We start from the raw sequence: 57,671 nt of genomic DNA, 5'->3' as shown, positions 1-57,671 counted from the left end.
AGCTACTCGATCAGCAGCGCTCACTTGAAACACGCACGCGTTTGGGATTTGTTACAGCACCCAAAATTGGTCAGCTACGTTTCAGACTTGTTGGGTGAAAACGTGATCGGTTGGGGATCTCATTTCTTCTGCAAAATGCCCGGGGACGGCAAGCGTGTCGATTGGCATCAGGACGCCAGCTATTGGCCGCTGACTCCAACAAAAGCGGTGACCGTTTGGTTGGCGATCGACGACGCCGATTTGGACAACGGTGGAATGGAAGTCTTCACCGGTTCTCACGAACATGGGCTGATTGACTTTGACATGACCGATTCCGATTCAGGCAACGTCCTGGACCAAGTCGTCAGTGAACCGGAGAAGTATGGGGCGCACCGCTTAACGCCTGTCCATGCTGGCCAGGTGTCGATTCACAGTGACCTGTTGGTTCACGGATCGGCGTCCAACCAGAGTGATCGCAGACGTTGCGGTCTGACGCTTCGATATTGTCCAGCGGACGTGACCGCGTATCTGGGTTGGGAAAAGAAGGGAGTGATCGTTTCGGGCACCGCCGCGGCGGACAAGTGGCCGGGAGCTCAACGCCCTGAATCGTTTGTTTCTTGAGTCATCTCGTTGACGCAGTGATCGTGATTCAAGCCGAATGGATCCTGGTCGTGTGGAGTTAGTTGATTGATCGTTCGAGCCTGTCAGTGGCGTTTGATAGGGAAACGTGAAGAAAAAACGGTAAAGTTCGCCCGCTTCGGTTCGTTCCTGACAGGACTCTCGGTTCCGTAGAACGGGCCGGTGTTTATACTGTCGCGGTTCCTGTGCGATTGGACGTTGGCGGGCCGAGTGTCTTTGGCCGACCAATCTCTCGCAGTGTTTCGAGCGATTCTGCAATTGATGCGGTCTCGCGGCTTTTTCTTCTTTTGTGATTTGTTCGATGACTCTGGCTTCTGTCTATCAGTCCACCGATTGTGCGATTTCGTTTGAGCTTTTCCCGCCCAAGACCTCCGAGGGTGTGGATCTGCTTTGCAAAAACGTCGAGCGGTTGATGCAGTTCAGCCCGAAGTACTTCACATGCACTTATGGCGCAGGTGGTTCGAGCCGCGGGACGACGCTGGAAGTCCTGCAAAAGGTCAAGCAAATCACAAAGTTGCCCGTTGCATCACACCTGACATGCGTTGGTTCGACGGTAGAAGAACTGGAGGGTTACCTCACCGAGGCCGGCCAGACCGGAGTCGATTACATCGTTGCGTTGCGTGGAGATCCACCCAAAGGCACAACGCAGTTTGAGGTGACGGACGGTGGTCTGAAATACGCGAATGAATTGGTGGAATTGATTCGAGGTCGATTCAGCGATCTGGGGATCGCGGTCGCTGGATATCCCGAAACGCACCAGGAGGCGGTGGACTTTGAGACCGATCTGACCAATTTGAAACGGAAGGTCGACGCGGGCGCCGACATCGTCATCACGCAGTTGTTCTACGACAACGACGATTTCTATCGGTTCCGGGACGCCTGCCAAAAGGTCGGAATTGAAGTACCGATCGTTCCGGGCATTCTGCCGGTCACCAATTTCAAGCAGGCGAAACGAATCGCTTCGATGTGCAAGGCAGCGATTCCACAATCACTGGAATCGGCGATGTCGGAATCGGAAGACACTCAGCATCAATTCCGCGTTGGCGTCGAGCACGCTCGCCAGCAAACAATTGATCTGGTGAACAATGGTGTCCCCGGGATCCATTATTACGTTCTGAACAAAAGCGAAGCCGCCGCTGATCTGCTGGACGGGCTTCAACTGTAGGTTGGTTGACCTAGGCGAAGCTTGAATCTTTTTTAAGGTCGTCGAGATTCGCTTTGGTCGTGTTTTGTGTTGCTCTGGGTCGCGTTGCGTGCTCCGGAGCCTGCATAATCGGACCAAGCGGACCTTGGCTTGTGACGAAATGTCGCTTTTGCCAAATCACGACGTGATGGGAACGTCGAAAGGAAGGGTTAGAGAGCTAGGCTTTCGTGTCCACCGACCTTTTGAACGAGACGACACCCATGTTCGCTCCCATTTCGATGCCGTACGTCCACACGCTTCACGGTTTGACCTATCGGGTCTCACCAGTCTCGCAGCGTAGCGAGAACGAAGACCCACAAACTTCGCGACGCCGTGAAGAGCATGTGGTGGATCGTCCAACACCCAAACGCCGTGATTCCGAAGAGCAGAACCTCGATCAAGACGCGTAGTTTCGCGTCCGGTTCCGAGGCAAGTTCTTAGCCGAATCAACTCGCGTCAAAACGAGTATCGCCACCGGTCCAGTTTGAACTCGGTGGCGAATCGTTGATCTGATCAATCGTTTTCGGCTGTTCCAACACCGTGTTGAAAAATCAACGCGTCGCTCACGGTTCGTCGTGGCAACGCCAGGTGAAGGTCTCGGACGCTGAAGTCACTCAGCGAGGTTTGCCAATCGCGAATAGTTTGTCCTTTGTGCTGATGAAGATTGTTTCATCCGCTGCGACGGCTGTGCTGTAGACGCTGGTTCCCATGTTGATCTCTTCGATTGGTTCGTTGTTCTCAGCACCGAATTCGAAGACGCAAACGTCTCCGTCTTCGTCACCGATGTAAACCTTGTCATCAGCGATCAACGGGCTGCCCCAGCTTTGGGCAAACATGTCGTAGGTGAAGTGCACGATGGGAGTTCCGTCGTCGTTCCCCTTGGCGTCCAAGCAGTGGACCAACCCAGAGAAGTCTGCGATGTAGAGGACGTCGTCCTTGATCGCGACCGTTCCACAACTGCGGTGCATTTCTTCTTCGAAGTCGATTTCCCCGTCTTCGTTTTGGTCAGCCAGCGAGTAGTGCCAAATGACGGCAGAATTTGGGTTGTCGACTGCGGTCTCTCCCTTTTCGGCTTCAACCGCTTGAATGCGTTTGTGATCAATCGGTTCGCGGCTGTCGCCTTCCATCTTCACCGCCAATTGAGGCGAGACATCGCCGCGCTTGGTTGGGTCGATGCACCATAGGTGACCTTCGCCTTCGCCGTGTTCAGGGTCTTGCCCGACGGCGATGTAAACCCAGCCGTCGTAGGCGACCGGGGTCGCGATCAGGTTATTGCGAGTCCCTTCGCCGCCCAGGATCCATTTTGATTCCTTCGGATTGCAGTCAAACTTCCAAAGCAATTCGCCAGCACCATCTTTTCCGCCATCAGCTTTGAAGCTGTACAACCATCCGTCGCCGCCACAGAACAGAACTTGTGGAACGCCACCGAGGACTTCGATTGAAGGCGACGACCACTGACCGTGAAGGATGTTGGCGCCGGGGGACTGGTCGGTCCACAGAACTTCACCGGTGTTCTTGTTCATGCAAATGAAGCTGGGGGCTTCCGGAGCGGGCAAGTTGATGTGCGATTCGTCGAGGCCGTTGCTGGTGTTGACGAACAGCAAGTCGCCATAGCTGGTGACGCTGCAGGAGCACATGTTGTGTTGGCTGACCCCGAGTTCATCCATCATGTTGAAGACCCAGATCACATCGGCGTCTTGTTTGTCGTCCACTGACAACGTCTTGAAGATCGAGATGCGAGGTCCGAGTTGTTTGATCGCCAGCGAACGCTCGACGCCACCAAACTTGCCTTTGGCGGTCCATGATTTGTTTTCGGCGAGTGTTTTGATCTCGATGTCGCTTTCAGGATCGCTTCCAGCGTCTGTCAGAACCTGCGTCAAAGCTTCGGTCAATTCACCTTGGTTCAGTGAAGTGAGCGAATCTTCGTAGTCGCTGCCTTCGCCGCTGTTCATCAAATCGCCCACTCGAGCAACTTCGTTTTGGACTGCTCCGTCGTCTTCGCCGTCATGGAATCCTTGGGTGTCCAAGCAACGGACCTCGCCGCGACTGGTAACGAACCAAAGTCGTTCGCCTTCAACCAACGGTGCACAACAAATGCCCTGCAAAGGCCAGTCGTGGACTCGACCTGTGATCAGTTTTTCGCTGCTGTGTTGCCAAAGGAAGCTTCCGTCTTCTTGGTCGAATGCGAGCAAGCATCCGAGGTCGACGTTGCTGGGGTAGCGTTTTAGGTAGCCGTTGCCGTTGTTGGTGCCAACGTAGACTTGGCCGTCAGCGACGACTGGGTTGCCGTAGGTTTGGCTGCCGAGGCTGGAGAACCAACGAACGTTTTCGGCTTTGGATCCGTCCCATTCGCCCGAACGACGATCGAATTTGCCGATGTTCCAGCTTTCAGGCAAGTTCTTCGCGTTGGGAACGTTGTTGCGAACGCGGGTGCCGCCCCACTGTGGCCAATCTTCACCGGACTCCATGACTTTGGCAGGAGCCATGAATTCGTTCACGTCGGCAGGCGAACCGGAATCCGACTTCGATGTGTCAACGTCGGCGACAACCGTTTCATTCGCGGCCGCTGCGACCAGCGTGGCCGTGCTCAACGGGACAGGTGGCTGGCAACCGCTCAAAAGAACCGTTGTCAGTGTGCCCAGTATCGCTGAGCCAAGCATCAAGCACCAAGCAGAAAATTCAGAGCGAGCCATGATTGTTTTTTGGAGGGAGGGATCGTTGGGTGTTGGAAGCGGATCGCGAAAGTTGGAGGTTCGCGATCTCGCTGCTGGTTGGGAGGGAGTTCAATAGGTCAGTGACGATGGACGTGACGGGCGAACCGGCCGCGCCGATTCGATCACTCGTTGGGGGTGACTTCCAAGTTGTCGATGTAAAGTTCCGCGACCTTCGCATTGCCATACAAACCGGGGCTGGCTGACAAAACAGGGATTTTGTCTTCCGCGGTCACGGTCCAGTCAGCCGGCTCGTCTTCACCGCGGGGCCAAACTTTGCCTTTCAGCACGGCAATCGCGTCGTCGCCACTGCCTTCGATTTGGGCTCGGAATTTCATCCGGTACCACTGGTCTTCTTTCCAAGGAAAATCAACGGTCTGGGCCATTCGCAATTGCGGTGACCAGGATCGGATTTGCAGCTGTTGGCTGTTGCCCATCAGATCCAAGACATAACCGTGCGCGGTCAAACCAATGTCAGGGAGTTGATCGTTGGCACGACTGCCGCGAACGTCGGCGGCGATGGTGTAGTTCTTCAGTTCGCTGGATCCCATCCAAGCACGGCTGCGTGCTCCCTTGGGGATCGTGCTGATCTTGACCAGAGCGGGCGAGCCATCGACCGGACGGATGACATGGCGATAGCGAGCACCAACCCACGAAAGAGGTGGATCGTTCAATTCATCGAAGTTGAATGCCCAAGGCAGTTCGGGGACGATGCGAACTCGAGTGCTGCCGGAAACGCTTCCAACTTTTGCGATGATGGTTGCCGCTGTGTGAGCGACGTCGGAATTGGCGGTGAAGACGTTGCCTTCGACGGAGCCCGGACCTTCGACGCTGAACGTGACGTCCGAGCTGGCTGGGTCAGCCAGACGTTGTCCGAGACGATTGAACAATCGAATCGACAACTCCATCGTTTGACCCGGATGCAGCAGTCCTTCTGCAGGGGTGATCAGCAATTGAGCGGGCTCAGGGTTTTCTTCGATGTCCGTTTCACCGAGCAATTGCTCCGCCAAAACCAGTGGTTTCTGCTTCGATTCGGGTGAACCGACGCAGTACAGAGCTGACGCACCTTGGAAATACAGGTTGCCATTGGCCAGGATGGGCGAGGAATGGAATGCTTCGTTGCGGATTCGACCCTTGTTAAGAAACTCGACGCCGTCGTCGGTCATTTCAAGGATCGCCCAGCGACCGTTTTCGGTCAGGACATAAAGCTTGTCATCCGCGACCAAAAGTGATGGCCATTGTTTGCGGTCACCGATCGCGATTCGTTCAGCAATCAAGTCGCCGGTTTCGGTGTCGATGATCCAAAGTTTGCAGCGGTCATCGACCACGTACAGACGATTGTCCACGACAACAGGAGCGCTGCGGCCGACGACCAAACCTTCGAGCTTCCATACTTCTTTGCCGTAAGTTTCTTCGCCAGTTCCGCCAACTTCGACGGAGGCGACCGCGCCCATCGAACTGCCGGACATGTTCTCTTCGCTGTGGCTGGCGTAGACCCGATTGCCGTCCACCAGAGGTGTGGCAAACATTCCGCGACGGGAAAGATCGTGGTGCCAGAGCGGTTTGCCAGTTCGAGGTTGGATGCCCCAGACCGCTCCATCGCCCGTACCCAGAATCAATTGCCGTTGGCCTTCGATCGTGGTCAGCGTGGGAGCGGAATAAGTCGTGTCATTGGGCAAATCCTTGGTGCCGCTGAACCAGATGACTTCTCCGGTCAGTTTGTCCATCGCGATGAGGCGGTGGTTGGGTTTGGCTGCTTCGCCCCAGTTGATGATGATGCCGCTGATGATCACGAGGTCTTCGTGAATCACGGGGAAGTTCGTACGACCACCGTAGGTCGACAGCATTCCAAATTGTTCGTGAAGTGGTTTGCTCCAGACGGTTTGGCCTGTTTCGCCATTGATGCAGAGAAACAAGTCGCAAACGCCCAGGGCATAGACGTTCCCAGTTTCTGGATCCGCGACAACGCTGCTCCAGCCAACTCGTGTGTCGGGAACATCGGACATCCAGACGTTGAAGGCGTTTTCCCAGAGGGTTTCGCCCGTTTCAGCGTCCAAGCAAACGACTTTCTCGCCTTCGGTGTCCGTTCCTGGATTGGAACGCATCATCGTGTACAGCCGACCATTCATCGCGACTGGTGTGCTGCGAGTACCGATGTCGTCGCGTTTCCACAGCAGGTTGCTTCCTTCGCCGCCTTCGGAATCCCAGTCTTCAACCAGGTTTTCAGCGTCGGCGGTCCCGTTGAAGTTGGGACCTCGCCAGTAAGTCCAATCCGCTGTTTTGCCGCTTTCTTGGGCGTGGGCGGTGTTGGATCCGAGGGTCACGCCCATGCAACCCATCAAACACAGCAACAAAGCGACGGCGCGGGGCGTGCGATCCTGTTGTTGTGAGGTCCTTAGGGAGTGTGGCGAAGTGACTGAGCGGCGCAACGTCGCGAACATCAAGGATTCCGGTGGGGCAGGGCAGGGATGGGGTGGGGTAGCAGCGGTACGACAGGATAATTCGAATCGTACTAGTTGAAATGATTTTAGCGTGCCGGCACCCGTCGCGTGCAATCCCCTCGAATGCTCAAAAGAGTAAAAGCTGGCAAGTCGGACATTTCTCCGCGTTTGAAAGGCCTATCAACGGCAAAGACCCCCGAATTTGCGTCGCGGATGCACGGGACAGTCGCGTTTCAGGGCCTGTCAGCATCGGGATCGCCGAAGTGTTCGTCCGCGGCGTCGAATTCTGGTGTGCAAACGATCAGAACTTCCATCTTCCCGATTGCTCGATGTTTGACTCCGGGCGGAATCAGAATGGACATCAAAGGTCGAACCGGGTGGAGTTGGCCGTCGAGTTCGATGGCCGCATCCTCGTCGCACTTCAAAATCACATAAATCTCAGTGTGATCGCGGTGGTAATGCGACTTGGCATCGAGGCTGATTTGCGTCAGGTGAAGCGTGCCGGGGAAATCGGGTGAAGCCGCAAAGGCTCGCCGAGCCCACCCGCAGGGGCATTCGACTGGTTCGACCAGAGTCAAATCCACGATCTCAGGCTGAGTCGCTGGCGGGGGCGTCGCTGGATTCCTCGATGTACCGAGTTCTGGGCCGGGTTTCATGGCTGGCGGTTCCACACGGAAAAACGCTCGGATTGAGCTTGTTTTCTGGTCGTCAGAGGGGGTTTTTGTCAGTCTGGATCGATTGCATGCATCGTACCAGAGGATTGTTCGGGACGACCCGCACCCGCCGAATAACCGGGCTGAAATTCCGTAAGCCGCAAACGTTAACAAGCTGCCGAAAAACACCCAAACCACTGCATTGAACCCCAGGTGTCGCCGATACGTTTGTTGTCCGACCGCATGAGTCGGGCCTGTGACGCTCCCGGCGTGGCTGGCTCGAACACAACTCAGGCGACTCGGGTGACCCAGAGGTGCAGACAGCGGATGTCTGTATCTGGCAGATGTTTCTCCACTGAACGACAGGTTTGACAACACCGTCGCCAGGCATTCTGGCACGAATCGAAATGGATTTCAGAACTGAACGAAGTCAGCGGGCTGGGTGCTCGCACCTGGTTCGGTTTGTGTTCTGAAGTCTTCACCTCGGGACTTGATCGTCGGCGACTTCGTCCGACGACCGTGTCCCCAAGGGCACCGATTCAACGGTGAGGTTGCAAAATCGCAAGTGATGGATCACTGCCGACAACTTCCCGCAACAATCTCGAGAGGGAGAATAATCTCCGATGAAGCGGACAATTTTAACATTGACGATGGTCGTGGCGAGTTCGGTCTGTACGCAAGGCTTCGGCTTTGACTTGCTTGATCGCATGCTCGGCATGAAAGGCTGCGGCAGCTCAACAGCTTGCTGCGAAGCTCCTGTTTGCGAGCCCACTTGTGGCTTGGAAGCACCTTGCGGTGGTTGCGACAGCGACTGCGGATGTGCTCCTGCTTGCGAACCCGATTGTGGTTGCGAAGCCCCTTGTGGCGGTTGCGACTCCGGTTGTGGCTTGCTGAAGGGTGGCTTGTTGGGCGGCTGCAACAGCTGTGCAGAACCAACTTGCGGTTGCGAAATCGCTGATTGTGGCTGTGCACCTGCATGCGAAACCGCTTGCGAACCAGCTTGTGGTTGCGAAATCGCTTCTTGCGAACCTTCGTGCTGCGACAGCGGATGCAGCATTGGCAAAGGCGGCTTGCTGAGCAAGTTGTTCGGCGGCAAAGGCTGCAACAGCTGCTGCGAAGCTCCTTGCGAAATCGCTTGCGAGCCAGCTTGTGGTTGCGAAGTTGCTGATTGCGGCTGTGGATCGCCTTGCGGTTCAGCATGCGAACCAGCTTGCGGTTGCGAAGTCGCTTCTTGCGAACCTACCTGCTGCGATAGCGGTTGCTGCAGCGTCGGCAAAGGTGGCTTGCTGAAGAAACTCTTCGGTAACCTCGGTTGCAAGAAGAGCAGCTGCTGTGACATGGGCTGCGACGCAGCTCCTTGTGACACCGGATGCGGATGTGGATCGACCTACGCTGCTCCTACTGCCGCACCTGTTGCTGCTCCTCAAGCAGCTCCAATGCCACCAGCACCGATCGTAGATCCAAGTGCAAGCATTTCCCGTAATCGTCGCGTCATTCAGGCCAGTGCCAGCTACGTTCGCTGAGTGAACTTGTTCACTTGATGAAAGTAGACCACTGCGTCAAACAGACGTGACCTCAAAACGCCTCGGCGAAGGGTAACCTTCTCCGGGGCGTTTTTTTATGCGCCCACATGGTTTGATCAAGCACCGCGAATGACGGCGTAAATGCTGATCTGCATTCGCGAAAGTTTGTCGATGAAGTCCTCGACCAACTCGATGGGCTCGATGTCCTTCATGTCCGTGGATTCAATCGCCAAACAATCCGGTTTGGTTTCGGAGCCCACGACAGGGTCCAACGAAATCCATTGATCGTCGACTTTGGCCACCACCCAAGCGTGATAGACAAAGCGGTTGCCATCAGGCAAACGGGCACGAGTTTGGAACGGCAATGCCAAGTCTTGCGTCGGTGAGATGTGGTCGGCCGTTTGATGACGAATACCCATCACCATCCGAGCTGGGATGCCCGCGGATCGCAATAGAGCCATCAACAAAATCGACTGCTCGGTGCTGTCCGCGGTCGAAGAGTCAGCGATCTGGCTGGCCGATCGCATGCCTTGCGAGAGCGGTTCGAACGATAACAGAGAGTGAACCGTGCGGTTCATTTCCATCGCTCGTTCAGCCGTGGTGAAGTCGGGGCTGTTGGCGGTCGCCTTGGCGATGCGACGCACAGTGGCGGACCGATAGTCCAACAAGGAAGTCGCCGCCAAATCCGCCGGCGTGCTGTCACCGTCGAATTGGTCAAAGCGGTCGCGAAGCTTTGATTTGGGAACCGGGACACGCGAAACGATCAATTTCTGTTCGACACCGTCGCCGCCGCGTTGGAGATACTGTCGCGGTGCCAATGCAATCTGCTTGTCTTCTTCCTCAGGTGGCGTTTCCGATTTTGGTTCAGTCGCTTCTTCATCGCCCGCGGGAACTGACTCGGGTGCGGGCGGTTTGGCCCACATGATTTTGTAGCCGACCTGTCTGAGATCACCCGCCAGCAGACTGGATTCAGTCTCCAGTGGTTTGCCCTGGACTTGAAGAGAGATCGGATAGTCCTGGCTCAGGAATTCTTGTCCCAGCAACTTGTATTGCGACTCTTTGCAACCGTACGAAAATCGCTGCTCGTTGGAGACGTGGTAGAGCTGGACCTGACCTTGATCGTCAAACCAATAAACGCTTTCTCGTTGACGTTTGGGGTCGAGCGACAACAAGCACGACGCTTCCTGCAACACGACCTCTTGGAAGCCAGCCGGAGTCAACACCGAGGGTGATGCGAGTGAGTTGTGTTGAAGACGAAGCGTTGCGACTTCACCCAAGATGGGAAGCAAGACTCTGGCTTCACGAGTCTCGCCTTCTTTCAGCGGCTTTCGGCGCAGTGTTTGGTAAACGTGCAATGGTCCGCCCAATGGCGAGTTGATCCGCAACGTCTTCTTCTGAGTCTTGACCAGTCGATCATCGACGAACTGCACTTCGTTCGGTGTGATTTCGATGGTTCGGTGCGATTCGATCGGCCCGCGTCGAAACGTGCAGTCCACTTTTTTGAGATCGCCATTGGCATCGTGCCAAAACGTCTGCTGATTAGATTCGAGGATCTGCAACATGCCTCGATAGGTCAAGCCTTGTTCTTCCAATTCGACCTTGATCTGGTTGTCGACGGTGCGAGTGGACTTGGCATGAATGCCGCCGAGAATCGTTGATCGGAGGCTGTGAACTTGCCAGGTCTCCCATTCGTCGGCGAGCTGGTTTTTGATCGCACCTTCGGAGGGCCGAGACGCAGGTTTTCCGGAGATCGTTTCCATCGTGTCGGATGGCGACTGACCCGGTGAGAGAATCTCCGGCATTCCGGATTGACGCATCGCATCGGCGGCTGAACTCGGTCGCGCCGTATTGCTGGCTTGAGAAGCAAACGAAGACGATGCCTCGGGGTGCCACGGTGCCGGTTTCTCGAACGTCTCGATGTCGTACCGATCCGGCACGTCGCATCCCAATGGGGCCAAGGTCACTGCCACACACAGTGTGATCAGCGAAGTCTTCAGCGATTCTCGACGTCGAGGTTCCACCACGGGAGTTCCTTCTGAGTCAAATTCATCGTGAAAAAATGATGAACGACCTGCGCGAGAGATTCGGAGACGGGACAAGGCCCGCCGGAATGCTGTTCGATCCATCATGACCAGCCGCCTGAAAGCGTTTTCAAAGAAGCGTGTTTGAGATTGACGGCGTCTGAATACCGCTGACCTACCAATGTCGACTCCCTGGCTTTTGTGTCAACCGCTTTCGGTGGGTTCTGTTCACCTGTTGGCCATTTGGCAGCACCTTGAGCGGAACGGTTGTGACGGTCCTAGCGGTGGAAACGCTTGGGGGGCCGGCACAATAGGCATTCGGTGAGTTTTGAGCGGTTCTGGATGTGTTGTGGGCTCTTGTTCGAGGCGTGACCTAGCTTTGTGTGTTCACCAGTCGCAGCGGTGGACCGGCTCAGGCAATCTTTTCCACCCTGGTGTCGACATCACAAACGCGTCGAAAATTACCAATCAAATGGGCTTTCTCAAACGCATCCTTCGTCCAACGGCACAGGACGACGCGATTCCAACATCCGCACCTGGCAGCTTCGAGCGTCTTTCCGACGAAGAGTTGCAGGTTCACATGGGGATCAAAACCTATGGCATGTTTGAATTGACTGACGCCATCCGACCATCCTACGACGTGCAGATTTCGCCACGTCAGGGATTCCGATACGACAAATACGTCGACGAATCCAATGGGTCTACCACCCCGGTGATCATGGCCGCCGCATCCAAACCCATTTTGATGGATGTGTTCTTGGATCTGATCGATCAACTGGGCAGTGTTGTCGATGTCGTCTTGGAAACCAGCCATCACAGTTCTTCGCAACACGAAGATCTGTACCGGGAACACATCGACGTGCCGGTGCTGAAAAGCATCTTGATGGAATTCGAAGACGTGTTGCTAAACGACGGTTGCACCGGAATCGCAATCATCAACACGGCCAAGCAACAGGAAGTCCAGCTGGATGAACACAAGCTGTTGATTGCCTACGGAACACCACTGGATGGATTCCGTCAAACGCTGATCAATTCCGATGTCTACCCAGACGACTCGATCAAGTTTGTCACCGAAGCCGAACACGTGCACAGCAGCAGCGAACGCTTGTACGACAAGTTCCAGCAATTCAAAACCCGCTTGGGCGTTGAAGACGAACACGAGCCCGAATGCGGTGCCTGGTGATCGATCGGGCTCGCTGTTTCAGTAAGCCCGATTCAAACCCGCAGCGATCACCAGCGTGCCGGCGACTGACTCCGGTATTGCATGGTATGTCGTTTTGATTCCTGATTCGGCCAGCTTGTCACAGACGCTTTGCGTGAATGCTGGTTGATGAATCAGCACGCTGCCGGTGCCTGCTAACGAGCATGGTCGAGTGGTCATGCCGAGCCGATCGACCAGTGTGTGCACCATCTCAGCTAAATCTGTGGATGCCTGATCAATGATCTGCATCGCAACCCGATCGCCGGAACCAGCTACATCAAAGACGAGTGGCGCGAGCGAGGCGATCATGATTCGGTTGTTGGGGTCTGCATGAAGGATCGGAATCAATTCACTGGCCGATGTGATTCCAAGATGGTCCAGCAAGCGTTCGTGCAGTTGTGTGCTTGGTCCGCGTCCATCGTCGGCGCGAACAACTGCACGCAATGCCGCGAGTGAAATTTGGTAGCCACTGCCCTCATCGCCAAGCAGGCTTCCCCAGCCGCCGCATCGCGACCTGTCACCATTTGCATTCTGACCCAGTGCCAGCGAACCGGTGCCCGCGATCAGTGCGATTCCGATCCCGTCTGACGAGGCGGCATATAGCACTGGCAATGCATCATCGATGACCGTTAATTTGCTGGTCAGTTGACATTGGTCGGCCCAAGACCGGATGCGTTGTTGTTCAACATCTCGACCGGCACCCGCGAGTGCCAAGCAAGCACTCTCGACGGTGACTTGGGAAAGCTCCGCATCTGTGAAGGCTCGCTCGACCGCCTGATTCAAATGATCCAACGCCGTCTCGAAGCCAACGCCGCGAACATTGGACGATCCCGAACGTCCTCGACCGATGATTTTCATCGTGTTTGAGAGATCGCTTTTGGCGGTGAAGTTGCATCTCGCCAACCAAGCGACGGTCTTGGTGCCGCCCCCGTCGATTCCCAAAATCAGTCCGTCTGACGCATTCATTTGGATGGTGACGCGAGCAAGCGACTGAGGTGTCCGTCGACGTCGATCAACAATTGACGTGCGGTCTGCGGCGAAACCTCTTTCATGTGAACGACGATTGCGGTCTTCACTTCGCCGTCGCATTGTTGCAGCAATTGTTCGGCTTGATCCGCTGAAATCCCAACGATCTCAGACAACATCTGCCGCGACCTGGCAACCAGTTTTTCGTTGGTGGCACGGACGTCGACCATGCGATTGCCGAACGTCTTGCCGATCCGAATCATGGCACCGGTCGTCAGCATGTTCAGCACCATCTTGGTCGCTGTGCCCGCTTTCAATCGAGTTGAACCGCTGACCACTTCCGGACCGACAACCGGTGCGATCATGATCTGGGAAAGCGGTCGCAATTGGCAGTTCGGATTGCAACTCAGCCCCACCGTGACAGCGCCAACGGACCGGGCGTATTTCAAACCGCCGATGACGTAGGGCGTGCGTCCGCTGGTGGCGATCCCCACCAACACGTCGTTTTCGGACAGCTTGATGTTCGATAAATCACGCTCGGCATATTCCGGATGGTCTTCGGCCCCTTCGATCGCACGGGTCAGAGCCTCGGGGCCTCCCGCGATCACACCGACGACCATTTCGGGTGGGGTTCGAAACGTCGGTGGGCACTCACTGGCGTCGAGCACTCCCAAGCGACCGGACGTGCCGGCACCCAGATAAATCAATCTCCCGTTGGATCGGAATTTGTCCGCGATCGCATCCACCGCCTCCGCGATCTGCTGGGCTTGCGTGTTCACTGCCTCCGCGACCAAGGCATCTTGTGAATTGATGAGCTGAACGATCTGCAACGCGGACAAGGAATCGATCTGGGCAGAGGCCGGGTTGCTGGCTTCCGTGGTCAATTGATTCAACTGGTTCAGCATGGTGAATGGTTTCGCATGAGTGTTTCCCTGACCGCAACAAACCTTGTTACAACGAAATACCTCGTCACAACAAAATACAGTAAGGTAGCCGCACGGGTGAGGCGGGGCGGATTCACTTTGACCGATGGACTTCAGCAAACGAGATTCGACACTTGGCTATCAGCTCCTTTGACCTCGCCGTCCTGGTCATCTACATGCTTGCGATGGTTGCCTTTGGTCTCTGGGTTGGCCGAGACCAAAAGGATTTGGCGGGCTACTTGTTGGGGGGGCGTGACATGCCGTGGTGGTCGATCCTGGGATCGATCGTCGCGACAGAAACCAGCACCGCGACATTCTTGAGCGTGCCTGGAATTGCATTCGCGGTCGATGGCGACATGCGTTTTTTGCAATTGGGAATGGGGCTGGTCATCGGCCGTTTGATCGTCGCGGTGGTGTTGGTGCCTCTGTTTCGCCGCGGCGAAATCTTTTCGGCCTATGAGATTCTGAACACGCGATTTGGTGGTGCCAGCAAGCGTTTCGCATCGTTGCTGTTCTTGGTCACTCGAAACTTGGGCGATGGGTTGCGTCTGTTCTTGGCTGGCATCGCGTTGGAAAAGGTCCTCAGCGTTGACCTGGTTAGCTGCATCGTGATCCTGGGTGTCTTCACGATCATCTACACGTTCTTTGGCGGGATCAAAGCCGTGATCTGGAGCGACTGCATTCAGTTGGTCGTTTACATGGTCGGCGGGGTGCTGTCGTTGCAGATCCTGGTCAACTACTTCCCGAATGATTGGCAGCAACTGGTCGAATTTGGTCAGGAGACCGGGCGTTTCCATGTCTTTGATTTTCGCGTTCGATCAACCGAGACATTCAGTGTGCTGACGGAGCCTTTCACATTCTGGTCGGGAGTCATCGGCGGGGCGGTGTTGACGCTGGGAACTCACGGGACCGATCAAATGATTGTCCAACGTTACTTGGCCGCACGCAGCACAGTGGATGCGCAGCGAGCTGTGGTTGCCAGCGGCGTGGTGGTCTTGATCCAGTTCGCATTGTTCCTGTTGCTGGGTGTTGCGTTGGCATGTTTCTATTCGCAAATCCATCCGCGAGCGTTTGAACACAATGACGAAGTTTTCGCGGCATTCATTGTCGACTACCTGCCGGTTGGTTTGGTCGGCCTCACGCTGGCAGCCGTGTTCGCAGCCGCTATGTCGACGTTGTCCAGCTCGTTGAATTCATCCGCTTCGGCAGCCGTCTCGGATTTCTACCAACCTTGGCTGCTCGCTCGCCGCAACGGATCGGCTGACAAGGAAGCTGAAGAGAAGCGTTCCGACAACGAAACGTCTGGCAACCTGCTCGGTGTCAGTCGCAAGCTGACCATCGCCTTTGGTTTGATCCAGATCGCGATTGGGATCGGTGCGAGCTATCTTTCCAGCAGTGTCATCAGCGATGCACTCGCTATCGCCGGCTTCACGGCCGGGATTTTACTGGGCGTTTTCCTGCTTGGGATTCTGACCAATTCCGCTCACCAACGTGGTGCACTGATTGGAATGGTCTCGGGCATGATTGTGCTCACGGCGATCAAGTTTGGAACGTCTGTCGCTTGGCCATGGTTGGCGATCATCGGCTCGGTCACCACCTTCACGGCAGGCTACCTCGCTAGTCGCTTGGTCTCGGCTGGGCAACGAGCGAACAACTGATATCCCTTCCTCGACGAATGACTCTGAAACACCAACCACTCATGTCTTCTTTTAAACCAATCATGCCCTCTCTATTCGTCGCAATTTGTCTGCTTGCGATCACGCTTTCCGCCTTCCAACCCAATGTCGCGACCGCGCAAGTTCTGGCCGGAATCGATGTGTTGCAACGAGATGATTTTTCGAGCCTTGCTGGACAGAAGGTGGGGCTGATCACGAACCACACGGGAACGAATCTGACCGGAGCCTCGACGGTTCAGTTGCTGCACGATTCAACGGACGTGGACTTGGTCGCTTTGTTCAGTCCGGAACATGGATTTGTGGGTCAGTTGGATCAAGCAAATATCGACGACCAACAGGACTCGTTGACCGGATTGAAGGTCCACAGTCTGTACGGCAAGACTCGTGTTCCGACGGCGGAGATGCTGGAAGGCATCGACACGCTGGTCTTTGATATTCAGGACATTGGCGTTCGCTTCTACACCTACATCTCGACGATGGGTGGCGCGATGAAGGCGGCGGCCGAAAATGATGTTCGGTTTGTTGTTTTGGATCGGCCCAATCCGATCAACGGGACGGAGGTGCAAGGTCCAGTCACCGATGCGGGCAGCGAATCGTTCATCGCTTACCATCGCATTCCCGTCCGGCACGGAATGACGATTGGTGAGCTGGCCAAAATGTTCCAAGCGGAATGGGAACTCGATCTGGATCTGCAAGTCATTCCGATGGAGGGTTGGGCAGGACGCCCCGGGTTTGATCAAACCGGACGGATGTGGATCAATCCGTCACCCAACATGCGAAGCCTCAACGCGGCCTATCTGTATCCGGCGATCGGGCTGTGGGAGACGACCAACTTGTCCGTGGGCCGTGGCACGGACACACCTTTCGAACACTTCGGTGCTCCCTGGATCGACGCGTTGGAATTGGCTCGTGAACTGAACGCCCAGGGATTGAGCGGGGTGAGATTCGTTCCAATTGAGTTCACGCCGGACGCCAGCAAATTTGCCAATGAAAAGTGTGGCGGGGTGAACGTGGTCCTGACTCAGCGGGCTGAGTTTGATCCATTGCGAACGGCGCTAACCATTGCCGTGACGTTGAGGACACTTGCCCCCGACGACTGGAATACGAAGTCACTGAACCGTTTGTTGGTCAGCCAGAAAACAGCGGAGGGAATCCTTGGCGGTCACTCGGTGGAGCAGTTGCAGGCGGCCTACGAAGAAGAGTTGGAAGAGTTTCAAGCTCGCCGAGCGAAGTACCTGATGTACCGCTGATTTCCTCTGAAATGATCCATGCCAGAATGACTTCATCAGATGATTCGAAGCTGTCGGCGAGTTTGCTCGCGCGATTGTTGACCCCGCGAAACTTGGCGGTGTTCTTCTTTCTCGTCCTGCCGCTATCACTGATTTTTTTGGTGCTGGCTTGGTGGTTCGCACGCCAGAACGCGGCGGCTCAGGAACTGGCCGATCGTAAGAATGATTTGCTTGCCAGCGGTTTGCCAATTGATGCGGAGTCGTTGCTGGAGTACCGCATGGAACGGATTGATTCATCACGTAGCCGGGAATGGGAACGCATCCTCGATGAGATCGAATCGGACGCGTTCCAGGAGTCATCTCGGAATATTCCCGTGATCGGGATCAACGTGGGTGAGGACGTTCCAAGTTACGTGTATGGGCAGGACTATCCGTATGATGACGCTGTCCGAACCTACTTGACAGAATGGAAGCGTGTTCTTGATCGCATTCATTTGGTCGCGGTGGGGAGTCGTGGTATCTGGACGTCCATTGAGTCGGATGCGTTTTTTCCGGGAATGGGCCAGGAAAGACACATCGTTCGGCTATTGAAACTGGAGTTTGAAGACGCGCTTCGCCGCGATGACTTCGACCACGCAGGACAGTGTGTGTTGGCCCTAATCGGAAGCTCACGGGGGTCAGAGGAGGAGCCAATTGCAGTTTCACAACTGGTCAGTGTGGCAATGCTCGATGTTGCCCTGAATGCCATCAAAACCTCGCTGCAAATCGATTGCTTTGACGGTGAGCAGTGGCGAGCTGTCTTGGAGCAACTCGAAGGGCTTGAAGAGATTGAACCTCGCTACAGACGATTCTTGATAGGCGAACGAGCTTGGGCGCTACCATTGTTTGAGGACACGGAGTTTTTAGAGGAACTGGGGGAAGAAGCCGTTGCGTACCAATTGCCGGGCGGGCACTCCATCGACGCCTTGGAGACGCTGGCCATGTACGACCGGTTGGAGCTTGTTCCCACCGATGATCTGACCACCTTTTTCAAGGAGATCGAGAGTCTGGAAACTTCGGTGCAGGCTTCTTTTCAATCTAGGAATTGGTTGCGGAAACTGGACACTCAAGTCACCGAGATGACAATGCCGAGTTTGGTTTCGATGAATCAAGCCTTTGTCCGATCCGCCATGCATGTGCGTTTGGCCAAAACAGCCATCTTGGCTCGATTGTTTCAGCAGCGAGAAGGGCGTTGGCCGAGCACCATCCAAGAGATCCACGACGCTGCCCCAAGCCTGCTGAATGATCGCGACGAGAGCGGCGATTTCAAAATAGGAAACCTCGCACCCATGGGAGATCGCCCATTTGGGCTGAAGGTCGATCAGAAGGAATTGGCGCTCTGGGGATTTGAGCCCGACTCTGCAACAGCGGCGACTCCTGTTGAGCCTCCCACCGAACAAGAATTCATCGATGAAGACGCGGAGTACGGGCCAATGCAGGCGGAAGCTTACCTGCAGCGTTGGCTCTGGATCCTCCCAACAGACGGTCTCGCGAAATCCGATTGATCTGAGTTCCGTCTTGTTGTGAGTTTCGGCTACTGACCTGCCTCAGGGGCGGTGGAGTGGATTCACTCGTCCGTTGCAGATGCTTCCATGGCCATCTCCGCTTCGGTTTCGTTGTTTGGGCGAATCGCTTCAAAGTACTTGCGGACGGTCTCTCTGTGGCCCATCGGAAGCGGTTCAGAGTTCAGAACCGCCTCGGCTTCTCGTTTGAACTTGTTGTACTTGGCCTGATATTGGCGGACGGCGTTTTGTTCGCCCTCGGGAGCTTGCAGGATCTCCGTTTCGCTAGGGCCTTCAGACTGTTGGCCGGTTAGCATTTCCTCGTTTCGAACGCTGTCAATTTTGGTGGCTTGATCGCCCAAAGGTTGCCCACTGGCACCTCGGCCCGCCTTTTGGCTCGGCGAGTCGGACTTTGCGACGCTGTCGGATTGGCACTGACCGCGGCACTCGCTTTTGCACTGCGAGAGTCGGTTGAGTTGACACGACATGCAGTTGCCAATCTTCTTGCGTTGTCCTTGCTGTTTGCATTCCGACGCCAGTTTCGAAAGGCACTTCTTACATTGACTCATGTTTTTTGAGTCCAAGCCCTCGGCCAACTCGCTAATTGAATTGCTAAGTTGTCCCTGCTGTGCGGGTTTGAGTTTTGACAACATCTTTTTCAGGTTGTCTGCGACGGCGCGGCGTTGCTTGTCGCCCATTTGAGATGGATCCACCGCTTCAAGCTGTTCGCTTGCTTCGTCGTATTGTTCGGCTTCAAGTGCCTTGGCGGCTTGGTTCATCGCGTCCGATGGTTTCATGGCCGCGGCGAGCGCCTTCAACATCGTGTCAGTCATTTCCAGTTTCAGCGACTCGCGGGCTTCTGCCAGCGATTGCTCCATTTCGGAAAGTGTCGCTAGCAAGTCCGCTTCATCCAAAGCATCGGATTCCATCTCATCCAGTTTCTCACTGAGTTCTTCGATGAGAGCTTCGAGTTCAGGATCCTCTTGTTCCTCCGCCATCTCTTCCAAATCCTCGAGCATCGTTTCGCGAAGGTCGAAGGATTGCTGCTGAGCCAATGGCAAGATTGGTTTGGCTTCCAAAGTGGGAACATTGCGATTGCCGATGATCAACAACAACGTCGTTGCGATCACCAAGCCTGCGATCCATCGTGCGTGTCGCGGTGCGGTGATTGGGACGCACTCGACTGGATTGACTCGATGCAGTTGTTGGTCCGCCTCGGCCAATTGCAACTCTCGCACGGGATCCGAATGAAGATTCCGTTCGCGGTCGAACTGCAGTGAAGTGATCGAACGATCCTTCAGTCCGTAGTGCTCGTCGATTAGCCTTGCCGCTGATTGTTCATTGAACCGTCCCAGCATTCCGATCACCCACCCAACCACGCCGCCGGCAACAACGATCGATAGTGGCCATGCCCAGTGCATGCTGGGGAAGAATGCGGTGCGAGCGATTGCGACCCAGAGTGCAAGAATCGCTCCGATCAACAGACCGGTGGAGACGCCGCGGATCATCGAAGCAAGCCACAGACGTCGTTGAACGGGTCGAAGAATTTCGTGCAGCATCGTTGGTCTCACTAGCAGGAGCGGCTGAAAGTGGAATCACTCGGGGCGAAGCAGATCGATGCCATCGGCAGTCATTCCGCTCGCCCGTCGCTATTGACCAGTCTAGAGGGTGGGGATGCCAGCCACCAAGATAGAAAGCAGTATCAATCATAAGAAAATCTGGGTGGATCCCGACTGGTGATTTTGGAGACGGGATTGCTTTCAAGCCGCGTTCAAAGCATTTCGACCCGTCGAAACGCTACATCCGCGATGAATAAGACCAAGCCAGCCATCAGTAGCCATGGCCAGATCGGGACCGGGTCACGTGCTGTGCGGTCGTCATCTTCCGTGATGGAAGTTGCCGGGGCGTCATAGCGTCCACCGCTTACCGAAGCGATTTGACGAAGCAAGTCGTCGCCGCGTGGCAGCAAACGCAACTCGTCGGGGTAACCAACGGCGATTCCTCGAGAGCTTCGTTGGCTGGTCCCATCCATCCGGTTGGTGGCGATGTCAAAGTGGTACGCCCCGCGACGAAGCGTTTCTACTGAGGCCTCATAGCGACCCGGCGCGGTTTGTCGCATGACGATCTTTTCGTTTTTCAATCGTGGATCGATCACCGTCAATCGAGTTTCGGCCTCGTCGATGAATCGTCCGTTGTCATCGACCGCGTCCATCACCACGCGAGTCCGATTGCCGTCTCGTTCGACTTCCACAAACACGCCTCGATTGTCGTCTTTGCGCATCGCATGCCGAATGATTTGGGCCCAAAAGGTTCCAAAGTCTGGCCAGGTCATCCATTCGCCCGCCCATCGATTTTTCGCGTCGCTGGTGAAAGCGACCGACATACCCAAACCATATCGCCACCATACAAGCAGCGGGTCACCCGACTCGCTGGCCAAGATGAACTCCGCAGTAGGTTTCGGACGCGTCACAACGTAGCCGAGCAACAGTGGCGACAGATCCAATTCGATCCCATCGAGCACCGATGTGGGACGTACCAATTGTGGGACAAACGGCAGTTCGTTGATCGCGGATTTGCTGGCTTCGACGGTTTCCTTCGCAAAGACTTGAGGAACCGATTGAGGATCGTCGCAGAAGTAGTAGCGACCTCCGCCAATCTGAGCGAGCTCTTCAAGCAGGTCTTCGCTCGAGCCCTGCCCGAGAGCAACGGTCGAGAGTGTGATTCGCGACGCGGACATGTCGCCGGCAACACCTTGGAAGTCGCCCGGTGACGAGACTCCATCGGTCATCAGGACCACATGCTTCAGTTTGGCTGTGGCACCAATCAACGCTTCGTAAGCGTCGGCCATTGCGGGGTACATGTTTGTGCCACCGGATGCCTCGATCGTCGAAATGGCATCCGAGATGGCACCGCGATCGGACGTTGGACGAAGCTCGGACACGGTGTACGAGTCTCCATCGAAAGCGATCACTCCGATGGCGTCTTTGGGACCAAGCAGTTCGACGGCGGCTTGGGCGGCGTCCTTGGCAAGTTCGATTTTTTGACCGCCCATCGAACCGCTCTTGTCGATCACCAGCATCATCGCCAACGACGGCTTTTCGCGTTCCTTTTCGAAGTTGCTGCGGACGGGCAAGATTTCCTCAATCTGAGTTCGGTAGTAACCGCCCAGACCAAAGGCTTGGTCCCCACCGAGCATGATCAGCCCGCCACCCAAGTCCTGGACATAGATCCCGATCAGATCCATCTGCCGCATCGTCATCGACGTCGCCGGCACGTTGGAAAGGATCAAGCATTCATAGCCCTGCATTTCGGACAAATCGCTGGGGATGCCTTCCGGGGGACGAACGTCAACATCGATGGATTGTTCATCCAGTGCCCAACGCAGAGAGTCCGTTTCGTCGGGGTCGCTGTCGATCAGCAACACGCGAGGTTTGCCGCTGGCGTACACGATCGCCTCGGCTTCGTTGTTGTCCAACAACGTGTCGTCGCAGTCTCGCAATCGCGCGGCGAAGGTTTCTTGTCGTTGACCCAACAACGTTTGCTGAAAACGAAAGCGGTTTTCACCCTTTTTGATCTTCACCGGCGGTGCTTCGACGTCGCCAATTTGAATGTCACCGCGATACAGATCGACATGGCCTTCGGTGTCACGATTGCTGCTAATAACAACTTCGACGAAGAAGGGTTCGCCCTGACGCACTTGAGTGGGAGCTTCCACGGCAGCCATCTGCACTTCAGGTTCGCTTCGTGTCGGAAGCGGCACCGTCCACACGGGAACACCAGCGTCCGTCGCGGCGGCGATCCCATCGCCATTCGTCGGGTTGCCATCGCTCATCAATACGATTCGTGGCACGCGGGATGGAGGAATCGAAGCCACCGCGGTTTGAATGGCGGCGGCTAAGTCCGTGCCCATTCGTTTCGCTTCCTCGCCATCCACCTCCGACGGTGATGGGACTGACGCCGGAACCTCGTCTTCCCCGGGGGCAATTGAATCGGCCGAAACGTCCTCCGTTTCTTCTTCTGCAACATCAGCTGATGTTGGTTCGTTGTTGGTGTCCGCGAGAGACTTTTCCTGGTCTGCCCAGTTGGATTGCAGTTGCCGTGGAGTGCTGTCGAACGGCAGGAAGCGAACCTCCGCGTTGTCTTTTTCGGCCTGCTCGATTGCCTGTTTCAAATATTCGTCAGCTGTTTCGCGAGCGGCCTCGTCGATGCTCTCGCTTTGGTCGATTGCGAACACAATCATTTTTTGCGAGGTCGAACGCAGCATCACCGGTCCACAAATCGCCATGATGAGCAGCGTTAGCACGATGCCTCGAATCAACAACGATACAAATCGTTGACGAGGTGGAAAGTCGCTCAGCGTTCGAAGGTGGAATACCACCAGCCACAAGATTGCCGGGATCCAGAGCCAAGCCCATTGAAGTTGGGTCCATTGCAACATCATGCCACCACCCTTCGGTGGAACAATGCCCACTCACCGATCACCAATGCAATCGCCAGCATGACCAAATAGAACCACGCGGGAGCTCCGCCGCGGGAGACCAAACTGGTTGTTTCGTTTGGTTGCTTGGCAACTCGCAGGTCACTTTCATCGGCGCTGCACAGGTTGACCGCCAGCAACTCGCCCGGGACTTCCTCCGCCAACTTCCATTCTTCGGGAGTCTTGATCGGCAGTTGTTCGGGCTGCGATGCCAAGTCGAGTTTGGGCAACGACTCAGGCGAAAACAGTCCGTAAACACCGGCTTTTCCGATCGGGCTGATGGCGGCGCGATCACGTGCAACCGAAATGTTTCGGACGTTTCCATCTGGCGACATCAACACGGCTGAAGCAGCATCGAAATCCCATGGCACGGTCGTCGCCAATCCTGTGTTCAAAGCTGGGTTCATGTCACCCGTTTGCCGAAAGAACCAATTCATGGCGTTGGTCATCATGACGGGAAAGGCGATCCGAAGCGGAAGATCGCTGTCGTCCAGGTCTGCGGACAAAATCAGAATCCGGCCGGCCTCGCGTTCGACGGAAACCAACACCCGCGAAGTGTCGGCTGTTTCAAACAACGTGTTCGCTTCTCCCAATGATTCATCGACTTCGATATCACGGCCACCGGCGAGCATCACGTTTTGCAATTGAACGTGTCGCAAAAGAGGTGATTCTTTGTTCTGTTTTGCCACGATGGGTGTGTCGATTTCGCTGCCGAGTTTCCAGGTTCCTGGTGGGCCGTCATCGCGAGCGATGAACAGAGCGGGGCCGGGAGGAAGTTCGGTGGGAACCGTTCCGCTGTAGATGGTCAAACCATTCTCCGCGGTTTGCTCAGTGTCGTTGACCACCGTCAACTTGATCAACGGAATCGATTCCAAAACGGTGCGAAGATAAAACGACTGGTCATCTGGTCCGGTTACCAAAGTCACTGGAACGAAGGGGCGGGCCGGAACAACTGCTCGGGCCGTGTTGTCAACGGAAAGCCCATCGGTCGCATCCAGTGACGCGGTCAGGACCCCGCCTTCGCGAGACGTTCCTTCGATCGTTGTTTGCCAGACGCCATCGGCTTCCAGCTTGATCGGGACAACGTCCACTAGGTCTTCGCCAAGCGTGAGCTTTAGCCGTGTGCTGGATGGTTCGTCGGAAAAGTTGCGGACTTCGACCAGCAATGCATAACCGATCGGATCAACGCTCGAACGTCGAACTTGGAACGTGGTGATTGCCAAGTTGGTTTGAGAGGTGCCGACGGACTCCCATGAAAGTTCTTCGGCTGATTCGATGTCGTATTGTTCGTCGAGTGTCGTGTCGGTGATGACGACGATGCGACGCCGTTCTTCTTCGTCTGCCAATCGTCTGGCCGCTTCGATAGCATCTTTGATTTGCGTCGGTCCATCGGTTGGTTGGATCGAATGAATGGCTTCCTCAATCGCCGGCGCGAAGTCCGACATGCCGACCACGACACGGACCGTGGTGCCGGCGGTGACCAACGCCATTTGGTCCCCCTGGCGAAGACCACGAGCGAGTGAAGCGGCACGGTCAACAGCTAGCTGCAATCTTGTTTGTCTTGTTTCGGGTTCGACAGCTTGCATGCTGGCCGAGTTGTCCACGACCAAAATCACTTCTTGTCCTGAGTCCGCTTGCCACCGCCAAAGTGGATCCGCCAGAGCGAATGCTAGGAGCGAGACGAAAATAAGCTGCAGAAGAAGTGACAGCCAACGTCGAAGGTTTTGCCACAGGGATCGTTGGCGTTTTTCTTCGAAGATCTGATCCCAAAACAGGAGCGTTGCGACGGGCTGGCGTCGCAAACGCGTTTTCAGGATGTACAGAACGATGATCGGAACTGCGATCCAAAGCCACATCAGTCGTTCGGGAGACGCCAGCGACATGTGTTATCCCACCGCCGCAGTACGCATCATACGAAGCAATACAGCGTCGAAGGGAACCTCCGTCGTTGCTCGCGTGTGGCTCAGTCCATGGTTGCGGCAATAGGTCTCGACATCGTCCAAGAAAGCCTGGAAAAGCTTCTTGTATTGACGTAGTTTGCGTTCGGTTACGGTCACCTTCTTTTGCAAACCGCTCTCGCAGTCCACCAATTCCATGTCCCCCAGAAAACTCGGTGACGCTTCACTGGGCGTGTGGATCTGAATCACGTGCGGTTCAAAGCGGGCGTAACGGAGTCGGTCGATGCCGTCGCGAAAACCCTTTTGGTCATACAGATCGCTGACAACGATTGCCAATCCTGTTCGTGGTGCTCGGTCCACAAAATCACCAACAACCGATTGCAGGTCCGTACGCTCGCCGCCGCACTCAAGTTGCTCAAGAAACCGCAGCAAACTGAGGACTTGGTTTTTGCCTCGGATCAGTGGCATCGTCGCCCGCACTCGATCGTCATAGGCCAAGATCGAAACACGATCGAGATCTGCCAGGGCGATGTAGGACAACGCCGCCACGATCTGCTGGGCCAGCAAGAATTTCGTTCCGGTTGCATCCCCATGGCCACTATCTGAACCAGCAACATTCATGCTGGCAGACGTGTCCAACAGCATATAGACGTGAAGATCTTCCTCTTCCTGAAATCGTTTTAGCAGCAAATCACCATGCCGCGCATAAACGTTCCAATCCAAGTAACGAAGGTCATCTCCGCTGATGTATTCGCGGTGGTCAGCGAATTCGATTCCGCCGCCGGTTTGCATCGTTCGTCGCTGGGCCAATAGTTGGCCCTTGAACATCCGCTTCGATAGTAGCGAAAGGTATTCCAATCGCTTCAGGAAATCCGAGTCAAAGACTGTCATGCCACAGCCGCTTCGCTGTGTACGTTTGCGATGAGGTCGTCGACGATTGCGTCGATGGTGATTCCGTCGGCTTGGCCCTCAAAATTCAGCATGACCCGGTGCCGGAGCGTTGCATGGGCCATTTCGCGAATGTCTTCTTTGGCCACATGAAAGCGACCGTCCAAGACGGCTCGGATTTTCGCACACAAAATCAGTGCTTGTGCTCCCCGTGGGCTGCTGCCGTAACGGACAAACTTACGCACCATTGGTGTCGCCGCTTCGTGGGATGGGTGAGTTCCCATGATCATCAAAATCGCATACCGCCGAACCTCATCGGCAATCGGAATTTGCCGCGAAAGGCGGCGTAGCTCGATCACCCGATCGGATGCCATGATTTTTTCGGGCGGCGAAATCTCTCCTGCCGTGGTGCGATCCATGATCGTTTCCATTTCGTCAGTCGTCGGAAACGGAACGACCAATTTCATTAGGAAACGGTCCAGTTGGGCTTCGGGAAGTGGATAGGTTCCCTCCATTTCCAGCGGGTTTTGCGTGGCCAACACAAAGAATAGCCCGTCAAGTTGATGTGAAGTTCCCGCGACCGTGACACTGTGTTCCTGCATTGCTTCTAGCAATGCGGATTGTGTCTTTGGCGTTGCACGGTTGATTTCATCGGCCAGAACCACATTGGCAAATACCGGGCCACGTTGGAATTGAAATTCTTTGTGCCCATTTTGGGTTTCAACCAAAATGTTGGTGCCGATCAAGTCCGCCGGCATCAGGTCGGGAGTGAACTGAATGCGACCAAAGGATGCATCCAAGACGTCCGACAACGTTCGAACCAAGAGTGTTTTTCCTAGGCCAGGCACGCCTTCCAGCAACACATGGCCACCGGCGATCAAAGATGTCAGTACCCCGTCAACAATTGGTTGTTGACCGACGATGCGTTTGGAGACTTCTTCCCGAAGTCTGCCAAAATCCCCACGGAATTGTTCGAGCCGGTCACGCAACTCGTTGTCAATCGATTCACTCATGTTGTTCCTAAAGGTTCGCCATCGCAGCAATCGTTTGGAAGGTCTGAAGCAGAATACCAGAAAATGTGAGGTGGGGTGTGTCGAGAATTGCATCGCGCGGCGCCGATCTCTACAGTGAGGATTCTTCTGCTTGCTTGGTTCGACTTCCGCTTTGACGTCGAGGTTGCCGTGATTCACTGCCGTTCAGTTCGGATCTTCTGCTTTGGTCCTCTGTTAGTCTTCTTACTTGGAGGCGGATTACTGTGTTTGCCATCCTCTGCTCAAGAGGTCGGTGAGACCGATAGAGAACGCGTGACTGCGGACCGGTTCTTTCAAGTCTTACTACGTCGGCCTCGTCCTGGTACCGCCCTGGATCGAGTCTATGGGTATCACGTTCAAAACGGTTCGCTTGATCAGCTGATCGAATCGTTGGACGTCGATGATGATGCGCCGTCAGCCGGTGAAAAGGCGATGGTCTTAGGGCTGATCCAAGCTCAACGCGGTAAGTCAGCGCTCGCCGTGGAAGCATTCTCGAAGGCAGAAGAACGTTTGCCCGACGAAGCGGCCTGCAGTTTCTATCTCGGTAAATCTTTGCTCGCGGTTGGCGAAAACGAACGGGCGGCCGAGGCAATTCAACGCGCAATCGACCGCGGTCCCGCACGCAATGAGGCGGTGCCGATTTTCACTGAGTTAGGTCGGATCTATGGGCGTGCAGGACAAAACGAAAAAGCATTCGCAGTTTGGAAACAACTCGAAGCAATGTTCCCGCGGGATGCCCGCGTCGGGGGCCAAATTGCTCGAGCACTCGCCGAAGAAGGGAATCTCGAAGAAGCACTCGCTCGCTTTGTAGCACTGTCGAAGAACAGCCGCGATGAAGACGACAAGATTGCGTTTGCAGTGGAAACCGCCGAACTGCGACGGCGGTTGGGCGAACCGGAAGAAGCGACAAAAGATCTGGAGAAAATTCTTGCCCGCCTGCGACCAGGTAGTTGGCTTCACACGGACGTTCGCAATCGGATCGAAGATGGCTTTCTCAAATCTGGCGATTACGACGCATTGGCAAACTACTACCAAAAACAGTTGGCCGATTCCGCTGACAACTTGGCGTTGCAGACTCGATTGGGACGCATTCTGGTTTCTGCCGGACGCCTCGACGAAGCTAAGAAAACACTCCTGGACGCGACCACGAAAGCACCAGGTGACGCCGACGTGCGATTGGCATTGATCGACGTGTTGGTTGCGTTGGGGGACAATCAATCGGCGGCCGCACAGTATGAGGCTTTGGCAAAGAACGACCCCGAAAACCCTGACTATCTGCTGCGTTGGGGACAATTGTTGCTAGAAGACCAGAAAATGGAATTGCAGGCGCGTCGCGATGCCGCGGCCGGTGTTTGGCAGCAATTGGCTGATGCCCGAAGCGACGATGCAGTCACGCTTTCACAGATTGCCGACCGATTTCGAGGCATCGATCGAGAAGAAGACGCGATCAATTTGTATGAGCAGGCTATCGAGGTTGATCCTGAGTCTCCGCAATATCGCGAGTACTTGGGTGAATACCTGCACAAGCTCGATCGCAAAGAAGAAGCGATCAAGACATGGGAATCGATCGCCTCCGGAGATCGCCGGAATCGCGATTCGCTGGTTCGCTTGGCGGAAGTGTTCAACACATTTGAACTGGGAGAACGAGCCCTCGCGGCCTGGCGGGATGCGGCAGAAATGGATTTGACGTTCGCACAGGAACTGCGTTTTGCAAAAGCACTCCGAGACGCGAAGCAGCATGAAGAAGCGTTCACCCGTTTGGAGGTGGCCCGCGAAATCGCGGAAACTCCGGACGAACAAGAACAGGTCTTGAAAGACCAGATCGAAACGTATCGTCAGGCCGGAACGCTGGGCGATCAGATCGCGACGCTGGAGACCCAACCACCTACGGTCGATCGATTGCGACAACTGGCCCTGATGCATCAAGCGGCTGGACAATTGACCGATGCGGCGGAGGCGATTCGGGAGGCTCAGGATCTAGAGCCCGAGAACGTGGACGTGTTGGTGGTTGCCGCTGACATTGCCGAGCGACAATCTCGTCTGTCTGACGCGGTGACATTGTTTGAGAAACTATCCGAATTCGATACCAGATTTCGCACCAACTATTTGCAGCGTGTCGCGGGGCTGCAGACTCGTCTTGGGCAAATCGATGAAGCGCTTGCGACATGCGAATCGTTGATTGATGCCAACCCAGCCAGCCCTGAGTCCTATCTGTTTTACGCACGGACCGCACTCAGTGCCAACCGTGATGATGAAGCCTTCACGGCGCTTCGCCGGGCAATGAACGTGGCTCCGCGTGACAACGGGCCACGAAGGATGATGGCGTCGGAATTGGCTGAGCGTTATCGCACCGACGAAGCGATCGAACTTTACTGGCAAGCGATCCAGTACGAGTCTCAAACCGATGACCGGATCAGTCTGATCAAGCAGTTGGCGCCTCTGTACGATCGCCAAGGTGATGTTGAAGAGTTGATTTCAAGAATCGAATCACTCGGCCGTGAAGACGGTGATACTCGAGGCACTTTGCTTTTGACGTCCGCCGCTTACGAAGCGATTGAAGATTATGGGGCCGCTCGGCAAGCGATTGACCAATTGATTGCTCAACAACCTCGCGACGTTGCATTGCTCGAAACGATGGTCAATCTGAGTGATTTGGCTGACGAGGTGACAACGGCGGCCGAGTATCAAGAGCGAATCGTCTCGCTTGCTGATACGCCCGAGAATCGTTTCAAGCTGGTGCAACTAAAACTCGACGCGGGCATGATCGATGTCGCGACAGCACTCGGCGAACGAATCTCTTTGGTATCCGACCCGGTTCGCTTGGGTTCGATGATCCGATCCGCTGCGATGCGTGGAGACACCAAGGCGGCAATCGCGATTTGTCGCGAAGCACTCGATCGTGACCCAGGCTTGTGGGACGTGAAGCTCGAGCTGGCCCAGCTGTTGCTTTATGACGATAGCGGTGACGACCAGAAAGAACGCTATGAAGAAGCGGGCCGACTGTGCGAGCAGATCCGCGCGATGGATTTGCCGATGGACGCGAAGCCGCTAACTCAGAAGACGGTCAAGGCCAGTTCACGCAACACCAATTACCCGGCGGATTACTTAACCAATCCGAGGTATTGGGGGCAAAGCAGCTACACGATGGCTCGCAACTATCGGATTGGCCGATATGGGAATGATTTGTTTGGATACAGCAGTGGTGCGACTTCCCTGAATCTAGTTCAACCCAACGTCTTTGGGCATGCTCGCATCTTGGCGGCTTCCCTGTTGATGGTGCGTGAAGCCAAGGAGGCTCCGGCAGGAGAAGCTGAATCCAAGATCGAGGAGATGATGAAAGAGCAGTTCAGCATTGCCGAAATCGAAGAGGTCGACGATGCGATGGTGCTTTGGGAGTACACCTCATTGCAATCGTTCCAGTCGGTGTTGGCGACGAATACCAACACCAACGAAGACGATGCGGAGGCCGCCGAAGCGAAACGGCGGCAGGAGATGCTGAGCTGGCGATTGGCTGAGCTTGATCCTGAATATGGCCAGACAGCCATCCTGTCGCTGTTGGCGTCTCGCATCGCGGTTCCGGATGAGGACGAAACCAAAGAGCCTGAAGAAGATGGTGAAAAAGAGGATCAGCCTGAACCCCTTTCGACAGAACGTTTAGAGATTTTGGTCGACCTGTTTAACAAGAATAAAGGCAAGCCGCAAACAACGTCTTTGCAAACGACGTCAAGCCAGTTGATGCTGCGGAGTATCTTGATCAACGAATTCAAGCGTGCCGGACTTCCAGAACGAGCAGCCGAGTTTGCGATTCCTGATCCTGATGAAGACGCATCGTACGACGAGCTTTTGTCCACTCTTATGTTCCATCTGCGGATGGGATCAGAGGATCGTGCCAGCGAGTTGGTAAGCCGCCTGATTCCTGCAATCCGAAATGAAACCGGTGGCAAGGCCACGCAACCAAGCCGGTCCATCAATGGTTCGCTCGGTGGTATGACACGGTCATCCAAGCGGAGCAAAGCGTTTGTTGATAAACACCGGCTTGAGTTGCTCGACGCCGTCTTAGCGGCCAACATCGGTCGAGACGTTCTTTCCCGCAGTCGCAAAAGTCCGCTCTCTGAAGGCATGCTGCGAACTTACTATCAATCACCATCGGGAAGTTACCGGTCAATCCAGATCAAGGCTCCGTTGTCCACGTCCCTGATCGACCAGTCCATCGTGTCTGAGTTGTCGAGCTTGGTGCCGGAGGATTCGTCGAAAAACACGAACACCCGTACTCAATCGTTGCGGGTGCCGTTGGAAATGATTGAGCATCTTCAGAAGCCTCTCCCGGACGCTCCAATTTACGAATTGAAGTCGCGTGGTGTGCTGGCCGCATTTGCTCATTGGTGGGATGGCCGTCCTGAGGACTGCTATCGTGAATTGATCGAGCTTTGCGAAGAGTATCCCGATGACGTCGATTTGCAGATCGAGAGAGCTCGGTTGGCCAGCGAGTTGAATCAACCCCGCGTTGCACTGGAGGCGTTGGATTCTTTCGATCCGCTGGACAGTCGCATGTTGGTTCGCAAAGAGATGGCGGCAATGAACTTGGCCGCTGAACTTGGTGACATCGATCGCGCGAAGCAGGCTGCGCAGCGATTGTTCGGAATGCGGATGGACACGAATACGCAACTGGCGTTGGTGGACCAACTGCGTCGCTTGGGAATGAATGACAAGGCCGCCGCTGTTCTGCGTCGCATGCGAGGCGGCAAGAGTCGTGATGACAGTGTCGAGTTGCAGATCGCGAGATCGTTCATGGCCAGCGATGACAAGGAATCGGCTGCCGAAGTCGCCTACGCGTTGCTGAGGAAGCTGGGCAGCGGACGACGCCAAAACCAAAGCAATCAAGATTACTATCGCCGACAAGCCGTCGAAATATTGACATCAGCAGGACGGATGGAACCGTTGATCGAACGAGCCGAGCGGCGGCTGAAGACATCGCCCTCCTCGATGCGTGTTCGATCCGAGTTGGCCGAACTCTACACGGCAGCCGGTCGTTCCGACGACGCAGCAGCTCTTTGGGAAGATGCCCCCACCGACCGTCCCGTTGATGCGAGGCAGTTGCTCTCCCGGGCGGCCGCCTTGGCCAAGAGCAAGAAGCACAAAGAAGCGGCCGAGATGTATTTGGACGCTTTCGAGAAAGATCCCAGCTTGATGAACAACACCTACTACGAAATGCGTCGAGCTGTGCAAGCGGCCAAATGCGAAGACGCGATGTTCGAAAGGTTGTTGGAGTTTGACCCTGCCGCCTTGTCCTCCTATCGATTGGGGGAATTTGTGTCGATGGGCGATCGACAAGATTTCAGTGAGGCAAAACGCAAGTTCATTGGTCATGCACTGAAGAGTCCGTATGGTCGCCAAAACTTCTATTCCATTCTTCGCAACGTACCCGATTCCGAACGAAAGAATATCCCGGGGATTCAAGAGACCGTGGTGGAGGCGATTTGCAGTGATGATGCGTTTTCGCCGACGTCAACACTTTGGCAGGTTCGCAGCCGTTCAAGTGGCGGAACAGCAATTGGTCCGTTGGAAGATGTTGTTGGCTTGGTCACTACAGACGAGGCGGTTGCCAAAAAGTTTGGCGAGGCGGCAGAGAAAGCCAAAAAGAATGAAAGCTCGAAACCGACCGCTGAGTTCTTGCTCGCCCTGATGGACTTGAAAAAGTCGGAGCAAAAAGACAAAGCAGCTGAAAGACTTCGGAGTGCGATCCCCAAAAGCGAAGAGGGCGAAGAACCCGGGGCTCGAACGATTAGCGGTGGCTTGGTATGGCAGGCGGGTCAAGTGGTCGAAGAAATTGGTGGCATTCCCGATCGACCCGCGATGTTGGTCGAGATGTACGAATACGCCAGCGATGATAGCAACATTACACCGAACGATTTCCAGTTCTCAGTTTCTGCTCGGTTGCTCGACGTTTACGCGGCCAATGGTCAAAGCGGATTGGCTCGTCAGTTCGCGCTTGAGGGCTACGCTTCGATCGATAATTCCGAGCAAAATCAATACAACCCCGGCTACGGGGACTATCAAGATTTGCGGCAGTACAAATCAATCGCTGACAAGTTGGTTAGCATGGGGTGCCCGATTGACGCGATTGTGATCTATCGCCGTGCCCTTTCGGATCCAGGCCGATTCGAACGAGCCAAACGCTATGGATCCGGGACAACGAGTGAGTCCTTCGTCAAAGCAGCCGAGGCAGCAGCCGAAGCTGTGACGCCCAAAGCATCCACGCAATACATTCAGTGGCTCACTGAAGAACTCGCTGAGTCAAAAGACTCCAAGAAGCGGGCAATCAGCGTCGATCTAATGGACTTGCCCGTTGAGATGCTGTTGGCAGGCGATGTCGAACCAGGGCTGACGATGGCAATTCGTTCCTCGCTTGCGATCGAGGAAGGGCAGGACGCCGTCGATGAACTGGCGTCCGTGATCGGCGATCTCTCATCTGAGCACACCGAAGATTGGTCATTGCCCGCGACGGAACTTTTGATTGCCGCGCATACCAAGTCGGAGAATATTGAACCCACTGCGGCTCGCTTGTTCGAGGCCCTTCCGCCCGTCGAGGAAGTGACCGCAGCGGCGGGTGCTCCTTCCGCCGACAAGTACAAACCATTGTTGGATCTGTATCCGGTTGTTAAATCGGTTTTCGAATCCGATCCGGACGCGGACACCGAAGTCGGCAAGAACTTGATTGACTATATGACCAGCGTCGCCCGAACGACCGGGGATCCTCGGCTCGAGTTGGCACTTTCAAAATTGACCGGCGATCATTCGCAATCATTCGCGATTTATCTGGACCGGATTGAGGATGACATCGAGCCGGGCGCACCGCTTTCAAAAGATAAGTGCGAGACCGCATTGGGGATTGCACGAACCGCAGCGATGGATGGTGACATCGAAATCTCCACGCGTGCTCTGACGTTGGCGCTTGGCAACGGTCCTCCGCTGCGGCAGATGGGGACGACGGGCGATGCGTTCACGATCAGTCGGCAGAGTACGAATGTTCGCAATCGCGATGATGGCGGGATGGGAGAGCTCACTCGGCAAGTCAACGAAATCATCGATCTTTACTCGGATGCGATTGGAGAAAAACTAGGCAAACGCGATCCAGAACCTGAGGACTCAAACACGAATGATTCGGAGACTGACGGCGTTCCTTCCGACGCTACGGTGTCCAGCGATGTGGTGTCCGGGGACGACGGCCAGCCGAAGAGCGACCCAGCGACATCGATCCCTTTGATTTTCGAGGCGTTGCGGGCAATTGTGCTGCCGCCGGAACGCCCGGCAACGGTGTTCCCTTATGCGACGGAGATCGTGTCAACCACCGGATATGACCGAGGTGAGTTGGCCGACGACTCCGGAAAGGAATCGGCTGCGAAGTCGCTAATGATCACAGCGGTACGGTGTGATCGTTCGGCGCAGCTGGATGAGCTACTGCAAGAGCGGATCGTGAAATCAACTGATAAGGCGACGAGTGCGAGTCTATTGGTTGATTTTGCATTGGCGTCCCAGGACGAGGAGAAGCTCGTGTCGGCTCTGGACTTGTTCGCTGAATCGCTGGATTCGGTCTTGCCTGAGGTCAGCGAAATCACGTCATCCGCCTCGACGCTGAACTCGATCACATCCCAGATGCAACAAGAGTCCTATCGAAAAAGCGAAACCATCAATCTTGTTCTCGGATGCATTTGGCCACTGCTGCAAGACCCGAGCGATCTAGCGAGTGCGGCTCAGGTTGCGGAGCGTGCGGGTGAGTTGCTGCAACGCACCGCTGGCTTGATTGACTCCGATAGCTACACCTCGAATCGCCATCGAAGTATCGCCAGCAAGCTTCGCCGTTTGATGTTGAAGAGTGCCGCGAAGAGTAGCGACCTCGAACATTTTCAAAACGTGCTCGAGGCTGAGATCGTGACCCGTGAAGCACGCTACGCGAACTATGACGGCGACCGCCGCGATGAATATATCCAGAATGAACTGGAGCGGTTGCTGGGTGAATTGATTGATGACGAGATGGTGGAGCAAACCCCGGGCTTCATCCGCAAGTTAATCGCAATGAAACTGGCTAATGATTCGAATCGCGATTCGATGACACCGGCCAAGCTGGCGGCTGCAATCAACGAGTTGCCTGAGTCGACGCAATTTGACCTGCTCATGCAGATTGCAATGGGAGACGACGCCGACAGCCCGATCATGCATTGGACCGGGTTCATTCGGTATGACACACCGCCGGAATCCGTTCGTCGGCAAACTCCGCGTTTAGAAGACTTCAAGTCACTGGCCACTTCGACTTCCCAAATTCCCACGGTCGATACTCTTCTAATGCTCGCCGATCTGGCAGCCAAGACAAACAAGTCAGCCGACGTTGCCGAGGCATTGATCGGACGAAGCGAGCGAGCAGGCGATGACGCCGATATTGCCGCGGCATTGGTCCGCTTGGCCGGTCAGTTGAAGAACGGAGGCAACCCAAAGTCTGATTCGCTTCTCAAAACGTTGGATGCCATCAAAGCTGACTTGATCGCCAACAAGCCTACCAAGCAAGATACAACGCTCGAGTATCCAATGTTGGCAACCTATTTGATCGCTCGTTGCATTGATGCCGGAGTGGTGGACGACCAGACAAAGCCATTGCTCGCAAAGCTTTTGCCGTATGCAACTCGAAGTCAGCGAAACACTGTGACGTCTGCTTTGGGAAGAACCATGGCGTTTGCCGGAGTGGGGCGGGCAGCCGGTGCGACGGAGGGTTCGCCGTTGGCGCATTTTGTTCCAGTCAGGTTGCCGGCACGGGCGACTCCTGACACGGAAACCTTGTATCCACTCTTTGCGATGGATGACGAAGGCTGGGTCAGTGCTACGAGTGGTGATAATCAATCGCTTCTGATGCTTCGTTTTCCCGTTTCAGGCGAGTTTGGTTTTTCAGCCGACATCTGGGATGGCAATCCGGGGGCAAGCAACATCGCTTACGGTGGCGTGCTGTACCAACCTGACGGATGGGAGAAGAAAGCTCGCATCACCGCCATGGCGGGCAGCACCGTGAAGGTGTCCGTACCGTCCATTGAAAATGGAAAGGTGAACGAAGAGGAGTTGAACGTCACAGAAAACGAAGTCATCGGACTGTGCAATGACGAACCCTATGTCAACGATTTGAAAACGCAGTCCTACCCATGGTTGTCGTTCACGCAAGAGATGAGTCGAACGATCAAGTTCAGCAACATTCGCTTGACGGGGAACCCTGTGATTCCAGATCAGATCAATCCAGTTGATCCAACCATGAGAGGCTGGGGTATCCTGACCTTCGGACGTGGTTTGCCAGATCCTTTGTTGCCCATCGGGGAGGATCAAGACGCCGAGAAGATTGAGGAGGCCCGCAAGGTTGCGAGTGAAAAAGACCAAGGCAAGTGGTCGGTGAAGGATGACGAATTGAAATACATGTCGGCAAAAGCGGACAATGTATACGATCCGTCGAGCCACATCGCATATCTGCGTCCATTGCTAGATGGTGAGTCGATGGAGTATTCCTTTTGGTGGGAGTGGGATGATACCGAAGTACAACCGACCGTCGGTCGTATGGCGTTGAAGTTCACCAAAGAGGGCACCCTGCCAAACTGGATCCGCATCACCAATGATTTGGCATCAACCGAATTCATTGCGGTGGACAAACTGGATCCACCAGCCGATCCGGTTGCACCAGAAAACGTGCCCAATGATCAAGCGTGGAACACGGTGAAGTTGACGCGTAATGGTGACACCGTGCGAGTGGAGTTGAACGACACTCCATTGATCAGTCTGCCAGTCGCTGATCCACCCCGTCCCGGTTTGCTGAGGGAGGTCAAACGAGACGTTCGCATCCGCGACATGAAGCTGACGGGAGATTGGCCCAAGGAAGTTCCCGCGAATTTGATGGAGCGATCCGCAGTCGCAGACTGATGACGGTGAGAGCAACCGCATGACGCTTGGATAATTGATCCGTTTGGCGAACCGGACGGAACGGATTCTACGAAGGTGTTGGGATCTCGATCGCACGGTGGGTGTTTGCTGATTCGTAGCATGCGTCGATCAGGGCCATCGTACGCAGGTTGTCTCGACCGCTCAGGTTAGGTTCGACGCCGGTTTCCAACGCGACCAGCAGTTCTGCCATCGGTCCGGCGAACGCGTCGGGGAACCAGACTTGGTCCCATCGTGGTTGTTCCCATCGGCCGATGTCGGTCGTGGTCCAATCGATCGTGCTGGGGCAGCGAAGAGGGTACTTGGGCCAACCGATGGTTCCGCGAGCCATCCCCTTGGTGCCCTCGACTCGCCAAGTGATCCCCAAGTCTTCGGCCGCGCCTTCGCGAGCCGGTCCTGCCCACACGTCATCGCAAATTTGACAACGCAAACCGTTGGCGTATTCCAGGATGTACAGCCCGATGCCGTCCACGTGCGAGAACGTCGTTCGCGGGTCGGTCCGGAAGCTGGCGAAGACACGAACAGGATCACCGAACCAGTACCGCATTGCATCCAAGTGGTGGATCGACATGATCCGGCAGGTCATCCACCCCTGCCGTTGTTGCCAAGGCATCCAGTGCGGGATCGCTCGCATGTCAATGGTCGCTAACACAGGCTCGCCGAGGTGGCCTTGATCCAGCAGCGTCTTGCATGCCCGAACCGACTGGTCGTAACGCATGTTTTGGTTGACACAAAGCGTGATGCCAGCGTCGCGGCAGAGATCAACAATTTGCTTGGCCTCGGCAAAGCAACCCGCGATGGGTTTTTGAACCAAGATGCCACGGATGTGCGGGTGCCGAACCGCTTCCCGAATGATGCCGAGTTGAACGTCCGGTGGGACCGCGATGTCGATGACTTCAAGCGAACTGTCGGCCAGCAGTTCGTTTGGATTGTCAAAGACCTTGCTGATTCCATGCCGCTCTGCCACCGAGGCGGCTTGTTCTCTTCGCCGGGAAGCGATTGCCGCGGGATAAAAGCCCGCGGCTCCGTACGCCACCAACTGGCAATCATCCATGATGAACCCGGCGCCGATGCATCCAATGGGCACCTCGCGATTTTTCGGCATGACGGGATCGATACCCAAGTCGACCGAGTCGTTTTCACGCGGAGTCAATTCTCCGCGTCCTTTGATTGAGCCTTCAGTGAGGTCGCGCTGGCATCTCGATTGGGGTCCAGCCACGCCATGGACTGACTTTGCGAGTCGTTTTGGCGGGAGTCCGTGTCTTCGAATCTTTGCTCGCCAATTTGACGCACGGCGGAGTCCGGCAATCGATCCAATGGTGTGTAGCGAGGGTGATGTGAATCCTTGTAAGGATCGTTGGACTTGGCGTTGAAGCAACAGATCATGGACCAGCGCGGGTTGTCGCTGTGATTTTGATCGCTGCGATGCAACAGATTGGAATGGAAAAAGAGCACGTCGCCCGGGCTCATTTCAACATGCACCAGCTCAAACCGTTTCAAGATTTCAGCCACACGTTCCGGATCCGCACCGGCTTGTTGGCCGGTCAGTTGATGGTGAACGCGTCCGCAGGCATGGGAACCACGAATGACTTGCAGGCATCCGTTTTCTCGCGTCGCGGGATCGACGGCAATGAAGCAACTGACCAAGTTCGGCGTTAGAACACCGTTGCCGTACCAGTAGCCGTAGTCTTGATGCCACGCCCACGCCCCACCGACTCGGGCGTCCTTCATGATCATCTTGGAGTGGTAATGATACGGTTCGTCACGCAGCAGTTGCTCGGCCCTTTGGACCAACCGGTCGCAGCGTGCGAACGCTCCGTAGATGCCATCGCCGGGATGATTCCAAACCGACAACCGAACCGTGCCGCCTTCGCCGTCGTCGCGACCAAAGGCGTGGTCATCCAAGCGTTTGTCTTCTTTGGCCGAGCGGCGTAGCAGTTCGATCTCATCGGCATCGAACAACGAGGCAGACACCAAGAAACCTTGGCTGTCGTAGTCGGCAATCTGAGCTTCGTTGAGTGGACCGGGCATTTTCGCAGGGGCAGGTTCGCGGGAACGAATGACAACGCGTCATTGTATGCGATCCGCGCTGCCGCCAAATGCCATGGCGGGCCCACGCGATTTATGCGGCGGCTCGTTGGGACGCGCTGATTGGCAAGCGGATGATGAACGCGGTGCCACGACCGACCGAGCTTTCGACTCGCACTCGTCCTTTGTGTTCGTCGATGATGTCTTTGCAGGCCGCCAAACCCAATCCGGTGCCGCCCTTGCCGGTTTCGTCGGGACCGGCTTTGGTGGAGAAGTACGGATCGAAGATCTTTGGCAAGACGTCTTCCGGGATGCCTTTGCCTGAATCGCGAACGGTCAGTTCAACGTAGCCCGGTCCGTCGGTTCCGGTTTCGCACGTTGCGACTCGAATCCACAACGTGCCACATTCCCCGATCGCTTGTCGCGAATTGGTCAGCAGGTTGAGCAGCAAGCGTTGGATTTGATTGCCGCTGGCGTGAACCGTTGACGTTTCAGCCAAGTCAGTTTCGATGCTGATTCGGTACTTCTGCATTTCGCGTTGCATCAGAACCAAAGTTTCGCGAACCAGGCCGCTCAGATCAACTGGTCCCATCGTGTCGCTGCGATTGCGAGCTTGGGCCAGAATCGTGTTGGTGATTTGTGCGGCTCGCTCGGACGCTTCCAAAATCTTCGTCAGTGCTTTGTCGCGGCTGGCTTTGTCTTCGTTGCGAAGTCCCAGCTTGGCGTAGTTGATGACCGTCATCAGCACGTTGTTGAATTCGTGCGTCGCGGTGCCGGTCAGTTCGCCGAGTGTCGCCATCCCTTGCAACCGTTTGACTTGCTCCCGAAGCACCGTCAGCTCGTTGGCTTGCGATTCAGGAGCGTTGTGAGTCGAAGCGGCGGTGGAAGCTTGTTGCGACATAGCTGAATTGGAATCCAAGCAGGAAGGGAGTGGCTGTTTGATCTATCGGAACAACCCACACGGTTGATAAATCCCTGCTATCCGGCCCGCAAACCTTACCCTCCACGGCTCGTTTGCCCCGGTGACTTGTTCGCCCTGAATCACGCAGGCGAAAAGCCCGTCTCCAGCGAGTGCAAAGGCTTCGAAATGAATCGGTTTGACGAAGAAAACGTGCTGGATCGCCTGAAACGGATGACCCGCATCGCTCGCCAGAACGGGTTTCAAATCCGAGGTGAACCATTGGAGGGGGCTGGCAGCACTTGGTGCGAAATCCGTGGGAAACGCGTGCTGTTTCTAGATTTGACTCAAACCGCCGCCGAGCAAGCCCTGGCGATCGAGGAGATTCTGGAGATGACTCGGATGATCCGCCCGAACGCTCCGACGGCTGCACCGACGGCCATGAAACAGGCTGCCTGATTCGTTGGAATGAAGCTCGATCGACGCGTTTGGATCTCTCACCGGGGCGGAAATCCTCCTCCCGATGTCGTTTTAGTGAAAAAAATTCGCGGCGGTTTTGGTGTTTCGATTGCGAATTACAATCGGACGGCCGTTTTCTTTTGATGTTGGTTTTTAGGTAGGTTTGACGTGCTATGCGTGTGATTGTGACAGGTTCCAGTGGGCTAATCGGCTCGGCCGCGGTGCGGCATTGGGACGCCCTGGGTGACGAAGTCATCGGCATCGACAACGACATGCGAGCCACCTTCTTCGGCCCGGATGGCAGCACCAAGTGGAACCAGTCACGACTGGAAGAGGAAACATCGAACTTCCGAACCGTTTCACTCGACATTCGTGATCGCGACGGCGTGTTGGACCTGTTCAAAAACGAACCACCGGATTTGGTGGTTCATTGTGCGGCCCAACCTTCGCATGACAAAGCAGCGGCGATTCCGTTTCTGGATTTCGAAGTCAACGCCAACGGCACGTTGAACCTGCTGGAAGGAACTCGCCAGCATGCACCCGAAGCCGTGTTCTGCCACATGAGCACGAACAAAGTGTACGGCGATGCACCCAACGAACTGCCTCTCGACGAGTTGGAAACTCGCTGGGAATACGCTCGCGAAGAAGACTACGACGGCATCAGTGAATCGTGCCGCATCGACCAAACCATGCACTCGCTGTTCGGTGCGTCGAAGACCGCGGCAGATGTTTTGGCGCAAGAGTACGGCAAGTACTTCGGTCTGAAAACGGGCATCTTTCGTGGCGGATGTTTGACAGGGGCCAGCCACAGTGGGGTCGAGCTGCACGGCTTTTTGAGTTACCTCGTTCACGTCGCGGTGACGGGCAAGCCCTACACGATCTTTGGCTATAAAGGCAAACAAGTTCGCGACCAAATCGAATGCAGCGACGTGGTCAAAGCATTCGAAGCATTCTCAAAGAACCCGCGTCCGGGCGAGGTTTACAACATTGGTGGCGGACGCGACAACGCGGCCAGCGTTTTGGAATGCATTCAAAAGATCGAAGACATCTCAGGCCACAAAGTGAAGTGGACGTTGGGCGATGACAATCGCAAAGGCGATCACATTTGCTACATCAGCGACCTGAGCAAATTGCGACGCGACTACCCGGACTGGGACATTCGCGTTTCGCTGGACGAGATCTTGCGTCAGATGATTGCGAGCGAAGAGTCCAAGCTCGCGACCGCATGATTTGCAAACGCGATTGAATTTGATTCACAAAAAAAACCGCTCACCGGATGATTCCAGTGAGCGGCTTTTTCAATTTCGGACAATGCGGCCTTCGTCGGCGGCTCTGGCTTAGCGACTGCGGCCGGCATCGAGGAGCTTTTGAAGTTCCTGTTGCATTTGCTTCGCTCGTTCGGGTTCGCTCTGACTCAAATCATTCTGTTCGGCCGGATCTGAGTCAAGGTTGTAAAGCTCGAATTGTGGGACCTCTTTTCGTGTCATCGACAGATCGAAGTTGTACGACTTCTTGTGGTCATGCCGGACAAGTTTCCAATCGCCAACGCGATAGCCGTAGTTGCCGAGCTTTCCGTTGTCTTGTTGAACCAGGTGTTCACGGCCGGTTGCACCGGATTGGTTCATCAGCACTCCGAGCATGTTGTGGCTATCCAGGCAAGCGTCATTTGGAAGTTCTGTCCCGACCATGGCGGCGAGGCTGGCGGCGAAGTCGATCGTGCAAACCATTTCGTCGTTGACACCAACAGGAATCGTGCCGGGCATCCGGGTGATGAATGGCGTTCGCGTTCCGCCTTCGTAAACCGTGTACTTGCCGCCTTGATAAGGCCCGTTGGGATCATGGTTGCCAAGTTTCTCATTGGCGTCGTCCGCGTAGCCATCATCCAAGACCGGACCGTTGTCACTGCAGAAGACGAGCATGGTTTTTTCTGTCAGTCCGTTTTCCTCGAGCGATTTCATCAGTTCGCCAACGCACCAATCCAGTTCCGCGATGGCGTCGCCGCGAGGCCCGAGTGCGGTGCTGCCTTGGAAACGTTCATGAACCACACGAGGAACGTGCAAGTCGTGCGATGCGAAGAAGAGGAAGAACGGTTCGTCTTTGTTCTCAGTGATCCAGCGTTTGGATTCTGCGACCCAGCGGTCCGATAAATCTTCATCGCGGAACCGGGCGGCGTGGCCTCCCGTGTAGAACCCGATGCGGCTGATGCCGTTGTGGATTGTGGAGTTGTGACCGTGCGTCCAATCCATCTTCAATGTGTCGCGATGGGTGATCCCGGTCGGGTGATCTTTTGACGGCTTCTTGTTGCCGACCCACAGTGGGTCCGCGGGATCCAAGTTTTCGACATTGTGATTGTTGACGTAAACCTGCGGCACGCGGTCGTTCGTGGTTGGCAGCAGGATGCAGTGATCAAAACCGATTTCCAAAGGACCTGGTTTCAGATCGCCGTTCCAGTCCGGGCCTTCGTTTTTTTCACCCAAGCCCAGGTGCCACTTGCCGATGACCGCGGTCTTGTAGCCAGCCTCTTGAAGCAGGCTGGCCGTTGTCGTGGTTCCAGCGGGAATCAACGCGGGGCTGTTCGGTGGCGCGATTCCGGTTCCGGGAAAACGAAACGCGTAGGAACCGGTGAGGAACGAGTAACGGGTTGGCGTGCAAGTCGACGCCGAGCAATAACCGCTGGTGAAGCGGCAGCCTTCGGAAGCCATGCGATCGATGTTTGGCGTTTTGAGTCCCTTGGCTCCGTAGCAACCGATGTCGCCGTAGCCGAGGTCATCGGCCATCACGATCACCACATTGGGACGCTCGGTATCAGCCGCTGACGCCACCGAAATCGGGGCTGCGATGCAAGCGAGAACAAGGACGAGTGGGAACAAAAAACGCGGTGAAAGACCGCGGGAAAGCCAACTGGCCTTCGTGAGATTCGACGGCATGGTGCAGTTCGGTTGGGTGAGGGATGGAGGTGGGGATCAGACGCAACATTGTACTCGCGTCCCCAACTGCAGGCACTAGTCGATTGACCGTTGAGGCGTCATCAAAGCTTGATTTGGTACGAATCGTGAGTGGATCGGTCTATAGAAGTGATGAGGCGGAGAGCCGATTCAGGAACGCTTTCAGATGGCTCGTCGAGGGTTCGCGTCCGTTCATTAAAACGATTGGGTGGACCATGCGATTGGCGATTCACGTGAATTGCTCGTGCGACACAAACCTATGGAAATGCGGCAAAGGAATTGATGTTGGCTTGTTTTGTGGAAAGCGGCGTGGATCGTCACGCGATCGGGATGAAGATGGACTAAATTCAGTAGCACTCGCGATGCATCAAGATCGCCGGTCATCTTTTTTGTTTGATCGGTAGCGTTCGCGAATCGACCTCCCATCCATCCCACCTCGATATCCCCGTTGATCTATGAAGACTTGGCTCTCACTGGTTTTACTTTCTGCTGTCGCGTTTCCACTTGCCGCTTTTGCCGCTGAGCCCGACAGTGCTCCGTTGGTTTACGAGGGTGGCGAAGGCATCGGTAAAGGCAAACACATCGTGTTTGTTGCGAACGATCACGAGTACCGATCGGAGCAGGCTTGCCCGGCGCTCGCGAAAATTCTGGCGAAGCATCACGGTTTCCGCTGCACGGTTTTGTTCGGGATCAACGAGGACGGCGAGATCAAAGCCGGCGACTCACCCGTGCCGGGCATGGAAGCTTTGAAGGATGCAGACCTGCTGTTCTTCTTCACCCGTTTCATGCGACTGCCCGACGAACAAGTCGACTTGTTGGTGGACTACTTCGAACGAGGTGGTCCGGTTGTCGGCGCTCGGACGTCGACTCACTGTTTCAACGGCCAAAAGGGAAAGTGGGCGAAACTGAACTTCAATTATGAAGGTGACGACTACCTTGGCGGTTTGGGCGAACAGGTCTTTGGCAACACATGGCACGCGAAACGTGGGCAAAGTCATTACGGTGGCAACCACAGTTCGAGCAGCCGGATCAAGGCGGTGGAATCCGCAACCGATCATCCGATCATGACCGGCGTTGGATCAATGCACGGCTACAGCGGAGCGTACAAGTCACAACCGCCGACCGGAGCCACGCCGTTGGTGGAGGTCCAGGTGCTTAACACATTTGAACCAAGCGACGACGTCAACACTGACAAACCGAAAGTGTCTGCTGGTTGGACCCGCGATCACTACGTTGCACCCTCGGGTGACAAGAAGGACGCACGAGTTGCTTACTTCTCGTACGGAGCATCGGAGGACTTGCTCGACGAAGACACTCGTCGCTGTTTCGCGAACGCTTGCTTGTGGGCACTCGGAATGGAAGACCAGATCAACGCAGACTTGGACATGAGCGTTGTGGGATCGTTTGTCCCAACTCCATTCACCACCGGCGCTCTGTACCGAGACAACGTGCTTCCGTCAGAGCTGGCCGGTTGGGACAGCGAAATCATGCCGACCGACCACGTGTTGGGCGGAATGGACAATCCCAAGATGGTTCGCAAAGTCAACTCGGCTTTGAAGGCTCGTCCTGAGCTGCGTCGCCAAGTCGCTGAGGATTATCCCAAGCTTTATGGCGACGAAGCCAAATGAGCTGATCCAGATCAGCTCGTTGGATCAAGACGCCTCTCCGATCTTTGGTTAGAAGCCAAAGATCGGTGCTTTGGGTTGTTCCTTCAGTGGCATGCCACAGTCAGGCGTCGGGCACAGAGCGTTGGACGTTGTGACACCGCAATCGATCAAGCCGCCTTCGGATGTTCCAACCAATCCGAGTAGGTATTCCGGCTGGATGGGACCTGGATCAATCCAGAGTCCGTCGGGTGTCAGCTCCATCGTTCCGAGGTCCAAATCGAGACTGCGACGAACAACTTCGAAGTTCACAAAGATGTTCAGCAGCGAGTTCTGCGAGTCCAGCAAGTCACCCAGTGCCGAGATCGTATCGCGAGCCGCGGTCGGTCCGCTGTTCAATCCGCGAGCGTCTCGGAACGACCGGATGTCTTCGTTGAGTTCCAATTGGTTTGCTGCGATGCGAACTGATTGGCGTCCCAGTTCGAAGTTAATCCGGTTGGCTTGGAGCTGGCGAATGCTTGAGCGAAGGCCCTGCCACACGCTGTCTTCGAAGTTGTAGTACGACCGCTTGGCTTGTTCGTATTCGATCAACGCTTGACGGTAGGTGTTGCGTTCCTGCAGGCGAGTGATCGGGGCGTCCCAGCGAAGTCCAATCCGAAGACTGGTGTTGTCGTTGTTGGGAAGATCCGTCACCGCAGCACGGCTGACCCCACCCGAAACGACCAAGTCCAAATCGCTTTCCAAGTCGTCGGCGAAGAACTCGATCCGACGATAGGTGTCCACCAACGCGGCTCGGGCGTTGGCCCAGTCACGGCGGTTCACACGAGCGATTTGCAGTGCTTCGGCTGGGTTGATTTCCACTTCGGGCAACAACAGTGATTCCACACGGGCACGTGCTTGAATCAGTTGCAACGCTAGGACGTCTTCACCCAAGTTTGCCAACAAGTCTTGGCTGGCCAGAATCACTTCGCCGCGAACCTGGGCAGCAATTTCGACTCGGTTTTCGGATTGCGGACCGGTTTCCAAGAAGACATCGATCCGATCGTTGAGTTGCTTGACAGCGACTTTGTAAGCGTCGAGTCGACTCGCGATTTCGGAGAACTGCGAATCGAGTTCTTCGCCAAGTTCGAGCACCGGGTCCAAGTCGAAGATGGATTCGTCAACTGTTTCGATGCCCAACAGCGAACACACGGTCGCTTGTTCTTCGCGGTACAGTTGCAGCAAAGAATCGGTTTGGTTTTTGCGTTCCGGAATCAGCTCGGACAACTTCTGAAGGTCGGCCTCGACGCGAGGCAAGTCTTCGCTGATCAAGTCTTCCGTGAACTTGGACAGCGGTTCGACGGAGGATCGGAGTTGTTCGATCAATTGAATCGTGTTGTCGTCCCAAGTGAGTTTGGATTCCGGGAGCCCCGTTTCTGGGTTCAGTGAGCTCTCGCTTGATTCCAGCAGTCCAATGTTGATTTCACCGACGGCCAATCGCACTTCGATCAATTCTTCGCGGCGATTTCGGAGCGTGCGGTCAATCAGTTCGAAACGTTCCAACATCGGGTCGTTGATCTCGACGCAGATGTATGGTGGCAACCCAAGGTCACGAAGGAACGAGTCGACGGAGTTTTGATAGCCAACGCGGCGCGAGACCAACGAGCTCTGCGAGCTAAGCAATGCCGATCTCGCTTGTGCAATTTGCAGACGCTGACGAATGATGGCTTCGGGGTCATCGGGAATGGTGGTCAACAATTCAATCAATGTGTTGTCGAGAATGACCAGGTTCTCGCCCAGTCGAGCGATGTTCTCCTCCAAGTTGCGGATTTGCAGTTGGTCCTGGAGCAAACCGATGAAGCCGCCAGCTTGAGGAACGCCGGTCCCTCCGCCACCACCAAGGTTGGCGAACCCAGAGTCGAACCCGGTGAAGGCACCGGTGTTGGCCGAGAACGTGCCGCCGGAACGACTGACACTGCTGTCGTTGTTTCGGCCGGTGACGATGTCCAAGTAGAAACCTCGACGGAATCGTTCAAAGTTGCGAACGTTGGCGAGCAGTCGACGCTCGGATAGCGTCAGCAATTCCATGATGCGATCGCGACCGGCACCTCGCAGCAACGGTTGCAACAACGTGAAGTCGAGCACAGTGGAAGTCGTTCGCGTGTCGGGACCGTTCAGGTTCCAGACAACTTCATTGGCAAAGTTGACCAGCAAGTTGGCTCCGGTCGCGAATTGACGGCTCAGCGCGACGTCGCCGCCAACACTGGTGACCGAGTCAGAATCGCGAGTGGCTCCGAAGCGTTGATCGCTCTGGCTGAACGAAGCTCCGGCACCGGCGAAGTATTGGGTGTCGAACTGGAACCGTTGGCTCGAGACATCCAACGCGGACAGGTACAACTGTTCCATTTGTCGCTGGTAGTCGGGGGAATGCAGCAACGCAATTTTGACGGCGTTCTCTGAGTTGAGTTCGAGGATGCCGTCATCATTGAGCGGCAAGAACTGCCACCAATCCGGGCTTTCGGCAGCGTTGGTCAGTCCATTGGCTTCCCACATTGGGTAGCCACGGCGGCCATCGACACACTGCATGTATCGATTCGAGGCTGGGTCATCCAACGGCATTGGTTGGAAGTCGAGGTCGAATGGGTTGAACATTCGACTGCGACGGTCCAGCTCGATCCGCAACGGCGCGTTGACCGGGCGTGATACGTGCGAGGCTTTCTCGTCCATCAACGCGTAGGCTTCATTGTCGGCCTGTTTGCGATAGTGCGTGCGGTTGCACCCCATCGCGGCTGGCAACAGCACGGTTCCGGTTAGTAGCCAAATGGACAGTGTTTTTCGCATGGTCACGTTCGATCGCCTTCGAAGACCTGGATGTTCGGTACACGTCTCTAGATCGGTCCTGACGTGTTCACAGGATCATTTCGGACGATCTGGGCGACCGGCTTGACCGGCAAGTCGGTGCAAACCGCTCGAACCGGCTCAATCGGCGCCCCGTCGTGAGGGATGTTCCGGTTGTGCCGATCGGCCGGTCCCAGGGATCGTTGTGGACGACCGGAACGGAAAACTTGATGAAAATTCTCCAAGCCGGCGGTGGACTGGATTAAGCTAGCCGGTCAAGGATCCATCTTTGGTAGTTCTGCCGCTTCTCTATCTATCTCTCTGATGCAGTACGTACTTCTTCTCGTTCTGATTGTCGTCGTGATCGCCCAGGCCATTTTGGTTTGGAAAGCGGCACCTCACTGGCGGTGGTATCAGATCACTCCGGTCGTCATCACGACGATTTTGGCCGTGATTTTCGTGTTTCCCGTTGCTGGAGCCCTAAAAAGTCGCTCCGAATGGCACAAGGTCAAAGAGGATTTGGAAGCCAGGCTCGCGTTGGTGGAAGCCGAGCAGCTGGAACTGCGTTATGGCGATCCAAACGACCCTTTGTCCGGTGAAGGCGTCCTGCCAATGGCCCAGAAGTTGGCCAAATTGGGGACCGAAGCCGGTCGACGCTGGCGTGGACTGCGTCTCACGAACGCGAATTTTGACAACATTGGCCAAATCGTCCTAACGAACCCCCAACCAGAAGTCCCCGTCGATGGGTTGCCTCCGGAACCAGCAGATGACGCGGCAGCCGAAGCGGCACCCCTGCCGCTGATTCCAGAAGGCCTCGTCGTTTACGGTTTCGCCGAAGGGCCGCAGCCCAACTTGGAAGTTCCTGTCCCGATCTTCTATCTCGGCGAATATCGCGTGACCGCGACCTCACCGACTCAAGTGACTGTGCAGCCAACGGCTCCTTTGTTGCCGCAGCAACGCCAGGCGATCGAGAGTCGCCAAGCGGTCAGTTGGTCGGTTTATGAATTGCTGCCGCTGGATGGGCACGAGCCATTCATTGCCGAAGGAAGCGTGGAAGACGACAACAATGTGTTCGGCCGGATCGATGACGAGCTGGTCAACCGTTTGCTGAGTAACCCGATCTCGGCCCAGTCGCGAGCGGAGTACCTACGCGATGGAACACGTTCGCTTCCGGATGACGAGCCACTGAGCAAGTGGGTCAAAATTGAATTCACGAAGAATCATGAAATCACCGTCGACAGTCCCGACCAACGCGGTGCTCTCGACGGAGGGTTCTTCGATGGCAGCGGGCGAGCGGTGGACAGCCGTTTGCAGCACGGTGATTCCGGCAAAGTCAAATTCGCCAAAGATGATTTGTTGATCGTTCAAGAAGAAGCTGCTGATGAGTTGATCGACTTGGACGTCGCTCGCCTGATCGACACCTATTACATTCGACCACTCAACGATTATCGGTTTGTCCTGCGACGCATTCGTTTGCGTTTGGCGGAACTGAGCACACGGACTCAGGAATTGACCTACGAGAACGAAGTGCTTCAGCGGGCGATTGATGCGACCGTGAAAATGACCGCGGCAGGTCAAGGTGAGAAGCTGATGTTGGAGCAGGACTTCGAGCAGACCGAAGTCGAACGCAAATCATTGGAAGTGTACAACGAACGTTTGGCCAGCGAATTGAAAGAGACTCGCCAGCGTTTGGTGAAGCTTTATCGAAGCAATCAGCAACTCGAGAAAGAGCTGCAGATGTTTCACGAGTCGATCGTCACACCCGGCGAGTCGCTCACCTCCACTCGCTAGTCAGCCGAACGTGCTGACTGAAAACCTGTAGCTCGGTGGTCCCCCACCGAGTCCACTGCGAGCTAGGTTTTCCTTCGGGCGAACCGGTGCCTTGGTTCTGCGAGCCAAAGCACGATGGACACAAAACGCTGTCCACCTCGCCCATCCCGGTTCGCTACTCTTTCCCAGCCTGCATTTTCGCGGCCATCAAAGTGTTGTGCAGCAACATCGCGATTGTCAGCGGTCCGACTCCACCGGGAACCGGCGTGATTGCCGAAGCGACGGCTTCCGCTTCCGCGAATGCGACGTCGCCAACCAGTTTGTCATCGACGCGGTTGATCCCGACATCGATGACGACGGCACCGGGCTGAATCATTTCCGCGGTGATCATCTCCGGGCGTCCCACCGCCGCGATCAAAATGTCCGCTTGGCGACAGGTCTCGGTCAGGTTTTTGGTGCGGCTGTGTGCGATGGTCACCGTCGCATTGGCGACAGCGGGGCCACAGGTGCTGTCTTTTTGAGCCAGCATCATTGCCATCGGTTTTCCGACGATGTCGCTGCGGCCAACCACGACGACGTGTTTCCCGTTGGTTTCAATTCCAGTGCGATGCAGCAATTGGACAATTCCGTGCGGGGTGCAGGGAAGAAATCGCGGCCGGCCTTGCATGAGCAATCCGACGTTGACGGGTGAAAACGCGTCGACATCCTTGATTGGATCGATCGCGTCCAACACGGCTCGCTCATCGATTCCCGTGCCGCCGTTGGCTTTGGATGGCAAAGGCAATTGAACCAAAATGCCGCTGACGGCAGGATCAGCGTTCAATTCAGCCACTTTGGCCAGCAATTCTGCTTGGGTGGTCGACGCGGGCATTCGGTCCAGACGACTGGCGATGCCCGCCTTCGCACAGGCTCGCTCTTTGTTTCGTACGTACACCTGGCTGGCGGGATCTTCGCCAACCAAGACGGCGGCCAATTGGGGTGGTGGATTCCCGCCTGAAACAAACGTTTCGACGTCAGCAGCGACTTCGCTGCGAATTTCCGCGGCAATTTTCTTGCCGTCCAGTCGCGTTGCGGGCATCCCCGAGCCTTGAATTGGCGTAAGTCGACGAGAGGTCGACGTGGTGAAAAATTGGAATTGTCGGTATAAAGACCCGGGTACGAACCTTCGGTCTTCTGGCCGACGCAAATCACACAGGATTTTTGACTCGATGTCTACCGACACTTCCGAAACGAATGCCGCACCGACCCCCGCGCCTGCGAAGCCTATCAAGCTCAGCCCGGTCGAAAAGATCAAGCAAGAAAGTCGTTTCCTGAAGGGCTCGATCGATTCCGAGCTGGCCGATCCGGTGGATCACTTTGACAATTCCAACATCCAACTGTTGAAATTCCACGGCACGTATCAACAGGACGACCGAGACAAGCGAGCCGAGCTGAAAAAAGCCGGCGGTGGCAAAGCTTACTCGATGATGATCCGTTGCCGGATCCCCGGTGGGCGTTTGAGCTCCGATCAATTGGTCGCTCACCTGGATATGTGTGACGAACTGGGTGATTCCACGCTGAAGATCACCACGCGCCAAACGCTGCAACTGCACGGGATTTTGAAAGGCGATCTGCGTGAGACGATCCGCCGCATCAACGAAGTGGAGCTCTCCACGCTGGCAGCTTGCGGCGATGTGAACCGAAACATCATGTGCTGCCCCGCGAAACGGGTCGGCGGAATCCATGACCAGCTCAACGTGTTCACGGACGATTTGACCGAAGCTCTCGCGCCGCAAACGCCGGCCTATCACGAGCTATGGCTGACGGACCCCGAAACCGGCGAGAAGACCTTGGCCGGTGGTGGTGAACCCGATGCGTCCAGCGCTCCTGTCATCGACGAGCCGTTGTACGGTCCGACTTATCTGCCACGGAAGTTCAAGATCGGCATCGCCCTGCCGGAAGACAACTGCATCGACATCTACACGCAAGACCTTGGGTTCTTGGCCGTGGTTCGTGATGGCGAAATCACGGGGTACAACGTCTCCGTCGGCGGCGGCATGGGACGTACACCAAGTGCCAAGAAGACTTTCCCAGCACTCGCCAAACGCATGGCATTTGTGACTCCAGAGCAAGCGATTGAAGTGGCCAAGGCGGTCATCATCGTCCAGCGTGACAACGGCAACCGCAGCGATCGAAAGGTCGCTCGTTTGAAGTACTTGATTGCGGATTGGGGTGTCGAGAAATTCCGCGCGGAAGTCGAAAAGGTGTTCGGCGGTCCACTCGCGGATTGCACCGAAGAAGATGTGTATGAGTTCGACGACCACATGGGGTGGCAGGAACAGGGCGATGGCAAATTGTCCTATGGCCTGAACATCGAAAACGGTCGTTTGTATGACAACGAAGACACGCAAGTGAAAGCAGCGATTCGAGCGGTTTGTGCTCGATTCAATCGCGAAATTCGTTTGACCAGCCACCAAAGCATGATCTTCTGCGACATCGATCCTTCCGAAAAAGAAGAGCTGATCGAGATCCTGAAGTCACACGGTCTTCGCACCACGGAAGAAACCAGCACGGTTCGTCGCTGGTCGATTGCCTGCGTCGCACTGCCGACTTGCGGTTTGGCCATCACCGAATCAGAGCGACGGTTACCGAGCATCATCGATTCGATTGAAGAGCCTTTGGCCAAGTTGGGGCTTAGCAACGAACGCTTCACGATCCGGATGACCGGTTGCCCCAACGGATGTGCTCGTCCCTACAACGCTGACCTGGCCTTGGTCGGACGCGCCGTCGGAAAGTACACGCTGTTCGCGGGTGGCGGATGGTTGGGCAACCGATTGGCGTACATCTACAAGGATCAGGTGCCTGACTCGGACGTCACCGCCGAGTTGACCGGCATCTTTGCCGCGTTCAAAGCCAATCGCGAAGAAGGCGAATCGCTGGGAACGTTCTGCGATCGAGTTGGAGCAGAAAAATTGGCTGAGTTGGCCGAAGCTGCTCCACTTCCAGCCTGATCCGGTATCGGGCAGACTTTGCGAAAGACTGCTCGCTCGAGGAACTGTTTCAAACGACGAACGGCTTGGTGAATTCACCAAGCCGTTCGTTTTTTGATGTTCATTGACTGGGCGTTCACGCTCAATCCTGATCCGTGATTGTTACCAACCAGGGATCTCAACCGAACTCAGCAAATGGAGTTCTTCGTGCCGCCGGATGCGGTCCGTGCAGCATCGGGATCCTCGTCGCTGGGAGGATTGTCATCCGACGATGCGTCCGGAGGATTTTGCACGTTGGGGTTCGCCTCGATCACCGTTTTCAGAACATCGATCAGTTGGTCCAAGCGGAATGGTTTGAAGAGCACCGCTTTTGGATGCAGGCCATTTTGCTTGGCTTTCACGATCGAGTGACCTGGGTCGTATCCGAATCCCGTCATCAAAATCATCGGCACGTGCGTCATGACTTTTTCGAGACGCAACATCAATTGGTACCCGCTGTAATCGGGCAGCTTGATGTCGCTAATGATCGCGTCGTAGCTGTCGGCACCCGCACTTCGGCGGACCATCAAAACCGCTTCGTCGCCTTCGTGAGCGGTCTCAACGACGCAGCCGTATTTCTCGAGCAGCTGGTGGGCGTCTTCGCGAACTTGTTCGTCATCGTCGACGACCAAGATGCGTCGGGCGCGGAGAATCGCGTTTTGATCCATTTTCTCATCCGCCGGCACGGCCTCCAAAGGAGTCATCTTTTGGCCGATTTGCTGGATCGTCCGTTTGATGTCGCGAGAGTTTTGCAGGATCCGGCGAAGGCGATCCATCACCTCGGGGCTGTGCCCGATGTAGCCTTCCATCACGTGCACGGCGTCGTTGAGAATCGCATCGACGGGCAGAGCGACGGCACTGTGAATCGCGTCACAGCTTTGCTGAGCGGTGTTCGCTTTTTGTGCGACGAGTAGTTCCAGCGTGTTCAGAGCAAAGGCAATGTCGCGAGCGAAGATCTCCAAGAATTGCAGATCACTGTCGCTGAACGCTGCGACGTCGGGGCTTTCGACGTTGATCGTCCCGAGCACCTGATCATGAAGGACCAGCGGAACCGTTAGCGAGCTACGGGCGTCTGCAACGCCGGGAATGAACAGAGGGTCGTTCTGTACATCATGACAAACGTAGCTGACGCCACTTGCGGCAACGTACCCGGTGATGCCGTTCTCACGGGGATGTGCGGAAAGTCGGCGGTCAGAGGCTTCTTCGTCGATGCCAACGCTGAGCAGCGGGATCAGGTCGCCGGTGGTTTGTTCGAGCACTCGAATTTCGATGACTTCGAAATTTAGTAAGTCACTCAGGTAGTGCTGAATGTTGTCCTTCAGAAGATCGATTCGGTCATCGACCTCCATCATGAAGATCTCGTTGGGACGCAAATCGGCCAATTCGCGACCGGCTTGGTGGATTGCCGCCAACTTCTGCTGTTGAAGGATCTCGTCGGTGATCTCACCGATGGTAACGATCAGGTTTCGCGGCGATTCGGCCGATCGGACTGGTGCGGCATGAACCTGAAAATATTGGTTGTCCATGCTGTGTAGCGTGGAGCTGCTTTCGTCCCCGGTTGCCAGAGCGGTGTGGAACGGACAGAAATCCGGCCCCATGATCTCGGGATTGTGCAGCAATTCGTAGAACGTCATGCCCAGCGGTGTACCAGCCGGACGTCCCGCCCACTGAAGCAAGCGATGGTTCGCCCAAATCACGCGAAGATCCGCGTCAAGCAACGCGACACCTTCAGGCATATCGCGGAGCATCAGTCCGCTTTGCATCATCCCACGAATTTCAGATGTCTGCGGGAGGCTGCTGCGGCTCATCCAGACGCCGGCCACGTCTTCCTCTTCAAGCAGAGGAAATGCGTCCACAATGGACTCGCAGAACACCCAATCAATGTCGGGTGATTTTGTTCCCTCAGCCGAGCCATCGCCTTGTAGCAGAGCGTCTGGCAGTGAGGATCGATCCGGAGGCGAATCTGGGGCGCCGACACAGATGATCTTTGGCATGGATCTTACCTCCCCCCGTTTCAATCTTGACCATTTGCCGGGACGTGCAAACAGTGTTTCCTTAACGTCGTCTTTCACGCCCGGTTTGGGAACCACATCCCGGAAATTTTTGCAGAATTCCTGTGGGATTCATTTCCCGCAGACATTCTACGCACTAATCAATCGTCTTGGGCGAATGCGAATTGTTCGCGTCTGAGCGATGTTTAGCCAAAACGGGCGGCTGCAAAAGAGTTTTATGAAATTTCGTGATGAGGTGCGCGTTTGATGTCAGTTTCACGCTTACTCTCACTGCATCGATCCCGGGAGAATAGGTTTCCTGGGACGACTGAACAAAAACTAAGCTTTATCGGGCTGATTGATTCGCCTCATTGTTGACACTGCTTACCTGGTACCTACATTTTGGGGAACGGGCGTTGTCCGCCCAGAGTACGCAGCCGTTAAAGCTTACCCGTGTTTCTTCTGTTGCCTCACTGGCTGTGAGCGTTTTGGAGGTTTTTTGATGAGATCGAACGTATTACGGATGTTTCTTGGACTGACAGCGGCGATGTTGTTCGCTGTCAATGTCTACGCAGGATGCGGAGATTGTGGTGGATGCGCTAGCGGCGACGGATGTGTCTCCGATGGTGGTGGTGCCACAGTCATGGGCGGCGGCGTTGCCGGCGCTAGTTATGGGGGTGCATGTGGCCCAACCGTTTCCTATCAAACGCAAACGGTAATGCGTTCTCAGTACGTCACTGAGACTCAAATGGTGCCCACCACCACTTACCAACGCCAAACGCAAACTCGCATGCGTAGCGTGACCAAGCAAGTTGCTCGCGTTGAAAGCCGCGAACAAGAGTACACGGTCAACGTGCCGCAAACTCAAACACGTACGGAAACCTACGACGTTCAAGTCGCAGTTCCATACACCGAAGAAGAAACCTACTCGGTTCAGGTTCCTGTCACGACAGAAGTCGAACAGTCCTACCAAGTGTCGGTTCCTTACACTGAAAACGTGGAACAGTCGTACCAAGTTTGCGTTCCATACACCGAGCAGCTTGAGCAAAGCTACACGGTTCAGGTCCCTTACACAGAGACCAAGACGCAAACCTACACCGTCAACGTTCCTTACACTGAGCAACAAGAGCAAACCTACACGGTTCAAGTTCCTGTTCAGCAAACTCGCGAAGAAACCTACCAAGTGTCGGTTCCTTACACCGAGGACGTCGAGCAAAGCTACACGGTCCAAGTTCCTGTCACGAGCACGCAAACTCAGACTTACCAAGTTTGCGTTCCTTACACCGAAACTTTGACTCAAACTTACTCGGTTCAAGTTCCTTACACCGAAACCAAAACGCAGACCTACACGGTCAACGTTCCTTACACCGAAACCGTTGAGCAGCCTTACACGGTCAGCGTTCCTGTGACTGAGCAAGTTGCTCAAAGCTACACGGTCAACGTTCCTTACACAGAAAACGTCGAACAAACCTACACCGTTCGCGTTCCTGTTCAAGAAACCAAGACTGCTTTCCGTACCGTTACCAAGTGCGTCCCAGTGACCACCATGCGTACCGTCACGAAAGACATGGGCAGCTACCAGTGCCAAGCCGTCGTTTCCGGCGGTGCAGCTTCCTACGGTAGCGGCGCAGGCGTTTACGCAGCTGGTTCAGGTTGTGGTTCGTCGGCTTGTGGTGGCGGATGTGCAAGCAGCTGCGGCTCTTGCTCAGCTTGCACCAGCAGCTGTGGTTCGTCGGCTTGTGGCGGCGGATGCGGTGGAGTTGTCGGTGGCGGTGCTGCTGCGGCTGGATCGGCATGCGGACAAACTGTTTCGTATCGTCAGGTTTACGTTCCTAACTTGGTGACGGAACAAGTTCCAACCACCTCGTACCAACGTCAGTCGCAACAGGTTCCTTACACCTACACGACGACTTCGTACACCACGCAAACGCAAACTCGTTCGGTTCCTGTTACCAAGTGCCGTACCGAAACTCGTGAGCGTATGGTCAACGTGACCAAGTACCAAACCGAAACGCGTACTCGTACCGTTCAGGTTCAAAAGTGCCGTCAAGAACAACGTACTCGTGACTACACCGTCACCAAGTACCGCACCGAAACGAAAACTCGCGAAGTGCCTGTTCAAAAGACTCGCTTGGAAACTCGCACCCGCGAAATTCCTGTGACGACGATGAAGACCGAAACTCGTACTCGTACGGTTCCTGTCACCAAGTGTCGTACTGAAACCCGTACTCGTACGGTTCCATTCACCACGATGTCGACCGAAGAACGCACTCGCACGATCACTGTTCAAAAGTGCCGTCAAGAAGAGCGTACTCGTGACTACACCGTGACGAACTATCGCACTGAAACTCGCACCAAGTCGATTCCAGTGACGAAAACTCGTTTGGAAACTCGTACTCGTTCGATTCCTGTGACCAAGAGTCGCATGGAAACTCGCACTCGCATGGTTCCTCAAACGACCATGACGACCGAAGAACGTACTCGTACGGTCAACAAGACCCGCATGGAAACGCAACAACGCACCCGCGAAGTTGCTTACACCGTGAACACTCCTGAAACTCGTACTCGTACTTACAACGTGACTGTCTATGACACTGTCACTGAAGAAGTGCCAGAAACCTACAGCGTTTGCGTTCCTGTGCAAACAATGAAGGCCGTTCAAGTTCAGGTCTGCAAGCAAGTTCCAACCACCGTTCAGGTTCCTGTCTACGGTGCTTCGGCTGCTTACGGTTCGTCAGCTGCTGGCGTTGCAACCGGTGCTGGTTGCTCGTCTTGCGGTTCGGCTGCTCCTGTTAGCTACGAAGCTGCACCTGTCATGCAAGCTGCTCCTGCAGCTCCTGTCATGCAAACCGGTGCTGGTTGCACGAATTGCGGTCAGTGATCGCTAGTCCATTGTTCACTGGATGGTGATTCATCATCCGGTGGATTCTGAATTCACAAACGGCTCGCATTCAATTCGAATGCGGGCCGTTTTTTTGTGTGTTGAGCTAAGTCGTGCTGGGATGCCCCCATTTTCTGTACCAGGCGTTATGAAAGATTGGGTTGGGGAATTGGGATCGGTGATTCGCAGTGCTGCTGGAGTGAGGCCGTAGGCCGAACGGAAGCAGCACTGCGAAGCGCGAACTCCGTTGGGGTCAGGTAGCCAAGCGAACTGTGCGGGCGGCGTGTGTTGAAGTCCTCCCGCCAAGCTCGTGCTTTCGTCCGTGCG

The 57,671-nt window shown here is 55.4% G+C and carries 34 protein-coding genes (1 of these 34 running past the window's edge); 14 read left to right on the top strand and 20 right to left on the bottom strand.

Annotated features, from left to right (window positions below; all coding sequences use genetic code 11):
* The 3 genes from CEE69_RS22705 to CEE69_RS22695 all read left to right on the top strand — a co-directional run.
* Positions 1-600, top strand: partial view of a phytanoyl-CoA dioxygenase family protein gene (locus CEE69_RS22705; RefSeq protein WP_099262904.1) — the 3' portion only. The gene continues 258 nt to the left of window position 1, outside the view; 600 of the gene's 858 nt are visible here — the last part of the coding sequence; its start codon lies beyond the left edge, outside the window; the stop codon is at positions 598-600.
* Between the two features lie 307 nt (positions 601-907).
* Entirely contained in the window at positions 908-1,783 is an 876-nt protein-coding gene (gene metF, locus CEE69_RS22700; RefSeq protein WP_099262903.1) for a methylenetetrahydrofolate reductase [NAD(P)H], read from the top strand.
* A gap of 239 nt (positions 1,784-2,022) precedes the next feature.
* A complete protein-coding gene (locus tag CEE69_RS22695; protein ID WP_233215533.1) occupies positions 2,023-2,211 on the top strand; it encodes a hypothetical protein in 189 nt (62 codons plus the stop codon).
* Positions 2,212-2,415: 204 nt separating this feature from the next.
* On the opposite strand, the gene CEE69_RS22690 is transcribed toward CEE69_RS22695, so the two are convergent.
* The 5 genes from CEE69_RS22690 to CEE69_RS22670 form a co-directional block, all read right to left on the bottom strand.
* On the bottom strand, positions 2,416-4,494 hold the full coding sequence (locus CEE69_RS22690) for an outer membrane protein assembly factor BamB family protein (RefSeq protein ID WP_099262901.1): 2,079 nt from the start codon (positions 4,492-4,494) through the stop codon (positions 2,416-2,418).
* A gap of 143 nt (positions 4,495-4,637) precedes the next feature.
* Positions 4,638-6,842, bottom strand: a complete 2,205-nt coding sequence (locus CEE69_RS22685) for an outer membrane protein assembly factor BamB family protein (protein WP_315852540.1) — start codon at positions 6,840-6,842, stop codon at positions 4,638-4,640.
* Between the two features lie 344 nt (positions 6,843-7,186).
* A complete protein-coding gene (locus CEE69_RS22680) occupies positions 7,187-7,609 on the bottom strand; it encodes a cupin domain-containing protein (protein ID WP_099262900.1) in 423 nt (140 codons plus the stop codon).
* A 475-nt stretch (positions 7,610-8,084) separates the two neighbouring features.
* Positions 8,085-8,945 carry a hypothetical protein gene (locus CEE69_RS22675; protein WP_233215531.1) on the bottom strand — a complete coding sequence of 287 codons (861 nt, stop codon included), beginning with the start codon at positions 8,943-8,945 and terminating at the stop codon, positions 8,085-8,087.
* A gap of 300 nt (positions 8,946-9,245) precedes the next feature.
* Positions 9,246-11,066: a transglutaminase-like domain-containing protein gene (locus tag CEE69_RS22670; protein ID WP_390179996.1), complete on the bottom strand. Its 1,821-nt coding sequence runs from the start codon at positions 11,064-11,066 to the stop codon at positions 9,246-9,248.
* Positions 11,067-11,622: 556 nt separating this feature from the next.
* Between CEE69_RS22670 and CEE69_RS22665 the strand changes: the two genes are divergently transcribed.
* On the top strand, positions 11,623-12,333 hold the full coding sequence (locus tag CEE69_RS22665) for a hypothetical protein (protein WP_099262898.1): 711 nt from the start codon (positions 11,623-11,625) through the stop codon (positions 12,331-12,333).
* A gap of 18 nt (positions 12,334-12,351) precedes the next feature.
* Here CEE69_RS22665 and CEE69_RS22660 read toward each other — a convergent pair whose 3' ends face one another.
* Together CEE69_RS22660 and murQ are read right to left on the bottom strand one after the other, a co-directional pair.
* Complete coding sequence (locus tag CEE69_RS22660; protein ID WP_099262897.1) at positions 12,352-13,317, bottom strand: N-acetylglucosamine kinase; 966 nt, start codon at positions 13,315-13,317, stop codon at positions 12,352-12,354.
* On the bottom strand, positions 13,314-14,222 hold the full coding sequence (murQ, locus tag CEE69_RS22655; RefSeq protein WP_099262896.1) for an N-acetylmuramic acid 6-phosphate etherase: 909 nt from the start codon (positions 14,220-14,222) through the stop codon (positions 13,314-13,316). Before murQ ends, CEE69_RS22660 begins: the two co-directional genes overlap by 4 nt.
* 152 nt (positions 14,223-14,374) lie before the next feature.
* Between murQ and CEE69_RS22650 the strand changes: the two genes are divergently transcribed.
* From CEE69_RS22650 to CEE69_RS22640, 3 genes are read left to right on the top strand one after another with little or no spacing between them, the layout of a single operon-like run.
* Positions 14,375-15,898, top strand: coding sequence for a sodium:solute symporter (locus CEE69_RS22650; protein WP_099262895.1), 1,524 nt, complete (start codon positions 14,375-14,377; stop codon positions 15,896-15,898).
* 41 nt (positions 15,899-15,939) lie between these two features.
* Positions 15,940-17,166, top strand: a complete 1,227-nt coding sequence (locus CEE69_RS22645) for an exo-beta-N-acetylmuramidase NamZ family protein (protein WP_099262894.1) — start codon at positions 15,940-15,942, stop codon at positions 17,164-17,166.
* A 26-nt stretch (positions 17,167-17,192) separates the two neighbouring features.
* Positions 17,193-18,689: a hypothetical protein gene (locus tag CEE69_RS22640; RefSeq protein ID WP_099262893.1), complete on the top strand. Its 1,497-nt coding sequence runs from the start codon at positions 17,193-17,195 to the stop codon at positions 18,687-18,689.
* A 62-nt stretch (positions 18,690-18,751) separates the two neighbouring features.
* Here CEE69_RS22640 and CEE69_RS22635 read toward each other — a convergent pair whose 3' ends face one another.
* From CEE69_RS22635 to CEE69_RS22615, 5 genes are all read right to left on the bottom strand, one after another.
* The gene (locus CEE69_RS22635; RefSeq protein ID WP_233215528.1) at positions 18,752-20,245 is read right to left on the bottom strand and encodes a hypothetical protein; all 1,494 of its coding nucleotides are present in this window, start codon (positions 20,243-20,245) and stop codon (positions 18,752-18,754) included.
* A 212-nt stretch (positions 20,246-20,457) separates the two neighbouring features.
* Positions 20,458-23,127, bottom strand: coding sequence for a VWA domain-containing protein (locus CEE69_RS22630; protein ID WP_099262968.1), 2,670 nt, complete (start codon positions 23,125-23,127; stop codon positions 20,458-20,460).
* A complete protein-coding gene (locus CEE69_RS22625; RefSeq protein ID WP_099262892.1) occupies positions 23,124-25,046 on the bottom strand; it encodes a vWA domain-containing protein in 1,923 nt (640 codons plus the stop codon). The genes CEE69_RS22630 and CEE69_RS22625 overlap by 4 nt, the downstream gene beginning before the upstream one ends.
* Before the next feature lie 3 nt (positions 25,047-25,049).
* Positions 25,050-25,952, bottom strand: coding sequence for a DUF58 domain-containing protein (locus CEE69_RS22620; protein WP_099262891.1), 903 nt, complete (start codon positions 25,950-25,952; stop codon positions 25,050-25,052).
* Positions 25,949-26,962: an AAA family ATPase gene (locus CEE69_RS22615; protein WP_008663930.1), complete on the bottom strand. Its 1,014-nt coding sequence runs from the start codon at positions 26,960-26,962 to the stop codon at positions 25,949-25,951. Before CEE69_RS22615 ends, CEE69_RS22620 begins: the two co-directional genes overlap by 4 nt.
* A 246-nt stretch (positions 26,963-27,208) precedes the next feature.
* Here CEE69_RS22615 and CEE69_RS22610 point away from each other — a divergent pair, with 246 nt between their 5' ends.
* Positions 27,209-36,925, top strand: a complete 9,717-nt coding sequence (locus tag CEE69_RS22610) for a tetratricopeptide repeat protein (protein WP_233215527.1) — start codon at positions 27,209-27,211, stop codon at positions 36,923-36,925.
* 67 nt (positions 36,926-36,992) lie between these two features.
* On the opposite strand, the gene CEE69_RS22605 is transcribed toward CEE69_RS22610, so the two are convergent.
* From CEE69_RS22605 to CEE69_RS22595, 3 genes are all read right to left on the bottom strand, one after another.
* Positions 36,993-38,096, bottom strand: coding sequence for a Gfo/Idh/MocA family protein (locus tag CEE69_RS22605; protein WP_099262889.1), 1,104 nt, complete (start codon positions 38,094-38,096; stop codon positions 36,993-36,995).
* A complete protein-coding gene (locus CEE69_RS22600; protein ID WP_099262888.1) occupies positions 38,093-38,974 on the bottom strand; it encodes a phytanoyl-CoA dioxygenase family protein in 882 nt (293 codons plus the stop codon). Before CEE69_RS22600 ends, CEE69_RS22605 begins: the two co-directional genes overlap by 4 nt.
* A gap of 91 nt (positions 38,975-39,065) precedes the next feature.
* Complete coding sequence (locus tag CEE69_RS22595) at positions 39,066-39,872, bottom strand: sensor histidine kinase (protein ID WP_099262887.1); 807 nt, start codon at positions 39,870-39,872, stop codon at positions 39,066-39,068.
* Positions 39,873-40,058: 186 nt separating this feature from the next.
* On the opposite strand from CEE69_RS22595, the gene CEE69_RS22590 reads away from it, so the two are divergent.
* A complete protein-coding gene (locus tag CEE69_RS22590; protein ID WP_099262967.1) occupies positions 40,059-40,328 on the top strand; it encodes a hypothetical protein in 270 nt (89 codons plus the stop codon).
* 173 nt (positions 40,329-40,501) lie between these two features.
* Positions 40,502-41,557: an NAD-dependent epimerase/dehydratase family protein gene (locus CEE69_RS22585; RefSeq protein WP_099262886.1), complete on the top strand. Its 1,056-nt coding sequence runs from the start codon at positions 40,502-40,504 to the stop codon at positions 41,555-41,557.
* Between the two features lie 108 nt (positions 41,558-41,665).
* Here CEE69_RS22585 and CEE69_RS22580 read toward each other — a convergent pair whose 3' ends face one another.
* Positions 41,666-43,255 carry a sulfatase family protein gene (locus CEE69_RS22580; RefSeq protein WP_099262885.1) on the bottom strand — a complete coding sequence of 530 codons (1,590 nt, stop codon included), beginning with the start codon at positions 43,253-43,255 and terminating at the stop codon, positions 41,666-41,668.
* A 473-nt stretch (positions 43,256-43,728) separates the two neighbouring features.
* On the opposite strand from CEE69_RS22580, the gene CEE69_RS22570 reads away from it, so the two are divergent.
* A complete protein-coding gene (locus CEE69_RS22570; RefSeq protein WP_099262883.1) occupies positions 43,729-44,901 on the top strand; it encodes a ThuA domain-containing protein in 1,173 nt (390 codons plus the stop codon).
* Between the two features lie 48 nt (positions 44,902-44,949).
* On the opposite strand, the gene CEE69_RS22565 is transcribed toward CEE69_RS22570, so the two are convergent.
* Positions 44,950-47,697 (bottom strand): TolC family protein, encoded by a 2,748-nt coding sequence (locus tag CEE69_RS22565; protein WP_099262882.1) that lies wholly within the window; start codon positions 47,695-47,697, stop codon positions 44,950-44,952.
* Between the two features lie 321 nt (positions 47,698-48,018).
* Between CEE69_RS22565 and CEE69_RS22560 the strand changes: the two genes are divergently transcribed.
* Positions 48,019-49,485 (top strand): hypothetical protein, encoded by a 1,467-nt coding sequence (locus CEE69_RS22560; protein WP_099262881.1) that lies wholly within the window; start codon positions 48,019-48,021, stop codon positions 49,483-49,485.
* 154 nt (positions 49,486-49,639) lie between these two features.
* Here CEE69_RS22560 and folD read toward each other — a convergent pair whose 3' ends face one another.
* On the bottom strand, positions 49,640-50,542 hold the full coding sequence (gene folD / locus CEE69_RS22555; protein ID WP_099262880.1) for a bifunctional methylenetetrahydrofolate dehydrogenase/methenyltetrahydrofolate cyclohydrolase FolD: 903 nt from the start codon (positions 50,540-50,542) through the stop codon (positions 49,640-49,642).
* A gap of 130 nt (positions 50,543-50,672) precedes the next feature.
* Between folD and CEE69_RS22550 the strand changes: the two genes are divergently transcribed.
* Positions 50,673-52,454 (top strand): NADPH-dependent assimilatory sulfite reductase hemoprotein subunit, encoded by a 1,782-nt coding sequence (locus CEE69_RS22550; RefSeq protein ID WP_099262879.1) that lies wholly within the window; start codon positions 50,673-50,675, stop codon positions 52,452-52,454.
* A 167-nt stretch (positions 52,455-52,621) separates the two neighbouring features.
* Here the strand turns inward: CEE69_RS22550 and CEE69_RS22545 are convergent, their stop codons facing one another.
* Positions 52,622-54,466: a hybrid sensor histidine kinase/response regulator gene (locus tag CEE69_RS22545; RefSeq protein WP_099262878.1), complete on the bottom strand. Its 1,845-nt coding sequence runs from the start codon at positions 54,464-54,466 to the stop codon at positions 52,622-52,624.
* A 520-nt stretch (positions 54,467-54,986) separates the two neighbouring features.
* On the opposite strand from CEE69_RS22545, the gene CEE69_RS22540 reads away from it, so the two are divergent.
* Positions 54,987-57,344 carry a hypothetical protein gene (locus CEE69_RS22540; protein ID WP_099262877.1) on the top strand — a complete coding sequence of 786 codons (2,358 nt, stop codon included), beginning with the start codon at positions 54,987-54,989 and terminating at the stop codon, positions 57,342-57,344.
* A 146-nt stretch (positions 57,345-57,490) separates the two neighbouring features.
* Here CEE69_RS22540 and CEE69_RS22535 read toward each other — a convergent pair.
* Positions 57,491-57,671, bottom strand: a 181-nt coding sequence (locus tag CEE69_RS22535) for an integrase core domain-containing protein (RefSeq protein ID WP_143549315.1), incomplete at its 5' end; no start/stop codon positions are given.

The sequence above is a fragment of the Rhodopirellula bahusiensis genome, from assembly GCF_002727185.1.
GTDB classification, from domain to species: Bacteria; Planctomycetota; Planctomycetia; order Pirellulales; family Pirellulaceae; genus Rhodopirellula; species Rhodopirellula bahusiensis.
This window is presented reverse-complemented; position numbering and strand designations above follow the sequence as displayed.

What these genes read in the sequence shown, in the direction of transcription:
- CEE69_RS22560 (WP_099262881.1), top strand. Translation starts at nt 48,019, where the DNA reads ATGCAGTACGTACTTCTTCTCGTTCTGATTGTCGTCGTGATCGCCCAG.
- CEE69_RS22580 (WP_099262885.1), bottom strand. Translation starts at nt 43,255, where the DNA reads ATGCCGTCGAATCTCACGAAGGCCAGTTGGCTTTCCCGCGGTCTTTCA.
- CEE69_RS22635 (WP_233215528.1), bottom strand. Translation starts at nt 20,245, where the DNA reads ATGCTGCACGAAATTCTTCGACCCGTTCAACGACGTCTGTGGCTTGCT.
- CEE69_RS22665 (WP_099262898.1), top strand. Translation starts at nt 11,623, where the DNA reads ATGGGCTTTCTCAAACGCATCCTTCGTCCAACGGCACAGGACGACGCG.
- CEE69_RS22600 (WP_099262888.1), bottom strand. Translation starts at nt 38,974, where the DNA reads ATGCCCGGTCCACTCAACGAAGCTCAGATTGCCGACTACGACAGCCAA.
- CEE69_RS22595 (WP_099262887.1), bottom strand. Translation starts at nt 39,872, where the DNA reads ATGTCGCAACAAGCTTCCACCGCCGCTTCGACTCACAACGCTCCTGAA.
- CEE69_RS22660 (WP_099262897.1), bottom strand. Translation starts at nt 13,317, where the DNA reads ATGAATGCGTCAGACGGACTGATTTTGGGAATCGACGGGGGCGGCACC.
- CEE69_RS22630 (WP_099262968.1), bottom strand. Translation starts at nt 23,127, where the DNA reads ATGATGTTGCAATGGACCCAACTTCAATGGGCTTGGCTCTGGATCCCG.
- folD (WP_099262880.1), bottom strand. Translation starts at nt 50,542, where the DNA reads ATGCCCGCAACGCGACTGGACGGCAAGAAAATTGCCGCGGAAATTCGC.
- CEE69_RS22695 (WP_233215533.1), top strand. Translation starts at nt 2,023, where the DNA reads ATGTTCGCTCCCATTTCGATGCCGTACGTCCACACGCTTCACGGTTTG.
- CEE69_RS22640 (WP_099262893.1), top strand. Translation starts at nt 17,193, where the DNA reads ATGACTTCATCAGATGATTCGAAGCTGTCGGCGAGTTTGCTCGCGCGA.
- CEE69_RS22645 (WP_099262894.1), top strand. Translation starts at nt 15,940, where the DNA reads ATGTCTTCTTTTAAACCAATCATGCCCTCTCTATTCGTCGCAATTTGT.
- CEE69_RS22625 (WP_099262892.1), bottom strand. Translation starts at nt 25,046, where the DNA reads ATGTCGCTGGCGTCTCCCGAACGACTGATGTGGCTTTGGATCGCAGTT.
- CEE69_RS22585 (WP_099262886.1), top strand. Translation starts at nt 40,502, where the DNA reads ATGCGTGTGATTGTGACAGGTTCCAGTGGGCTAATCGGCTCGGCCGCG.
- CEE69_RS22550 (WP_099262879.1), top strand. Translation starts at nt 50,673, where the DNA reads ATGTCTACCGACACTTCCGAAACGAATGCCGCACCGACCCCCGCGCCT.
- CEE69_RS22615 (WP_008663930.1), bottom strand. Translation starts at nt 26,962, where the DNA reads ATGAGTGAATCGATTGACAACGAGTTGCGTGACCGGCTCGAACAATTC.
- CEE69_RS22590 (WP_099262967.1), top strand. Translation starts at nt 40,059, where the DNA reads ATGAATCGGTTTGACGAAGAAAACGTGCTGGATCGCCTGAAACGGATG.
- CEE69_RS22540 (WP_099262877.1), top strand. Translation starts at nt 54,987, where the DNA reads ATGTTTCTTGGACTGACAGCGGCGATGTTGTTCGCTGTCAATGTCTAC.
- CEE69_RS22620 (WP_099262891.1), bottom strand. Translation starts at nt 25,952, where the DNA reads ATGACAGTCTTTGACTCGGATTTCCTGAAGCGATTGGAATACCTTTCG.
- CEE69_RS22685 (WP_315852540.1), bottom strand. Translation starts at nt 6,842, where the DNA reads ATGGGCGTGACCCTCGGATCCAACACCGCCCACGCCCAAGAAAGCGGC.
- CEE69_RS22680 (WP_099262900.1), bottom strand. Translation starts at nt 7,609, where the DNA reads ATGAAACCCGGCCCAGAACTCGGTACATCGAGGAATCCAGCGACGCCC.
- CEE69_RS22675 (WP_233215531.1), bottom strand. Translation starts at nt 8,945, where the DNA reads ATGTCACAGCAGCTGCTCTTCTTGCAACCGAGGTTACCGAAGAGTTTC.
- CEE69_RS22545 (WP_099262878.1), bottom strand. Translation starts at nt 54,466, where the DNA reads ATGCCAAAGATCATCTGTGTCGGCGCCCCAGATTCGCCTCCGGATCGA.
- CEE69_RS22565 (WP_099262882.1), bottom strand. Translation starts at nt 47,697, where the DNA reads ATGCGAAAAACACTGTCCATTTGGCTACTAACCGGAACCGTGCTGTTG.
- CEE69_RS22690 (WP_099262901.1), bottom strand. Translation starts at nt 4,494, where the DNA reads ATGGCTCGCTCTGAATTTTCTGCTTGGTGCTTGATGCTTGGCTCAGCG.
- CEE69_RS22570 (WP_099262883.1), top strand. Translation starts at nt 43,729, where the DNA reads ATGAAGACTTGGCTCTCACTGGTTTTACTTTCTGCTGTCGCGTTTCCA.
- murQ (WP_099262896.1), bottom strand. Translation starts at nt 14,222, where the DNA reads ATGCTGAACCAGTTGAATCAATTGACCACGGAAGCCAGCAACCCGGCC.